Genomic DNA, 56,340 nt, shown 5'->3' on the forward strand with positions numbered 1-56,340 from the left:
GAGCTGGGGGCGGCCGCCCGGCTGGACGGGCACAGTTAAGGTCACCGGGCTCGTATGCCTTAGATTCATCTGTGCACATCGACCGGACCAGGTGATGAGGAAGGCTCTGTGACGATGGACGCGGTGGACAGGCAGCTCATCCAGGCGTTGCGCGAGAACGGACGCGCCTCGTACGCGGAGCTGGGGCGCCTGGTGGGCCTGTCGGGGCCCAGTGTCACCGACCGCATCAACCGCCTGGAGGCGGCCGGGGTCCTCACGGGCTACCGGGCGACGGTGGACGCGCGCTCGCTGGGTCTGGGGGTGACGGCGCTGATCGGGATCCAGCTGTCGGACGCGGTGGACCACGAGGACGTCGCGGGGCGGCTGAAGGAGCTGGAGGAGATCGAGGACTGCTGGTTCATCGCCGGCGACGACTCGTTCATGGTCAAGGTGCGGGCCCCCGACGTGGACGGCCTGGAACGCACCATCCGGCGGCTCTCGGGGACCCAGGGTGTCTCCCGCACGCGCACCACGATCGTGCTCTCCACGAAGTGGGAGAACCGGGTCGGGGAACTGCCTGTCGGGGGTCAGGCGTAGGGTCAATGGGTGATGTGCGTGGGTACGTACGGGCGTGCGTGCCACGGACCGCCCACCGTGGTCGAGGCGAGGAGGCGCGAGGGATGGACGCGGGGCTCAAGCGGGACCTTGAGGAGAAGGTGCGTGCGGGGGAACGGCTGTCCCGGGAGGACGGCATCGCCCTGTACGAGGCGGACGATCTCGCGTGGCTGGGTGATCTGGCGCACGAGGTCCGTACCCGGAAGAACGGCGACGTCGTCCACTTCAACGTCAACCGTCACCTCAACATGACCAATGTGTGCACGGCTTCGTGCGCGTACTGCTCCTTCCAGCGCAAGCCGGGGGAGAAGGACGCGTACACCATGCGCATCGAGGAAGCGGTGCGGCTGGCGAAGGCCATGGAGGGCGACCGGCTCACCGAGCTGCACATCGTCAACGGGCTGCACCCGTCGCTGCCGTGGCGCTACTACCCGCGGTCGCTGCGGGCGCTGAAGGAAGTGCTGCCGGACACGGTGTCGCTCAAGGCGTTCACGGCGACCGAGATCCACCACTTCGAGTCGATCTCCGGCCTCTCCGCGTCCGAGATCCTCGACGAGCTGATCGACGCCGGTCTGGAGTCGCTGACCGGCGGCGGCGCGGAGATCTTCGACTGGGAGGTCCGCCAGCACATCGTGGACCACCGCACGCACTGGGAGGACTGGTCGCGCATCCACCGCCTGGCGCACGAGAAGGGGCTCAAGACCCCGGCCACCATGCTGTACGGCCACATCGAGGAGCGCCGGCACCGGGTGGACCACGTGCTGCGGCTGCGCGAGCTCCAGGACGAGACCGGCGGTTTCCAGGTCTTCATCCCGCTGCGCTACCAGCACGACTTCGTGGACATGAAGGACGGCAAGATCCGCAACCGGCTCCAGGCCCGCACCACGATGGCCACCGGCGCGGAGGCGCTGCGCACGTTCGCGGTCTCCCGGCTGCTGTTCGACAACGTGCCGCACGTGAAGGTCTTCTGGGTGATGCACGGCGTGCAGACCGCCCAGCTGGCCCTCCAGCACGGCGCGGACGACATGGACGGCTCGGTCGTGGAGTACAAGATCACCCACGACGCCGACAACTTCGGCACCCCGGACAAGCTGACCCGCGAGGACCTGCTGGAGCTGATCCGCGACGCCGGGTTCCGCCCGGTGGAGCGCAACACCCGGTACGAGATCGTGCGCGAGTACGACGGCCCGGACGCGGGGCGGCGCGAGTCGCCGCAGCCGATGCGGGTGTGAGGGGCGGATCGCCGCGGTGAGGTACGTACTCGATCCGGAGATCACCCCCGCCCTGCGCGGGGAGCTGGCCGGGCTGTGGGCCGGCGTGGTCAACGCGGGCGGGGCGGTGGGCTTTCCGCCCGGGATCGGCCCGGCCGACGTCCTGCCCGAGCTGGACCGGCACCTGACCGGCGTCGCCGCCGGCAGCACCCGGCTGCTGCTGGGCGTCGACGAGCACGGCACCGCCGCGGCGACCGCGTTCATCGCGCACACCGGCCACCCGCTGATGGGCCACTGGGTGTGGCTCAAGACGGTGATGGTGCGCCCGGACGTCCAGGGCGGCGGGGCCGGGCGGGACCTGATGGGCGCCGTGGCGGAGGCGGTCCGCGGCTTCGGCGGGATCAGCGCGATACGGCTGACCTGCCGCGGCGGCATGGGCCTCGAACGCTTCTACGCCTCCTGCGGCTACAAGGAGGTGGGCCGGGTCCCGGACGCGATCGCGGTCGGAGGCGGCGAGCTGCGCGACGACATCACCATGTGGATGCCGCTGACCTAGGGCCGCCGGCCGTGTGCTTGACTGGAACGGCCAACGACGCACAAACGCAGAGAACGCAGGAAAAGGGTCCCCACCGTGAGCAGCAGCACCAAGAGCGCGACGCTTCGCTATACGGGTCTGCGGCTGGCGATCTTCGCCGGCTGTTTCGTGGTGGTCGCCGTCCTCGCCTACGTCGGTGTCATCCCGGAGAGCTTCGGCGCCGCCAACCCGCTGTGGCTGCTGCTGCTGTCGATGCTGGTCTCGGCCCCGCTCAGCTTCGTGCTGCTGCGCGGTCAGCGCGACGCCATGTCGCAGGAGGTGGCCCCCCGGGTCGACCGTGCGATGAGCAAGCTGCGCAGCAACCAGGGTATGGAAGACGACGCGGATGACGCCGCCCGTTCCGCCTGAGCCCGCCCGGCCCGCCGCGCGCGGTCCGTTCACCCTTCCCGGCCCTTCCGCCGTCATGGGCGCCGCCCGTGCTCCCGGCGAACGCCGGTGTGAGCCGCGTCACGGCGTCCTGGTGCTACCGTGATGGACATGAACACAGCAGCCGCGCCGCGCCCCTTGCACGGGGTGCTTCTTGTCGCGCGCCTGCACATCGATCTGTGCCGCCGCCCCACCGCGGCCTGTTGCAGCTGATTCTTCCGTCGCCGGCCCTCTGGCCTTCCGGCCGCCCCGCGACGATCCTTCCTGCTGTGTGCCCCCGGGGCATCTCCCTGCCCCGAACCATCCCGAGACGTCATCCCTTGACCGGAGTGTGCCCGTGTCCTCCCCGTCCTCCCCCGCGGACTCCGCCGAGCCCGCAGGCCCGGCCTCCACCCCCACCAGATCCCGGCTGTCCCTGCCGCCGTTCTGGGCCCAGATCCTCATCGGCCTCGTGGCCGGTGTGCTGCTCGGCTGGATAGCCCGCAACTGGGAGGTGGACTGGCTGGCCCGCACCCTGGACGAGATAGGCGGCCGGTTCGTCCAGCTGCTGCGGCTGGCCGTCGCCCCGCTGGTGTTCTTCGCCATCGCCGTCTCCATCACCAACCTCCGCAAGGTCTCCAACGCCGCCCGGCTGGCCGGCCGCACCCTGCTGTGGTTCCTCATCACCTCCCTGGTCGCCGTGGCCATCGGTCTGGCCATCGGCCTGATCACCAACCCCGGCTCCGGCTCGGCGCTGACCGCCGCAGACGGCCAGGCCCCCGAGAACTCCGGCTCCTGGCTGGACTTCCTCACCGGCATCATCCCCACCGACGTGATCACGCCCTTCACCGAGCTGAAGGTCCTCCAGATCGTCTTCCTGGCCGCCGCCGTCGGCATCGCCGCGCTCCAGCTCGGTGAGAAGGCCGCCCCGCTGGTCACCTTCGGCGAGACCGCCCTGGCGCTGCTCCAGAAGGCCCTGTGGTGGATCATCCGGCTCGCCCCGCTGGGCACCCTCGGGCTGATCGGCCGCTCCATCAACAACTACGGCTGGGACCTGCTCGGCGACTACGCCACCTTCACCATCGACGTGTACGTGGGCTCGCTGCTGGTGCTGTTCGGCGTCTACCCGCTGCTGCTGCGCTTCACCGCCGGCCTCAACCCGATCCAGTTCTTCCGCGGTGCCTGGCCCGCCATCCAGCTGGCCTTCGTCTCCCGCTCCTCGGTGGGCACCCTGCCCGTCACCCAGCGCGTCACCGAGCGGCTCGGGGTGCCGAAGGAGTACACCTCCTTCGCCGTGCCGTTCGGCGCCACCACCAAGATGGACGGCTGCGCCGCGATCTACCCGGCGCTGGCCGCGATCTTCGTGGCGCAGATCTTCGACATCAGCCTCGGCGTCCAGGACTACGTGCTGATCGCGTTCGTGTCGGTGATCGGCTCCGCCGCCACCGCCGGGCTCACCGGCGCCACCGTGATGACCACGCTGACGCTGTCCACCCTGGGGCTGCCGCTGGAGGGCGTCGGCCTGCTGCTGGCGATCGACCCGATCCTGGACATGATCCGCACCGCCGTGAACGTGGCCGGCCAGGCCGCGGTGCCGGTGATCGTCGCGGCCCGCGAGAACATCCTGGACCGGGACGCGTACGACAACGCCAAGAGCTTCGACATCAACGAGGTGGACCGGGAGGACTCCGAGGCGTCCCGCTCGGCGAAGCCCTCGGGCCCGGCGGTGGCCACCGCCTAGCCCCCGGCCCGCCGCCTTCGACGCCGCCCGCCCCCTCCGCTCCGGAGGCGGCGGGCGGCGTCGTCCGCTTCCGGGACCGGGAGCCCTCCGGGCAGGGCTACCATGCCCATGGCAAGGAGAGAGCCGTGGGTACGCTGTGATCGCGCCGACCTTCCCCCGCCCTTGGGCGGATGTGTGCCGGTACGACCGCCGCCCCGCCGGACAAAGGCGTGCCGGTCCGGTGAAGGAGCCGGTCACGGCGCCACGCGGGCGGGCAGAATCCCGGAGAACCGCCGCACCGTGCCGGGAGTGCCCATGACGCCACCGCAAGACCCCCACGCACCACCCCCCGCCGTCATCCGTCCCCGGTTGCGCCGCGCGCACGGCGCCGTCGTCGAGGCCTCACTGCCCGCGCTGGTGCCCGCCGTCGAACAGGGCAGCCTCGCGGACATCCCGTTCGTCAACGCCCAGCAGGCCCCCGACGCCGTCGCGTTCAGCCGCAAGCACCGCGACGGCACCTGGTACGACGTCACCTGCGCCGAGTTCGCCGGCGAGGTGCTGGCCGTCGCCAAGGGCCTGATCGCCCACGGCCTGGCCCCCGGTGACCGGCTGGCCATCATGTCCCGCACCCGGTACGAGTGGACCCTCCTCGACTTCGCCGCCTGGGCCGCCGGGCTGATCACCGTGCCCGTGCACCCCACCGCCACCGCCCGCCAGGTCAGCTGGATCCTGCGGGACGCCGGAGCCCGGGCCTGCGCCGTGGAGGGCGTGGAGGAGGCTCGCACCCTCACCGCCATCCGCGCCGAACTCCCGCACCTGGAACACCTGTGGCAGCTCACCGCCATCCACGGCAGCGAATCCAGCGCCATCGGCCAGATCTCCGCCGCCGGCCGGGCCCTGCCGCACTCCGCCGTCGGTGAACGCCGCCGGCTGCTCACCCCGGGACACATCGCCACCCTCACCCACACCTCGGGCACCGCCGCCCTCCCACAGGGCTGCGTTCTCACCCACGCCCACCTGTTCACCAGGATCGACAACGCCATCGAGCTGCTCTACCCGATCCACCGCTCGCTGACCGACCGGCCGGCCGCCACCCTGCTCACCCTGCCGCTCGCCCACGCGCTGGGCCGCACCGTCGCCCTGAGCTGCGTCCGCGCCCGCATCCGGCTCGGGCACGCGCCCGGCGACGCCCTGCCCGACCTGGCCGGCTTCCGGCCCAGCTTCCTGGTCACCACCCCGCAGTTGCTGGAACGCGTCCACCACGCCACCCGCACCGCCGCCGAAGAGGCGGGCCGCGGCGCCGCCTTCGACCGCGGCGCCGCGCTCGCCCGCCGGATCGGCGCCGCCGTGCGGGCCGAACAGCACGGCACCGGCGACGGTCCCGGGCTGAGCCTGCGCGCCGGACGCTCGCTGTACGAGCCCACCGTCTACCGGCGGGTGCGGGAGGCCCTGGGCGGCGAGGTCCGCTTCGTGATCAGCGGCGGCGCCCCGCTCAGCGACTCCCTGGCGACCTTCTACGAGGGCGCCGGGATTCCCGTGCACGAGGCGTACGGCCTCACCGAGACGGCCGCCACCGCCGTGCTCGCCCCACCGCACGCCCCGCGCCTGGGCACCGTGGGCTGGCCGCTGCCCGGTACGGCGGTGCGCATCGCCGACGACGGCGAGATCCTGCTGCGCGGCGGCCAGATATGCAGCGGCTACTGGGACTCCCGCACCCGCAGCATCCGCCCCGTCACCGGCAACGGCGGCTGGCTGCCCACCGGCGACCTCGGCACGCTGGACGACGACGGCTATCTGACCGTCGACGGACGCAAGCAGGACCTCATCACCACGGCGGACGGCGGGCGCTTCGTCCCCGGACCGCTGGAACGGGCGGTACGCGCCGACCCGCTCATCGGCCACTGCGTGGTGGTCGGCGACCGACGCCCCTACCTCACCGCGCTGCTCACCCTGGACCCCGAAGGGCTCACCCAGTGGCTGCGGGCCGCCGGCCGCCGCCCCGCGGCGGCCGAGCGGATGGCCGAGGACCCCGAACTGCTGCGCCACATCCAGCGGGTGGTGGAGGACGCCGGACGCATCCAGCGATTCCGGCTGCTGCCCCGCCCCTTCACGGTCGCGTCCGGCTACCTGACCCCGGCCGGCACCCTGCGCCGGGCGGCGGTGCTGCGCGACCACCCCCGCGAGATCGAGGCCCTGTACGAGCGGCGGCAGCGGTGAACGACGCGCGGCCCGGGGGCGCGCGGGTCGCGGCGGGGCCGGCCGCGTGGTGCGGGACGGGCCGATTCAGCTAAGAGCGTAGGTCCCGGCGGCGCACCGTGCGGACCCCGCAGGCCTCGCCGAGGACATCGCCGTCCTCCAGCAGCATCGCGAGGATGAAGAGAAAGTAACCGGCGAGCCAACGGCGTACCGACTGGAACACACGCGGGCGTCCGATGTCGGTCACGCGGACCATCCGCAGACCCCACAGCAGCTTTCCGAGGCTCGCTCGAAAGAGACGGACCACAATCACATGATTGGCGAAGGATAGGCCGAGCGCCACGGCCGCCAGTACCGCCAGGAATTCACCCGGGCCATCGGTATCCGGGAACAATCCCCGGGCCAGGACGAGGCCCCCCATAAGTGCGAAAAGGACATCGGTGAACACGGCCGTCATCAGCCGGCCGGTCCCCGCTTCCGGGGGCAGTGCGGGGTGGGCGGAACGCTTTTTCTGTCGCACACATGACAGGACGCCGGTGCCGGGACGCGGGTTCCCGGAAAGGCAGGAGCCCCCGCCGATGGCGGGGGCTCCTTGGGTACTTCAATTCGACGCCCTAGGGCGGCGGATCAGGCCGGGGTGACGTTCTCGGCCTGCGGGCCCTTCGGACCCTGAGTGACGTCGAAGGTCACCTGCTGGCTTTCCTCAAGCGAGCGGAAGCCGGCAGCGTTGATGGCGGAGTAGTGCACGAAGACATCGGGGCCGCCGCCGTCCTGGGCGATGAAGCCGAAGCCCTTCTCGGCGTTGAACCACTTGACGGTTCCGGTAGCCATAAGCCCTCCCTGGGCCTATAAGGGTCGCCCTGCTCCAGAACCTGCAAGAAGTCTGAAAACGACGAAAGCCTGCGGTTACATGCTCCGCAGGCTCGTACTGCAAGGGAAACCAAACTGCAACTTGCTGCGAGCGTAGCACGCTGTGTGCACGACCGGAAGGATGGAAGTCCCCCGTCGGGGGGAATCGCAACTCGCGGCCGGCTCGCATGACACCAGGCGTACCCTCACAGGAGTGAGTACACACCCCCGGACCCGTCCCCGTGTCGGGCACATTCAGTTTCTGAACTGCCTCCCCCTGTACTGGGGCCTGGCCAGGACCGGCACGCTGCTGGATCTGGAACTCACCAAGGACACCCCCGAGAAGCTGAGCGAGCGCCTGGTCGCCGGGGACCTCGACATCGGACCGGTCACGCTCGTCGAGTACCTGCGGCACGCCGACGAACTGGTGGCCCTGCCCGACATCGCCGTGGGCTGCGACGGCCCGGTGATGTCCTGCGTGATCGTCGCCCAGAAGCCACTTGAGGAACTGGACGGGGCGCGCGTCGCCCTCGGGTCCACCTCCCGCACCTCCGTGCGCCTGGCCCGGCTGCTGCTCGCCGAACGGTTCGGCGTCACCCCCGACTACTACACCTGCCCGCCCGACCTGGGGCTGATGATGCAGGAGGCGGACGCCGCCGTCCTCATCGGGGACGCCGCGCTGCGCGCCGCCCTGCACGACGCGCCCCGGCTGGGGCTCCAGGTGCACGACCTGGGCCAGATGTGGCACGACTGGACGGGCCTGCCCTTCGTGTTCGCGGTCTGGGCGGTGCGCCCCGACTACCTGGAACGCGAGGAGGCGACGGTGCGCGAGGTGCACCGGGCGTTCCTCGCCTCGCGTGACCTGTCGCTGACCGAGGTGTCCAAGGTCGCCGAGCAGGCCGCGCGCTGGGAGGCGTTCGACGCCACCGTGCTGGAGCGGTACTTCACCACGCTGGACTTCCGCTTCGGCGAGCGGCAGCTGGGCGGGGCCCGGGAGTTCGCCCGCCGGATCGGCTTCGCGGGCGCGGACCGGGTACGGCTGCTGACGCCCGGCTGACGGGCGCCGCACGTACGGGGACAGAACAGGGACGGGGAGGACCGACGGTGGAGCCGCTGGCGAGCGACGACGCGCCCGTGGTGGGCGCGTACCGGCTGCTGCGCCGCCTGGACCGGGGCGGCATGGGCCGGGTGTACCTGGGCCGCAGCGCCGGGGGCCGTACGGTCGCGGTGAAGGTGGTGCACCCCCAGTTCGCCGTCGACGAGCGGTTCCGGGCGCGCTTCGCCCGTGAGGTGGCCGCGGCCCGGCTGGTGGGCGGCAGCGGCGCGTTCACGGCGCCGGTGCTGGACGCCGACCCGGACGCGGAGCTGCCCTGGGTGGCCACCGGCTACGTGGCCGGGCCCGATCTGCGGCGCACGGTGGGCGAGGTGGGGCCGCTGCCGGTGCGCACCGTACGGGCGCTGGGCGCGGGTCTGGCCGAGGCGCTGGTCGCGGTGCACGGGCACGGCCTGGTGCACCGGGACGTCAAGCCCTCCAACGTGCTGCTCGCGGTGGACGGGCCCCGGCTGATCGACTTCGGGATCGCGCGGGCCGTGGACGCGGCGGGCGAACTGACCGCCACCGGCGTCTCGCTGGGCTCGCCCGCGTACATGTCGCCCGAGCAGGTGCTGGGCGCGGAGGCCGGGGATTCCGGCGCGGTGGGCCCGGCCACGGATGTGTTCTCGCTGGGCGCGGTACTGGCGTACGCGGCGGCCGGGCGGCCGCCGTTCCCCGGGGAGTCGCTGACCCAGCTGCTGTACCAGGTGGTGCACCAGGCGCCCTCGCTCGCCGGGATCCCGCAGGAACTGCGCCCTCTGGTGGCGGCGATGCTGGCCAAGGAGCCGGCCGCGCGGCCCTCGCCCGGGGAGGTGGCGCGGGCGCTGGCCGGGGACGGCGGTGCGGCGCCCCTCGTGCGGGCCGGGTGGCTGCCGCCCGAGGTGGTCGAGGGCATCGGCCGGCGGGCCGTCGAACTGCTCGACCTGGACCTGGATGTGGCGCCGCAGCCGGACGGGGGCGCGGCCGCACCCGTACCGGCTCCCGCGTCCGCTCCCGCCGCAGCGTCCTCCCCGTCCGCCGTGCCGCCCGGTTTCGGCCCGGCGATCCCGCTGCCGGTGCCCGCCCCCGCCCCCGCCCTCCCGCCGGCGCCGCCCGTACCGCCCCGGCCGCGGCGCGTCCTGCGGGCCGCGCTCGCCGCCGTGCTGGTGCTGGGGCTCGCCGGGGCCGGCGTGTACGCCTTCACCCGCCCGGACACGGACGGCGCCGCGGACCCCGGGGACCCGGTGGTCGAGGAGAGCCCGCGCGAACCGGTGGCACGGGAACTTCCCGAGGGATTCCTGGGGGAGTGGCAGGGCGATCTGACCCTGGACATCGGCATCCCCGGCGGCCGGATGACGCTGACCATGGAAGGCGGCGCGGTCGGCGAGGAGACCGGCGTCGCCTCCACCAAGGACGTCCTGGGCATCTCCACCTGCGTGGACCGGATGACCCTGACCTCCGTCAGCGGGAACGAGGCGGTCTTCGAGGCGCGGCTGGACACCGAGCAGTCCACCCGGGGCACCTGTGTGACCGAGGAGTTCCGGATGGTCCTGCGGCTGGACGGCGAGGGGCAGGTGCTGCGCTATACCAGCGTGCACCCGGACAGCGGGGCACAGGGAGTGCTCAATCGTCCGGGTTAGCCCCTGGCGTACGCTGGCTCCCGGAATTGCCCACCCCTGTCTCCGCCCGCCGAAGGGACGCCCTCCATGGCCCTGAGTGCTCAGCTCAAGTCCGCGCTCGACCGAGCCGCCGACGGTGGCCGGATCTCTCCGGAGGAGGCGCTGGAGCTCTACCGCAGCGCTCCGCTGCACGCGCTGGGGCGCGCGGCGGACGCGGCACGCCGTAAGCGGTACGCGGGCACCGAGCACATCGCCACGTACATCATCGAGCGGAACATCAACTACACCAACGCCTGCGTCACCGCCTGCAAGTTCTGCGCCTTCTACGCCGCTCCCAAGAGCGAGGACGTGTGGACGCGGGACCTGGACGACATCCTGCGGCGCTGCGCGGAGACGGTGGAACTGGGCGGGACCCAGATCATGTTCCAGGGCGGGCACCACCCGGACTACGGCGTCGAGTACTACGAGCAGCACTTCTCGGCCATCAAGGCGGCCTTCCCGCAGCTGGTGATCCACTCGCTGGGCGCCTCCGAGATCGAGCACATGGCGCGGATCTCCGGGGTGTCGGCCGAGGAGGCGATCCGGCGCATCCACGCGGCCGGCCTGGACTCGTTCGCCGGCGCCGGGGCCGAACTGCTGCCGGAGCGCCCGCGCAAGGCCATCGCCCCGCTGAAGGAGTCGGGGGAGCGCTGGCTGGAGATCATGGAGACGGCGCACGGCCTGGGGGTCGAGTCGACGTCCACCATGCTGATGGGCACCGGCGAGACCAACGCCGAGCGGATCGAGCATCTGCGGATGATCCGCGACGTGCAGGACCGCACGGGCGGCTTCCGGGCGTTCATCCCGTACACCTACCAGCCCGAGAACAATCACCTGAAGGGCCGCACCCAGGCCACGATCTTCGAGTACCTGCGGCTCATCGCGATCGCCCGGCTGTTCCTGGACAACGTGGCGCACATCCAGGGCTCGTGGCTGACGACCGGCAAGGACGTGGGTCAGCTGACGCTGCACTACGGCGCGGACGACCTGGGGTCGGTCATGCTGGAGGAGAACGTGGTCTCCTCGGCCGGCGCCAAGCACCGTTCCAACCGGCTCGAACTCATCTCGCTGATCCGCTCGGCGGGCCGCGTCCCGGCGCAGCGGGCGACGACGTACGAGCACCTGGTGGTGCACGAGGACCCGGCGAACGACCCGGTGGACGACCGGGTGGTCTCCCACCTGTCCTCGACCGCGATCGAGGGCGGGACGGCCCACCCCGAGCTGAAGCTGCTCGACGCCCGCTAGCGGGTGGCCGGTGGCTGCCCCGGGCCGTGGGCCCGGCGCGGCCACCGGCCCTGCCGCTTCGCGCGGACCGGTCAGTTGCCGCCGAGCAGTGGGAGTCCGCCGAGCAGCGAGGTGACGGGGGCGGTGAGCCCGCCGAGCAGATCGTTGGTCGACGCGCCCTCGGAGAGCGGCTGCGTCAAGGTGGTGGTCCCCACCGGCTGGAAGTCGGCGACCTGGGTGTCCACCCCGTTGGTCAGCGGATCGGCCACGGTGCCCGCCAGCGGGTTCAGCTGGAGGTCGAGCGGGCCGGCGAGGCCGTAGGTCAGCGCGGTCTGGGTGCCGGCCAGCGCCGCGCCGATGTTGTCGGTGGTGGGAGAGGCGGAGGCGCCGCCGGCGGCGGCGACAACGGCCCCCGTGGCGGCCGCGGTGGCGGCGGCCAGCCGCAGCACGGGACGGGAGGGGCGGGAGTGGGAACCCATGAATTCCACCTGCTCGGATAGGAAGAAGCGATACGGAACCGGCACGTCACGCTAGTGGGGCAGGGACCCGCACTTCGCCTCGATCCGCCCCAAATCCACCGAACGGCGTAAGGCGCCGTCAACCGGTCAACCGGGTGGCTCCCCCACAGGGGGCCTGTCAGGGGACCCGGGGGCCGCTGATGTACGTGCCGTCCTCGTCGTACGGCCAGGCGTTGGCCTCGCAGCCGTCAAGACCCTTGATCTGCTGCATCATCGCGGGGGCCAGGGCGCCCTCCGCCGAGCAGCCCTCGTGGCCGTGGCCGAGCCGGTGGCCGACCTCGTGGTTGATGATCAGCGCCCGGTACTCGGTCACCGGCCCGGGGAACTGGGGCGAACCCTCCATCCAGCGCAGCAGGTTCACCACCACCGTCTGACCCACCTGGCAGTTGACCTCGCCGCCGGTGTCCAGCCCGTACTCGCCGCAGATGTCGTCCACCGTGCCGGGGGTGGCGACCTTCACCGTGAAGTCGACCGTGCCCTCCTCGGCGAGCTGGAAGGCGCTGATGCCGTCGGTGGTCCAGCCGCGCGGATCGGCCAGGATCGTCTCGATCTCCTGCGCGGTCTCCACCGGGTCCAGGTCGATGCCGTCCTCGATCTGCACCATGTAGCGGCGCACCGTGCCCTCGCCGACCCGGTGACCGGTGGCCGGGGCGGTGCGGAAGGTGCCGGGCCCGGTGGACGGGATGTCGATCGGCCGCACGTCCGGTGTCTCGTCCTGCTCCGGCTCCTCCTCGGCGTCCGCGCCGGACCCCGGCTCCTCGTCCTGGTCCGGGGCGGGTTCCGGCTCCTCCGCCGGGGGCGGAGCGGCGGCCGGGTCCTGCCCGGTACCGGCGTCGCCGTCCAGGAACAGCCGGGCTCCCATGCCCAGGACGACCAGCAGGACGAGGCCCGCGGCGGCGAAGAGGGCGACCGTCCGTCTGCGCCGCTGGAGCCTGCGGCGCCTCAGGACGGCACGGCCGGCACGGCGGATGGTTCGGTCTACGGAAGGCATCGGCGATGACGCTACAACACGTTGATCACTCCGGTGGCCTGGGTGTCCGACACCCGGGGGACCCTGCCCGCCACCACGGATCGCGACCCGCGACAATGGGACGGTGACCCGTGCCACGTTGGACAAGCAGCCCAGTGAAGTCGCCGCGATGTTCGACGCGGTGGCCGCGAAGTACGACCTGACCAATGATGTGCTGGCCCTGGGCCAGAACCGCCGCTGGCGCAAGGCCGTCGCCCGCGCCGTCGACGCCCGCCCCGGCGAGCGGGTCCTGGACCTCGCCGCCGGCACCGGCACCTCCTCCCTGCCCTTCGCCGCGGCCGGCGCGTACACCGTGCCGTGCGACTTCAGCATCGGGATGCTGAACGAGGGCAAGGGGCGCGAGCCCTGGCTGCCGTTCACCGCGGGGGACGCCACCAGGCTGCCGTTCCAGAACGATGTGTTCGACAAGGTGACCATTTCCTTCGGGCTGCGCAACGTCCAGGACACGGACGCGGCGCTGCGTGAACTGCTGCGCGTCACCCGGCCGGGCGGCCGGGTGGTGGTGTGCGAATTCAGCCACCCCACCTGGCAGCCGTTCCGCACCCTTTACACGGAGTACCTGATGCGGGGGTTGCCGCCGGTGGCCGAAAAGGTCTCCTCCAGCCCCGACGCGTACGTCTATCTCGCCGAGTCCATCCGTGCCTGGCCCGATCAGCCCGCCCTCGCGGCGCTGCTGCAGAAAGCCGGCTGGCAGCGGGTGGCCTGGCGCGACCTCACCGGCGGGATCGTCGCCCTGCACCGGGGGACGAAGCCCGCCGCCGCCTGACTGTGTCCGACCGTTCCGACCTGCCCGACCTCAGATCCGCTCATAGACTCGTAGCCGCCGAACCCGGACCGATGGGGAGAGCCGACCGTGGCTGACATCGATGCAAGCGCTTCCGAACACTCAGCTGATGTGATCGTCGTCGGAGCCGGACCGGCCGGCTCGACGACCGCGTACCACCTCGCCCAGGCCGGGCTCGACGTCCTGCTGCTGGAGAAGACCTCCTTCCCCCGGGAGAAGGTCTGCGGCGACGGACTGACCCCGCGCGCCACCAAGCAGCTCGTGGGCATGGGCATCGACGTCTCCGAGGAAGCCGGCTGGCTGCGCAACAAGGGCCTGCGGATCATCGGCGGCGGGCACCGGCTCCAGCTGGACTGGCCCGAGCTGGCCGCCTACCCCGACTACGGACTCGTGCGGCGCCGCGAGGACTTCGACGAACTGCTCGCGCGGCAGGCCGAGAAGGCCGGCGCCCAGCTGTTCGAGCGCTGCAACGTGACCGGCCCGATCCAGGACGACCGGGCCGCCGGCCGGATCGTCGGCGTCACCGCCAAGCTCGGCGAGGACAAGCGCCAGGTCACCTTCCGCGCCCCCGTCGTGGTCGCCGCCGACGGCAATTCCTCGCGGCTGTCGCTGGCCATGGGCCTGCACCGCAACGACAAGCGCCCGATGGGTGTGGCGGTGCGCACGTACTTCACCAGCCCGCGCCACGACGACGACTACCTGGAGTCCTGGCTGGAGCTGTGGGACCGGCGCGGCGACGAGCCGCGGCTGCTCCCCGGCTACGGCTGGATCTTCGGGATGGGCGACGGCACCTCCAACGTGGGCCTGGGCATCCTCAACAGCTCCAGCGCGTTCCGGGAGCTGGACTGGCGCGAGGTGCTCAAGGCGTGGTGCGCCTCCATGCCCGAGGAGTGGGGCTACACGCCGGAGAACATGAGCGGCCCGATCCGGGGCGCCGCGCTGCCGATGGCGTTCAACCGGAAGCCGCACTACTCGCGCGGACTGCTCCTGGTGGGTGACTCCGGCGGTCTGGTGAACCCGTTCAACGGCGAGGGCATCGCGTACGCCATGGAGTCCGGCGAGATCGCGGCCGAGGTGATCGTCCAGGCGCTGGCGCGGCAGTCCCCGGCGCAGCGGGAGCTGACGCTGCGGGCGTACCCGAAGACGCTCCAGGAGACGTACGGCGGCTACTACACGCTCGGCCGGGCGTTCGTGAAGCTGATCGGCAACCCGAAGATCATGAAGCTGGCGACCGACCGGGGGCTGTCGCACCCGGTGCTGATGCGCTTCACGCTCAAGCTGCTGGCGAACCTCACCGACCCGACCGGCGGGGACGCCATGGACCGGGTCATCAACGGGCTGGCGAAGGTCGCGCCGAAGGCGTAGCCCCGGTGCGGGTTCCCGCTTGACCTTGGCACTGATGTCAGGCCCTACCGTCCGGGGCATGACCTCTTCTTCTCTGCACGCCGTCCACCGTGGTGGGCGGGCGGCGAGCGCCGGGGACCTGGCCCCGCTCGCCTTCGCCGGTTACGCCCACTTCACCGCGCTCCAGGTGCGCGGGGGCCGGGCCAGGGGCCTGGATCTGCATCTGGAGCGGCTGCGCGGCGCGTCCGTCCACCTGTTCGGGCGGGCGCTGCCGGACGAGCGGGTGCGGGACGCGCTGCGGGCCGCGGTGGCGGCCGGGCCCGCGGACGTCTCGCTGACGGCGACCGTGTTCTCGGCGGCGGGGGAGTTCACGGCGGACGGGGACGGCGCGGAGCCGGAGCTGCTGGTGCGGACCGGGCCGCCGTCCACGGGCCCGGCCGGGCCGCTGCGGCTGATGGCGGTGGAGCACGAGCGGATGCTGCCGGGGCTCAAGCACGTCGGCGAGGTGGCCAAGACGTACTTCCTGCGGCGGGCGGTGGCGGCGGGCTTCGACGACGCGGCCTTCACCGACCGGCGGGGCCGGCTGAGCGAGGCCACCATCTGGAACCTGGCCTTCTGGGACGGCTCGGCGGTGGTGTGGCCCGAGGCCGAGTTGCTGACCGGTACGACGATGGGCATCGTGCGGCGCCGGCTGGCGGCGCTCGGGGTGCCGCAGCGGGTGCGGGAGGTGACGGTGGCCGATGTGCCGTCGCTGGCGGGGGCGGTGGTGATGAACTCCTGGACCCCCGGCGTACCGGTGCACGCGATCGGGCCGCACCCCGTGCCGGCGGCGCCGGACTTCACGGCGCTGCTGCGCCGGGCGTACGAGGCGGAGCCGCTCGTCGCGTTGTGAACGGGCCGGCCGCCCCGGCCCTACCGTTATCATTCTTGAGAATGATAACGTCGTTCCGTGAGTGTTTCCTCAGAACGCTGGGCCGAGCTGGCCTTCCATCCCGTCCGCATCCGGATCCTCGGCGCGGTGGCGGGCGGCCGGCACACGGCCTCCGGCCTCGCCGCCCAGCTCCCCGACGTGCCGCAGGCCACGCTGTACCGGCAGATCGCCACCCTCGCCAAGGCCGGCCTGCTGGTGGTGGTGGACGAACGCAGGGTCAAGGGGACGGCGGAACGCGTGTACGCGCTGCCGGAGGGCGGGGTCACCCCGTCCCCCGAGGCACTCGCCGCCGCCTCCCCGCAGGACCACGCGCGGTACTTCACCGCGTTCGTCTCCACCCTGCTCGCCGAGTACGCGCGCTACCTCACCAGGGACCACATCGACCTGGCCGCCGACGGCGCCGGATACCAGCAGACGGTGCTGCACCTGACCGACGAGGAGTTCGCGCGGTTCGCCCAGGGATTCGGCGAACTGGTGCGGCCCCTGCTCGCGAACGAGCCCGGCGGGGACCGGGTGCCCCGGCTGCTGGCCACCGTGCTCCTCCCGCTGACCACGACGAAGGGCGACGAGGAATGACCAGGACCCGGACCGGCGGGGCGCTTCGGACGGCGGCGCGTTCATGACCGGCATAGAGGTGCGCGGGGCGACCAAGCGGTACGGGCCCCTCACCGCCGTCGACGACCTCAGCTTCACCGTGCGGGAGGGCGCCGTCACGGCCTTCCTGGGCCCTAACGGCGCCGGCAAGACGACCACCATGCGCATGATGGTCGGTCACATCACCCCGACCTCCGGCAGCGTGACGATCGGCGGACGCCGCTACCGCGACCTCCCCCGCCCGACCACGGTGGTGGGCGCCGCCTTCGACGCCGGCTCCTTCCACCCGCAGCACACGGCCCGCGACCACCTGCGGATCTACGCCGCGATGGGGGGCCACCCCGATGCCCGCGTGGCCGAACTGCTCGCCCTGCTGGGCCTGACCGAGGCCGCCGGCCGCCGGACCGCGACCTTCTCCACCGGCATGCGCCAGCGGCTCAACCTGGCCACCGCTCTGCTCGGCGACCCGCGCGTGCTGCTGCTCGACGAACCGGGCAACGGCCTGGACCCGCAGGGCATGGCCTGGCTGCGCGCGTTCCTGCGCGGGCTGGCCGAGGAGGGCCGCACCGTTCTGGTCTCCAGTCACGCGCTCGGCGAGATGGAGCAGTTCGCCGACGACGTGGTGGTCATCGGGCGGGGTCGGCTGGTGACGGCCGGCCCGCTGGCCGAACTCGCCGGCGCGGCGCACGCCGTGCTGGTCCGGACCCCCGACGCCCCCGAACTGACCAGGACGCTGGCCGGCGCGGGCCACCGGGTGGAGGCGCTCGGCCCCCATGACCTGCGCGTGCGCGGGCTGGACGCGGCGGGCGTGGGTGACCTGGCCGCCCTCGAAGGGCTGCGCATCCACGGCCTGACCACCGAACACCTCGGCCTCGAACAGCTCTTCCTCGAACTCACCGGGCCCCCCGGCGCCACCGGCCCCGTCACCCCCGCCGACGGACGGAGCACGCCATGAAGCCCCTGATCCACGCGGAGCTGCGCCGGCTGCTCGCCACCCGGATGTGGCTGGGCATCCTGCTCGCCGCGGCGCTCCTGGGCGGCGGGACGATGGGCCTGCTCGCCTTCGTCGGGCCGGAGAACTTCGACCCGCCGATGCCCGGCCTGCACACCGAGGAGGGCGTGCGCTCCGTCCTCGGCTTCCTCGGTTTCACCGCCTTCGTCCCCGCCGCGATCGGCACGGTGGCCGTCACCTCGGAGTACCGGCACCGCACCGTCAACGTCACCTTCCTGTACGCGCCGGACCGCTGGCGGGTGCTGGCCGCCAAGCTCCTCACGTACGGGCTGGCGGGCATGGTCTACGGGCTGGTGCTGGCCGGCACCTCGGCGGTGGCGCTGTTCGGCGCCGCAGCCGCCCGCGGGGTCACCCTGGGCCTGCCCACGGGAACCATCCTGGAACTGCTGGCCCGGCTCGGCATCGCGATGGTCGCCTACACGGTCCTCGGCGTCGGCATGGGCGCCCTGATCCGCCACCAGATCGCGGCCCTGGCCGTGGTGGTCGGCTATCTGTACGGGGGTGAACTGCTCCTGATGATGATCCCGGGCGTCCGCCACCTCTACCCGTGGCTGCCCGGCGGGGCGACCGCGTCGCTGACCGACTTCACAGCCGTGGCCGACGCGCTGGCCGACCAGCTCTCCAGCGATCCCGTCGTGCTGCTGTCGCCGGTGGCCGGGGCGCTGATCCTGCTCGGCTACACCGCGCTCGCGAGCACGGCCGCCCTGCTGCGCCCGCTGCGCCGCGACATCGTCTGACCGCCGCCGCGCGCCGCCCGGTGGCGCGGTGGTTCACGGGGCGGCGGCGCGCAGCAGGCCGGCGAAGGCGTCGGCGGCCGGGCTCGTCCAGCGGCGGGGGTGGCGGGCCAGCTGGACGGGGACGTCCGGGACGGGCGGCCCGGCGAGCCGCACCAGATCGCCGTGGCGCAGCTGCTCCCGCACGGTGGCCAGCGGCAGCAGGGTCAGCCCGAGGCCGGCGGCCACGCAGGCGCGGGTGGCGTCCACACTGCCGAAGCGGGTCAGCCGGGGGCGGGAGCCGGGGACGGACCGCAGCCGGCGTTCGAGCTCATCGCTGTAGGAGCAGCCCTGTTCCAGCAGGAAGAAGCTCTCCGCGGCCAGTTCCTCCCAGGTGATGCGGCGGGGGCGGCCGGCCAGCGGGTGGCCGGGGGCGCCGAGGAAGGCGAGCGGTTCGTGGCCGACCGGCTCGGCCGCCACATCGCAGACCTCGGCCTCGAACAGCAGTGCGAGGTCGAGCCGCCCGGCGAGCAGTCCCTCGACGCACGCCGCCGTGCCCCGCGCGGACAGCCGGACCTCCACCTCGGGGTGACGCGCGCGCAGAGCGCCGATCACCTGCGGCAGCCGGGTCGAGCACAGCGACTCGGGGGCGCCGACGGTGACCCGGCCGGCGATGACGCTCGGGTCGGCGCGCAGCCGGGCGACGGCGTCCAGGACGTCCTCGGCCCGCTCCAGCAGCCGGCGGCCGGGGTCGGTGAGCACGGTGCCGGTGGGCAGCCGGTCGAAGAGCGGGGTGGCCAGCTCGCGTTCCAGGGTGCGGATGTGCACGGTGACCGTGGACTGGGCCAGATGCAGTGCGGCGGCGGTGGCGGTGAAGCTGCCGGTGCGGGCCAGGGTGGTGAAGGTGCGCAGGAGGCGGGTGTCCATCGGGCCAGGCTATGCGCGAACACGATGGAGAGCATCGGAATCCATCGTTGGACGCGATGGGGGAGCGGGTGGCAGCGTGGGGCCATGACCGAAGGAACCCTGCGCTACACCGCGTTCACCGATGACCCGGCCGGCGGCAACCCGGCCGGGGTCCTCCTGGACGCCGCCGGCCTCGACGACGCCGCGATGCTGGCGACCGCAGCCGAGGTCGGCTACTCGGAGACGGTGTTCGTGACCGCCCGGGACGAGGCCGAGCGCCGTTTCACGGTGCGCTACTTCAGCCCGCTCGCCGAGGTGGCGTTCTGCGGGCACGCGACGATCGCGCTGGCCGTGGCGCTCGCCGAACGGATCGGCCCCGGCCCGCTCACCCTCGACACCGCCGCGGGCGAGATCCTGGTGCGGACGGTGGCGGACGGCGCGGGCCGGGTACGGGCCACCCTCACCAGCGTGCCGACCCGTTCCCGCCCGGCGAGCGAGGCCGAGGTGGGCGCCACCCTGCGCGCGCTCGGATGGGAGGCGGCCGACCTGGACCCGCGGCTGCCGCCGCATGTGGCCTTCGCGGGCAACGACCACCTGATCCTGGCGGCGGCCGGCCGGGAACGGCTGGCCGACCTCTCCTACGACTTCGACGCCCTGGCCGAGGTGATGCGGCGGCACAACTGGACGACGGTGGACCTGGTGTGGCAGGCGTCGCCGGTGCGGTTCCACGCCCGCAACCCGTTCCCGGTCGGCGGCGTCGTCGAGGACCCGGCGACCGGCGCCGCCGCGGCGGCCTTCGGCGGCTATCTGCGCGTCCTCGGCCTGGCACCGGCCGCCGGCACCCCCATCGCGATCCGGCAGGGCGAGGACATGGGCCGCCCCAGCGACCTGACGATCACCCTGGACCCGGGGGAGCCCCGTACCCACGTCACCGGCACCGCGGTGCCCACCGGCTGAGCGCCCGTCCGGCCGCACGGGCCGGGCCTCACCCGGCCGTGTGCGCGAGGACGGCGGCGGCCAGCTCCTCGTGCGTCTCGGGCGGCAGGGTGTGGCCCATGCCCGCCACGATCAGCAGCCGCGCCCCCGGGATCCGCTCCGCGATGACCGCCCCGTGGCCCGGCTTCACCGGTTCGTGACTGCCCTCGATGACCAGCGTCGGCGCCGTCACCCGGTGCAGCACGCCCTCCGGCTCGAAGCCGGGGTCCGCCGCCGCGGCCAGCCGGTGGTTGACTACCGCCGACAGGTCGTTGGCCCGGTCGTGGATCCGCTCCTGGAGCCGGCGCGCCGCGTCCTCGTCGAACGGCAGCCCGGTGCCGTGCAGCACACGCTGCTCGGCGATCATGCCGTCGATCCGCGCGCGCCGGTCCCCGGGCGGCGGGACGGCCATCAACGTGCGGTAGAAGGCCGTGAACTCCGGTGCCGGCGCGGGCAGGCTGCCCTCCTCCTGCGGTTCTCCCGTCAGCGCCCGCAGGAGCACCCGCCCCTCGCCGCCGCCCAGCGGCGAGGAACCGATGAGCGTCAGCGAGCGCACCCGTTCCGGCCGCTCCACCGCGATGAGCTGGCCCAGCAGCCCGCCCGCCGAGTGGCACACCAGATGCGCGCTCTCCAGTCCGTGGGTGTCCAGCACGCGGTGGACGTCGTTCTTGATGTCCTTCCAGGTGTACGGGTTCGCCGCGAAGTCGACGGTGTCCGACTTCCCGGTGTCCCGGTGGTCGTACCGGATCACCCGGCGGCCACCGGCGACGAGGCGCCCGACGAAAGCGTCCGGCCACAGCACGCCCTGCGACATCGACCCCATGATCAACAGGATCGGCGCGTCCGTCGCCACGCCGAATTCCTCGCTCCACACACGCACATCACTCATGCCGCAGAGTCTGTCCCGCTCCGGCCCCGGTGCCTTCCGTAGAACTACCGGTCGCCAGGACCATCAGGCGCGCCAGTTCCGTACGGGAGCCGATGCCGAGCTTCGGATAGATCTTGTACAGGTGGTACTCGACGGTGCGCGGGCTGAGGAACAGCCGGGCGGCGATCCGCTTGCTCGACAGCCCCTCGGCCACCAGGCCCGCGATGCGCGACTCCTGCGGGGTCAGCGCGTCCAGCACGGCGGGGACCGGCGCCCCGCCGTCCTCGCCCGCCGCCCGCAGCTCACCCCGGGCGCGCCGCGCCCACGGCCCGGCGCCCGCCCGCTCGAACGTCTCGCACGCCCCGCGCAGATGGGCCCTGGCCTCCCCGGGGCGCTGCGCGCGGCGCAGCCGCTCGCCCAGCAGCAGCGCCGTCCTGGCCGCCTCGAACGCATTGGTGTGCAGCCGCAGCGCCTCGGCGAAGTCCTCCTCGCGGGAGCGGACCAGCCCCCGGCAACGGGCCAGCACCGCCCGGGTCTCGGGCGTCGTGGCGTGCGCCGAGGACCGTTCGTACGCCGCCAGCACCGCCCGCGCCGCCGCCTCCTCGCCCGCACCCATGGCGGCCTCGATGTGGTCCGGCGCCGCCCGCCACACCACGGCGGGCGACCCGGCGCCCGGGCCCGCCGCCGTCAGGGCGGTGAACCGCTCGTGCGCCGCCGCGTGCCGCCCCAGGCCCAGATCCAGCAGCGCCCGCGCGTACCCGGCCACCCCCACCCGCAGGCCCACCCGGTGCGGTACGGCGATGGCCAGCGCCTCCCGCGCCAGCCGTTCGCACTCCTCTTCCGCGCCGCGCAGCGCCGCCACCATCGCCAGGTTCGCCAGATGCGCGGCCACCGTGTTCGGATAGCCGGCCTCCCGCGCCAGACCCAGGCCCTCCTCGGAGACCGCCCGGCTGCTCGCCAGCCGGCCCGCCAGCCGTTCGGCCGTCGCCACGAACTCCAGCACGACGGGCAGCTGCCCGGTCATCCCGGACACCCTGGCCACCCGTCCGGCCCGCTCCGCCATCCCGGCCGCCAGATCCGTCTCGCCCAGCTGGCTCGCGGCGGCCGACGCCCACAGATACTCCGCCGCCTCCCGGGGCCCGCCGGAGCGCGCCCGCTCCAGCGCCCGCCGCAACAGGCCGGGCCCGGCCGGGTCGCCGTCCAGCGCCAGACCGATCCCGGCCACCGTGTCCCGCAGGAACCCCGGCGGATGCGCCGCCGCCCTGCGCCCGAGGCCGATGAGGGCCGCGGTGTCCCCGACGTACGAGGCCGCCTCCGCGGCGTCGGCCAGCATCTCCAGGCTGTCGCCCGTGGACAGGATGCGGACGGCCTCGGCGGCGTCGCCGGAGTTCAGCTCGAACCGGCCCCGGAGCCGGGCGATCTCCAGGGCGAGAGCGGTGTCCGTGCCCGGCAGCTCGCGGGCCTCGGCCAGCAGGGACTCGGCCCGCCCGGGGCGGCCCCCGAGCCAGGCCGCGACGGCGGCGTCCTTCAGCCGCACCGCCCGGGGCCCCGGCTCCGAGGTCAGCTCGGCGGCCCTGGCCAGGGCGGTGGCGGCGCTGCCGTACCCGCCGCGCTCGCGCGCCCGCCGTGCGGCGGCCACCAATTCGGCGGCGACCCGCTCGTCGCGGCCCACCGCGGCGCCGGCCAGGTGCCAGGCGCGGCGGTCGCCCCCGGTCAGCTCCGCAAGGACGGCGTGTACGTGGCGGAGTCCGGCAGGGGTGGCCGCCTCGTACACCGCCGATCTGATGAGCGGATGACGAAAGCGCAGCCGGGTGCCGTCGAGCCCGGCGAGACCCGACTCCTCCAGTTCGGCCAGCGCGCACCGTGCGGCGCGGTCGGTGCCGTCGGTGAGCAGCCGCGCGGTGGCGCGCAGCGCCGGATCGAGGTCGGTCTCCACGGCGGCGACCCGTGCCAGCAGCCCGGCACCGGCGGACAGCGCCGCCACCCGGTCGCCGAACAGCCGGGCGCCACCGGGCAGCGGGTCGGGCAGCGGGGCGGCCCCGGCGAGCTGTGCGGGGGTCAGCCGGGCGGCGATCTCGCGCAGCGCCAGCGGGTTGCCGCCGGTGGCGGCGACGAGGTCCCGTGCCACGCCGGGGGGAACGGCGTGCCGCGCCCGCAGCAGTTCGGCCGCCGCGGCCTCGGGCAGCCCCCGTACTTCCACCGTCAGCGGCACCCCGGGCACCGGGGCGTCGCCGCGCACGGCGAACAGCAGCGCGATCCGTTCCGTGCCCAGCCGTCTGGCGGCGAACAGCAGTGCGTGGGCCGAGGCCCGGTCGATCCACTGGAAGTCGTCGATCAGGCAGATCAGTCCGTGCGGGGCGGCGGCCTCCGCCAGCAGCGAGAGCACACCGGCGCCCAGTGGATAGGGATCGCCCGCCGGCCGCGCGGCGAGCCCGAGGGCGGCGCGGACGGCGTCGCGCTGCGGCGCGGGCAGCTCGTCCAGCGCGCCGGTCACCGGCCACAGCAACTGGTGCAGCGCCGCGAACGCCAGGCCCGACTCGGCCTCGACGCCGGTGGCGCGCAGCACGCGGGCCGCGTCACCGCGCCCGGCCGCGGCGTCGAGCAGCGCCGTCTTGCCCGCTCCCGCCTCGCCCCGCAGTACCGCGGCCCCGCCCTGTCCTTCGCGGGCCCGCGCGATCACCTCGTCGAGCGCCGCGGACTCCGCCGATCTGCCATAGAGCACGGACAGACACTGTAGGAGACCCGCGCGCCGCCGGGACGGTACGGAGTCGCTTCTCACATCGCGCGCGAGGGCCCCGGCCGACCGGCCGGGGCCCTCGACGACGACGGGTGGATCAGAGAACGCGGACCGCGCCGGTGGGGGTGTCCCACGCCATGTCGCGCTGGACGACACCGGTCGAGGAGTTCTGGGCGCCGATGAACTGGCCGCCACCGATGTAGATCGCCACGTGGTACGCGCTGCCCGCGCTGCCCCAGTACAGGATGTCGCCGGGCTGGAGGTTGCTCAGCGAGACCTGGGTGCCGGAGGTGGACTGCGGCTGGGAGGTGCGCGGGAGGGAGATGCCGGCCGAGGCGTAGGCGGCCTGGACCAGGCTGGAGCAGTCCCAGGCGTCCGGGCCGGTGGCGCCCATGACGTAGGCGTCGCCCAGCTGGGACTGGACGAAGGAGATGACGGCCGCGGCGCTGCCGCTCGCCGGTGCGGGGGCCGACTCGGTGGCCGCCGGGGCGGACGCCGCGGCCAGGGTGCTGCGTTCGGCGGAACGGGAGGCGGCGGCCTCCTCGGCCTCGCGGGCCGCGGCGGCTTCCTGGGCCTCGGCCTCCAGGCGGGCCGCTTCGGCCTCGGCCTCGGCCTGCGCCTCTTCCTCGGCGCGCAGTTCGGCCGCCGCGCGCTGGGCGGTGGTGAACGCCTTCCGCTCGGCGTCCGCGTGCTCGTGGCGCAGGCCGGTCAGGTCGGCGTAGGCCTCGGTGGCCTGGGCCGCCTCGCTGGTGGAGGTGGACAGGATCTCGTTCAGCGCGCGGAGTTCGGCGGTGGTCTCCACGGGGTCCTCGGCCGCGTGGGCGGGCGCGGCGGCGCCGGTGACGGCGACGGTGCCGACCACGCCGGAGAGGACTCCGCCGCGTATCAGAGTGCTGGCACGGGACGGCTTGCGGTGCCGGCCTCGGTAACGGATTGGGGACATGGACATCATCCGTACCAGTGATGTCCGGTTGTTCTCAATTGTTGTGGCGTGGGACACAGATGCCGTAAGCGAGGTTTTGAATGGGGGATTTGGTCCTTTTTGCTCCCCGGGGTCCGGGCATATGCGTAGCGGGAGGGCGGGCCCTTGTGCTGGGCGTTGTCCGGAATGCCCCATTGGCTAGCACGCGGTGGACCCCTGGGCAATCTGTCGGTGCGTCAGGTGGCACCCGTCGTGGCGCACGTCACGACCACCACTGGTCGTACCCCAGCCGGACGACCAGCGCCGTCACGACCACGAGCAGGATCGCCCGGACGAAGCCGCTGCCCCGGCGCAGCGCCATGCGGGCGCCGATCCAGCCGCCCGCCATGTTGAACAGGGCCATGACGGCGGCCAGTTTCCACAGGACGGTGCCCTGGGCGGCGAAGCCCAGCAGGGCGCCCAGGTTTGTGCCGACGTTCACGACCTTGGCGGTCGCGGAGGCGTTGAGCATGTCCAGGTGGAGGATCGCCACCAGGGATATGACCAGGAAGGTGCCGGTTCCCGGGCCGATCAGGCCGTCGTAGAAGGCGATGCCCACCCCGGCCACCGCCAGGGCCAGCCACCGGCGCCGCCGGGTCACCGCGCGGTCGTCCACGGTCGTACCGAACCGCGGTTTCCAGACGACGAATGCCGCCACTCCGAGCAGCACGACCATGATCAGCGGCTGCAGGACCTCTTTGTTCACTGCGGATGCGAACAGTGCGCCGCCGGCCGCCGACAGTGTCGCGAGGCCGCCGAGCCGGACGGCGAGGCGCAGATCCACCGGTGCTTTGCGGGTGTAGGTGAGGGCCGCGATGGAGGTGCCGGTGATGGCCACCGCCTTGTTGGTGCCGAGCGCGTAGGTCGGGGCGTGCTGCGGCAGGCCGATGAGCAGGGCGGGGAGCAACAGGAGCCCGCCGCCGCCCACCACGGCGTCGATCCAGCCGGCGAGTGCGGCGGCGAGGCAGAGCAGGACGACGGTGGTCAGGGATATGTCAGGCACTGCTCGGCATATACCAGATACCTGTTTCACCTGCGAATTTGCCTGTATCTCACACGTAGTGGTAGAGACCGCGGCTTGTTCCGGTGCCCCGGCACCTCCCGATTTGGCGGGGCGTATCGGGTACGTCGCGTTCCGTGTCAGTGGGGTGGCTTACCTTGGCTTCGTCGCCTTCGTCGGGTGGGAGAGATCACAAACTTCGTCGGTGACCCAGTGTCGAAGGTCACAGGGTGCGGGCTTAGGATGCTCACCAGCCTTGTGAACTGACTCACATAGATCTGATCTTCATCGCTAGCAGTCGCCGTTGACTGGAAGGAGCGAGGTGCGGTGAACGCGTACGTTCCCATCCTCGTACTGGGGGCCCTCGGGGCCGGCTTCGTCGTGATGTCCCTGGTGCTCGCATCGATCGTCGGTCCCAAGCGCTACAACCGGGCCAAGTTGTCCGCCTACGAGTGCGGAGTGGAACCGACCCCGCAGCCCGCCGGTGGTGGCCGTTTCCCGGTGAAGTACTACCTGACGGCGATGCTCTTCATCATTTTCGACATCGAGATCGTCTTTCTCTATCCCTGGGCCGTGCACTTCGACGCACTGGGGATGTTCGGGCTCGCGCAGATGGCCGTCTTCGTCGGCCTCATCGGTGTCGCCTACGCCTATGACTGGCGCCGGGGAGGACTCGAATGGGACTGAGTTAGCCGGCGGAAGCCGTCGCGGGCCTGATACATGACAAACCCAGGAAGGGCGTTCCCATGGGTCTCGAAGACAAAATTCCCAGTGGATTCCTGCTGAGCACCGTCGAGCAGCTGGCCGGGCTGTCGCGGAAGTCGTCGGTCTTCCCGGCCACGTTCGGCCTGGCCTGCTGTGCGATCGAGATGATGACGACCGGGGCCGGGCGCTATGACCTGGCCCGTTTCGGTATGGAGGTCTTCCGCGGCTCGCCGCGGCAGGCGGACCTGATGATCGTGGCCGGGCGGGTCAGCCAGAAGATGGCGCCGGTGCTGCGCCAGGTCTACGACCAGATGGCCAACCCCAAGTGGGTCATCTCCATGGGGGTCTGCGCCTCCTCGGGCGGAATGTTCAACAACTACGCGATCGTGCAGGGCGTGGACCACGTGGTGCCGGTCGACATCTATCTGCCGGGATGCCCGCCCCGTCCCGAGATGCTCATGGACGCGATCCTGAAACTGCACCAGAAGATCCGCGAGGAGAAGCTCGGCGTCAACCGCGAGCAGGCCGCCCGGGAGGCGGAGGAGGCCGCGCTGAAGGCCCTCCCCACCATTGAGATGAAGGGGCTGCTGCGATGAGCGACGCCACGAGCGGCCCGCACGGGCGGACCGACGACGAGCGCGCCGGCGGAGTGCCGGCCCCGCGCGGGAACACCGGGGAGACCATCGCCCGGCGGCGCGGGATGTTCGGCGCCAACAACGGCGGGGACACCTCCGGTTACAGCGGACTGCGGCGCACCGTCCGGATGCCCGGCGCCTCCTCCCGCCCCTACGGCGGGTACTTCGACGAGGTCGCCGACGAGCTGGAGGGCGCACTGGAGGAGCAGGGGGTCGACCCGGAGACGGCGATCGAGAAGACCGTCGTCGACCGCGACGAGCTGACCTTCCACATCGCCCGCGCCTATCTGCCCCAGGTCGCCCGGATCCTGCGGGACGACCCCGCGCTGCGGTTCGAGCTGTGCACCGGGGTGAGCGGGGTGCACAACCCCGCCGACACCGGCCGGGAACTGCACGCCGTCTACCACCTGCGCTCGATCACCCACACCCGGCTGATCCGGCTGGAGGTCTCCGTCGCGGACGCCGACCCGCACATCCCGTCCGTCGTCGACATCTACCCGACGAACGACTGGCACGAGCGCGAGACGTTCGACTTCTTCGGCATCGTCTTCGACGGCCACCCCTCGCTCACCCGGATCATGATGCCCGACGACTGGCAGGGCTTCCCGCAGCGCAAGGACTACCCGCTCGGCGGCATCCCCGTCGAGTACAAGGGCGCCCAGATTCCGGCTCCCGACCAGCGGAGGTCGTACAGCTGATGTCCACATCCCACACCACCCAGACCCCGCCCCGGGCGACGGCGTCGGCCGGGGCCCGGGAGACCACCGAGGGGACCGTCTACACCGTCAGCGGCGGTGACTGGGACGAGCTCACCGAAGCCGTGGCCCAGCGGGCCGACGACGAGCGGATCATCGTCAACATGGGTCCCCAGCACCCGTCCACCCACGGGGTGCTGCGGCTGATCCTGGAGATCGACGGCGAGACGGTCACCGAGGCACGCGCCGGGATCGGTTATCTGCACACCGGCATCGAGAAGAACCTTGAATACCGGACGTGGACGCAGGGCACCACCTTCGTCACGCGGATGGATTATCTGACCCCTTTTTACAATGAGGCCGCCTACTGCCTGGGCGTCGAGAAACTGCTCGGCATCACGGACGAGGTGCCCGACCGGGCCACCGTCATCCGCGTGCTGCTGATGGAGCTGAACCGGCTCTCCTCCCACCTGGTGGCCATCGCCACCGGCGGCATGGAGCTGGGCGCCACCACGGTGATGATCTACGGCTTCCGGGACCGCGAGCACTGCCTGGACATCTTCGAGCTCATCACCGGCCTGCGGATGAACAGCGCGTACATCCGCCCCGGCGGGCTCGCCCAGGACCTGCCGCCCGGCGCCATCGAGCAGCTGCGGGACTTCATCCGCAAGATGAAGAAGAACCTCCTCGAGTACGACAAGCTCTGCACCGGGAACCCCGTCTTCAAGGCCCGGCTGACCGACGTCGGCTACCTGGACCTGGCCGGCTGCCTGGCGCTGGGCGCCACCGGGCCCGTGCTGCGCTCCGCCGGACTCCCGCACGACCTGCGCAAGTCCGAGCCGTACTGCGGTTACGAGACGTACGACTTCGAGGTGCCGACCACCGACACCTGCGACGCCATGGGCCGCTTCCTGCTGCGCCTGGAGGAGATGCACCAGTCGCTGAAGATCATGGAGCAGTGCATCGACCGCCTGGAGCCGGGCCCGGTGATGGTCGGCGACAAGAAGATCGCCTGGCCCGCGCAGCTGGCACTCGGCCCCGACGGGCTCGGCAACTCGCTGGACCACATCCGCAACATCATGGGCACCTCCATGGAAGCCCTGATCCACCACTTCAAGCTGGTGACCGAGGGCTTCCGGGTCCCGCCAGGCCAGGTGTACACGGCCGTGGAATCCCCCAAGGGCGAACTCGGCGTGCACATGGTCTCCGACGGCGGCACCCGCCCCTACCGGGTCCACTTCCGCGACCCGTCCTTCACCAACCTCCAGGCGACCGCCGCGATGTGCGAGGGCGGCATGATCGCCGACGTCATCGTCGCGGTGGCCTCCATCGACCCCGTGATGGGAGGAGTCGACCGATGACGGACGTCCAGCTGGGGATGCCCCAGCTCCCCGCGCCCGCCTACCCGGACGAGGTACGGGAGCGGCTGACCGCGGACGCCCGCGAGATCATCGGCCGCTACCCGGACTCCCGTTCGGCGCTGCTGCCGCTGCTGCACCTGGTGCAGTCGGAGGAGGGGTACGTCACCCGCACCGGCATGGGGTTCTGTGCCGACGTGCTCGGGCTGACCACCGCCGAGGTGACCGCGGTGGCCACCTTCTACTCCATGTACCGGCGCAAGCCCTCCGGCGACTACCAGGTCGGGGTGTGCACCAACACCCTGTGCGCGGTGCTCGGCGGGGACGCCATCTTCTCCGCGCTCCAGGAGCACCTGGAGCTGGGCAACGGGGAGACCACCGAGGACGGCAAGGTCACCCTGGAGCACATCGAGTGCAACGCGGCCTGCGACTTCGCCCCCGTGGTGATGATCAACTGGGAGTTCTTCGACAACCAGACCATCGAGTCCGCCAAGAGGCTCGTGGACGATCTGCGGGCCGGCCGCAAGGTGGTGCCGACCCGCGGCGCGCCGCTGTGCGACTTCAAGAAGACCGCCCGCACGCTGGCCGGATTCCCGGACGAGCGGCCGGGCGCCACCGCCGCCGGCGGCAGCGCGGGCCCCGCCTCGCTCGCCGGGCTGCGGCTCGCCAAGGGCGAGGCCGGTCCCGGCCGGGTGGTCACCCAGCGCGGCTCCGCCCCCGCGGGCGAGGAGCCGGCCGGTACCCCCAGTTCGCACGACGCGCCCCAGCAGACCTCGGCCTCCGACCCGCACCACGCGGCCGGACCCACCGCAGAGGAGGGCGAGTGATGACCACCGCTGCCAAGGACGTCCAGCACTCGGGGCCCGAGAAGCTGCTGTCCCCCGTGCTGTCCGCCTTCTGGGACGAGCCGGACTCCTGGACCCTGGACACCTACCGGGCGCACGGCGGGTACCGGGGCCTGCGCAAGGCACTGGACATGGAGCCCGACGAGGTCATCGCCTACGTCAAGGACTCCGGACTGCGCGGCCGCGGCGGGGCCGGGTTCCCCACCGGCATGAAGTGGCAGTTCATCCCGCAGGGCGACGGCAAGCCGCACTACCTCGTCGTCAACGCCGACGAGTCGGAGCCGGGCACCTGCAAGGACATCCCGCTGCTGTTCGCCAACCCGCACTCCCTCATCGAGGGCATCGTGATCGCCTGCTACGCGATCCGCTCCGCGCACGCCTTCATCTACCTGCGCGGCGAGGTGGTCCCCGTCCTGCGGCGGCTGCACGCCGCGGTGGCCGAGGCGTACGCGGCGGGGCTGCTCGGCAAGGACGCGCTGGGGCCCGGCAAGGACCTGGAGCTGACCGTGCACGCCGGGGCCGGCGCGTACATCTGCGGTGAGGAGACCGCGCTGCTCGACTCGCTGGAGGGCCGGCGCGGACAGCCCAGGCTGCGCCCGCCGTTCCCCGCCATCGCGGGTCTGTACGCCAGCCCCACCGTGGTGAACAACGTGGAGTCCATCGCCTCGGTGCCCGCGATCATGGACCGGGGCAAGGACTGGTTCAAGTCGATGGGCAGCGAGAAGTCCCCCGGCTTCACGCTCTACTCGCTCTCGGGGCACGTGGCCTCGCCGGGCCAGTACGAGGCGCCGCTGGGCATCACGCTGCGCGAACTGCTGGAGCTGAGCGGCGGGATGCGCCCCGGGCACCGGCTGAAGTTCTGGACCCCGGGCGGTTCCTCCACCCCGATGTTCACCGACGAACACCTCGATGTGCCGCTGGACTACGAGGGCGTCGGCGCCGCCGGCTCCATGCTCGGCACCAAGGCACTCCAGTGCTTCGACGAGACCACCTGCGTGGTGCGCGCCGTCACCCGCTGGACCGAGTTCTACGCGCACGAGTCCTGCGGCAAGTGCACCCCGTGCCGCGAGGGCACGTACTGGCTGGTGCAGCTGCTGCGCGACATCGAGGCGGGCAAGGGCCGCCCCGGCGACCTCGACAAGCTCGCGGACATCGCGGACAACATCAACGGCAAGTCGTTCTGCGCCCTCGGGGACGGAGCGGCCTCGCCGATCTTCTCGTCGCTCAAGTACTTCCGCGCGGAGTACGAACAGCACGTCACCGGGCGCGGCTGCCCCTTTGACCCCGCCAAGTCCACCGTCTGGGCGGATGACGACGCGAACGCATCTGTGGAGGTGAAGGCATGACGGTCACCACCGACGCCAAGAACGGTGGTGGGCAGGCCGCCAGGCCCGCGGAGGAGGACCTGGTCTCCCTCACGATCGACGGCATCGGGATCTCGGTCCCCAAGGGCACCCTGGTGATCCGCGCCGCCGAACAGCTCGGCATCGAGATCCCCCGGTTCTGCGACCATCCCGCGCTCGACCCGGCCGGCGCCTGCCGGCAGTGCATCGTCGAGGTCGAGGGCCAGCGCAAGCCGATGGCGTCCTGCACCATCACCTGCACCGAGGGCATGGTCGTCAAGACCCAGCTGTCCTCGCCGGTCGCCGAGAAGGCGCAGCGCGGCGTGATGGAACTGCTGCTGATCAACCACCCGCTGGACTGCCCCGTCTGCGACAAGGGCGGCGAGTGCCCCCTGCAGAACCAGGCGATGACCACCGCCGATCCGGAGACCAGGTTCGAGGGCCGCAAGCGGACCTTCGAGAAGCCCATCCCGCTCTCCGCCCAGGTGCTGCTGGACCGCGAACGGTGCGTGCTGTGCGCGCGCTGCACCCGCTTCTCCAACCAGATCGCGGGCGACCCGATCATCGAGATGGTGGACCGGGGCGCGCTCCAGCAGGTGGGCATCGGCGCGGGGGATCCCTTCGAGTCCTACTTCTCCGGCAACACCATCCAGATCTGCCCGGTCGGGGCGCTCACCTCCGCGGCGTACCGCTTCCGCTCCCGGCCCTTCGACCTGGTGTCCTCGCCCGGCGTGTGCGAGCACTGCGCCGGGGGCTGCGGCATCCGCACCGATCACCGGCGCGGCAAGGTCATGCGCCGGCTGGCCGAGGACGTCCCCGAGGTCAACGAGGAATGGATCTGCGACAAGGGGCGGTTCGGCTTCCGGTACGCGCAGCAGCGCGACCGGCTGACGATGCCCCTGGTGCGCAACGCGGAGACCGGCGAGCTGGAGCAGACCAGCTGGCCCGAGGCGCTGGAGGCGGCGGCGCGCGGGCTGACCGCCGGGGCGCGGCGCGGCGCGGCGGTGCTCACCGGCGGCCGGCTGACCGTCGAGGACTCCTACGCGTACGCCAAGTTCGCCCGGGTCGCGCTGCACACCAATGACATCGACTTCCGGGCCCGGGTGCACAGCGCGGAGGAGGCGGCGTTCCTCGCCTCCCAGGTCGCGGGGCGCGGCGTCGATCTGGACGGCACCGAGGGGCTGACCTTCCGGGCGCTGGAGGCGGCGCCGGCCGTGCTGCTGGTGGGCTTCGAGTCGGAGGAGGAGGCGCCCAGCGTCTTCCTGCGGCTGCGCAAGGCGCACCGCAAGCACGGGCAGCGGGTGTTCTCGCTGGCCGGGCACATCACCAAGGGCCTGGCGAAGACCGGCGGCACGCTGCTGCCGGCCGCGCCGGGCACCGAGACGGCGTGGCTGGAGGCGCTGGCCTCCGGCTCCGGCCTCGGCCCGGACGGGAGCGCGGCGCGCGAGGCGATCGGCGCCGAGGGCGCGGTGATCGTGGTCGGCGAGCGGCTGGCCGGGGTCACCGGCGGGTTCACCGCCGCCGTGGCACTGGCCGGTTCCAGCGGGGCGCGGCTGGTGTGGATCCCGCGCCGCTCCGGTGAGCGGGGCGCCATCGAGACCGGCGCGCTGCCCGGGCTGCTGCCCGGCGGACGGCCGGCCGACGACGCGCGGGCCCGCCGGGAGATCGCCGCCGCCTGGGGCGTCGCGGCGCTGCCGGACCGGCCGGGCCGGGACACCGGGGCGATCATCGAGGCCACGGCCGCCGGGGAGATCGGCGCGCTGGTGACCGGCGGGGTCGAGGTGGCGGATCTGCCCGATCCGGCGCTGGCCCGGCGGGCGCTGGACACCGTCGCCGCCGACGGGTTCCTCGTGTCGCTGGAACTGCGGCCCTCCGAGATCACCGACCGCGCCCACGTGGTGCTGCCGGTGGCGGCCGTGGTGGAGAAGGGCGGCACCTTCCTCAACTGGGAGGGCCGGGTACGGCCGTTCGAGCCCGCCGTGAAGCCCGACCAGATGACGCGGCGCCTGGTGCAGACCGACTCCCGCGCGCTGAACATGCTCGCGGACGCCATGGACGTCCACCTCGGGCTGCCCGATCTGCCCACCATCCGGGCCGAGATCGACGGACTGGAGCCGTGGGGCGGCGATCTGCCGCTGGGCCCGACCGCCACCCCCGTGGAACTGCCCAGCCCGGAACCCGGCGAGGCCGTCCTGGCCGGGCACCGGATGCTGCTGGACCAGGGCCTGCTGCAGCAGGGCGACGCGGCGCTGGCCGGCACCCGGCACGCCACCGTCGCCCGGCTGTCCGCCGCCACCGCCCAGGAGGCGGGGGTCGCGGACGGGCAGCCGCTGACCGTGACCGGCCCGGCCGGATCGCTGGTCCTGCCGCTGGCCGTGACCGAGGAGCTGCCGGACCGGGTCGTGTGGCTGCCGCTCAACTCGACCGGCGGCGGCGTGTACTCCGACCTCGGTGCCGTACCCGGGACCGTCGTCACCATCGGCGCGACGACCGCTGAGGAGGTGAACGCCTGATGCGTACGACAACCCTCGCCCAGGAGGCGGATCTGTCGATGTTCGGGGGTGACCCCTTCTGGCTGATCCTGCTCAAGGCCGTGTTCGCCTTCGCCTTCCTCCTGCTGACGGTGCTGATCTGCATCGTCATGGAGCGCAAGGTGCTCGGCTGGATGCAGCTGCGGATCGGCCCCAACCGGCACGGTCCGTGGGGCATGCTCCAGTCCCTGTTCGACGGCATCAAGCTGATGCTGAAGGAGGACATCGTCGTCAAGGGCGCGGACAAGGTGCTCTTCATCCTGGCCCCGGCCCTGGCGACGATCCCCGCGTTCATGGCCGTGGCGGTCATCCCGTTCGGGCCGGCCGACGACCCGGTGAGCATCTTCGGCACCAGCACGGTGCTGCAGCTCACCGATCTGCCGGTGGCGCTGCTGCTGGTGCTGGCCACCGCCGCGATCACCGTGTACGGCACGGTGCTGGCCGGCTGGTCCTCCAACTCCACCTATCCGCTGCTGGGCGGGGTGCGGGCCACGGCGCAGGTCATCTCGTACGAGGTGGCCATGGGCCTCAGCTTCGCCGCCGTCTTCCTGTACTCCGGGACGATGTCCACCTCGGGCATCGTGGACGCGCAGAGCGACCGCTGGTTCATGGTGCTGCTGCCGGTGTCCTTCCTGATCTACACGGTGGCGATGGTCGGCGAGTCGCACCGGCTGCCGTTCGACATGCCGGAGTCCGAGGGCGACCTGGTGGGCGGCTACCTCACCGAGTACTCGTCCATCAAGTTCGCGTTCTTCATGATGTCCGAGTACATCCACATGGTCATCGTCTCCATGCTGATGGTGACCCTCTTCCTGGGCGGCTGGCGGGCCCCGGCGCCGCTGAGCTTCTGGGAGGGCGCCAACTCCGGTTGGTGGCCGATGCTGTGGTTCACCCTCAAGATGCTGGCCGTCATCTTCGTCTTCGTCTGGGCCCGGGCCTCGCTGCCGCGGGTGCGCTACGACCAGCTCATGAAGCTCGGCTGGAAGGTGCTGATCCCGGTCGCGCTGGTGTGGCTGATGCTGGTCGCCACCGTGCGCGGCATGCAGAACGAGGGCTACGGCTTCCGCGACATCGTCCTGTGGGTGGTCGGCGGCGTCATCTGCCTGCTGCTCGTCTCCTTCGTCGTGGACATCTTCCGCGACCGCGCCGACGAGAAGCGCGCCGCCGAGGAGGCGGACCGCGCCGAGGAGCCGTTCGACCCGATGGCGGGCGGGTTCCCCGTACCGCCGCTGCCGGGGCAGACCCTGCCACCGGTGCCCCGCCGGCCCTCGCGCGGGCCCACGGCGGGCGTCGCGGCGAGCGACACCGCGGATACCGAGGCAACCCAAGGAAAGGAGGGCGACGGTGCCTGAGTTCCGGAATCCCGTGGGCGGCTTCGGCGTGACCTTCAAGGCCATGTTCAAGAAGCGCCTGACCGAGCAGTACCCGGAGGAGAAGAAGCCCACCGCGCCGCGCTTCCACGGCCGGCACCAGCTCAACCGTCACCCCGACGGTCTGGAGAAGTGCATCGGCTGTGAGCTGTGCGCCTGGGCCTGTCCCGCCGACGCCATCTATGTGGAGGGCGCCGACAACACCGAGGAGGAGCGCTACTCCCCGGGTGAGCGGTACGGCCGGGTCTACCAGATCAACTACCTGCGCTGCATCCTGTGCGGCCTGTGCGTCGAGGCGTGCCCCACCCGGGCGCTGACCATGACCAACGAGTACGAGCTGGCCGACCGCACCCGCGCCTCCCTGATCTTCACCAAGGAGGAGCTGCTGGCCGGCCTGCAGGACGGCATGGTCGACTCGCCGCACGCCATCTACCCCGGCGCCGACGAGCAGACGTACTACCGGGGCGAGGTGAAGGCCGCGGCGCCCGGGACCGAACGCCAGGTGGCGCGGTCCAAGGGCGAGCAGCCCCCGGCGGACGAGGACGACGCCCTGGCGGCGGCGTCCCGGCTGCAGGACCCTTCCCCAAGCTCTTCGAGCAGGGGATACCCCAACCCAAGCTCTTCGAGCAGGGGATACCCCAACCCAAGCTCTTCGAGCAGGGGATACCCCAAGGGCGGCGCGGGCGACTCCGGTTCGGGGGTGCGGGCATGAACGCCCTGACCACCCTGGCCGCGGAGAGCTCCACCTCCTCCGGTGAGGCGGTGCAGTTCTGGATCCTGGCCCCGATCGCGGTGGCCGGCGGCCTCGGCACGGTGCTGATGCGGCGCGCGGTGTACTCCGCGCTCTGCCTGGCCGGCACCATGATCATCCTGGCGCTGTTCTACCTGGCCAACGGCGCCTACTTCCTCGGCGTGGTGCAGATCGTCGTCTACACCGGCGCCGTGATGATGCTGTTCCTGTTCGTCCTGATGCTGGTCGGGGTGAGCGCGGCGGACTCCCTGAAGGAGACGCTCAAGGGACAGCGCTGGCTGGCCGCCGGGCTCGGCCTGGGGCTCGGCATCCTGCTGATCGCCGGCATCGGGCAGGCCGCGGGCGGCTCGTTCACCGGCCTCGGCCAGGCGAACGCCGGCGGCAACGTGCAGGGCCTGGCCTCGCTGCTGTTCACCCGCTACGTGGTGGCCTTCGAGGTCACCGGCATCCTGCTGACGATCGCCGCCGTGGGCGCCACCATGCTCACCCACCGCGAGCGGATCGAGCGCAACAAGACGCAGCGCGAGCAGTCGATCGACCGGATCAAGAACGCCACGCACGTCCCGCCGCTGCCCGCGCCGGGCGTGTACGCGCGGCACAACGGGGTGGACATCCCCGGCCTGCTGCCCGACGGCACCCCCTCCGAGCTGAGCGTCAGCGCCACCCTGCGCGGACGCGGCCAGATCCGGGAGGTGCACCGCGAGGCGCTGCGCGACCTGACCGCGCTGGAACAGCGGACCGCCACCTACCACGGTCAGCCGCGCCAGCACGGCATCAACGGCGACGTGAACGGCGGCGGTGAGGCCAACGGCAACGGCAACGGCAACGGCAACGGCAACGGCACGAGCGTGGCCACCGTCAACGGCGGCACCAAGGACAGCGAAGAGTCCGGGGAGGAGAACCGGTGAGCCCGGACAACTATCTGTATCTGGCGGCGCTGCTGTTCACCCTCGGCGCCTGCGGGGTCCTGCTGCGGCGGAACGCCATCGTCGTGTTCATGTGCATCGAGCTGATGCTGAACGCCAGCAACCTCGCGCTGGTCGCGTTCTCCCGGATGCACGGCAATCTCGACGGCCAGATCCTGGCGTTCTTCGTCATGGTCGTCGCCGCCGCCGAGGTCGTGGTCGGGCTCGCGATCATCGTCATGGTCTACCGGTCCCGCCACTCGGCCTCGGTCGACGACGCCTCACTGATGAAGCTGTAAGGGGTAATACCAGTGGAGTCATTGATCGGACTGCTCGTCGCGGCACCGCTGCTCGGCGCGCTGGTGCTGCTCGTGGGCGGCCGGCGGCTCGACCGTACGGGCCACTGGCTCGGTACCGGCCTGGCCTTCGTGTCCTTCGCCCTCGCGGCGGTGCTGTTCTTCGAACTGCTGGGCAGGGCGGACGGCGACCGCACCCTGCACCAGCATCTGTTCAGCTGGATTCCGGTGGCCGGTTTCCAGGCGGACGTGGCCTTCCAGCTCGACCAGCTGTCGATGACGTTCGCGCTGCTCATCACGGGTGTCGGCTCGCTGATCCATGTGTACTCCGTCGGTTACATGGAGCACGACCCGCGCCGGCGGCGGTTCTTCGGCTATCTCAACCTGTTCCTCGCCGCCATGCTGCTGCTGGTCCTGGCCGACAACTACCTGCTGCTGTACGCCGGCTGGGAGGGTGTGGGTCTCGCCTCCTACCTGCTGATCGGGTTCTGGCAGGACCGGCCGAGCGCGGCCACCGCGGCGAAGAAGGCGTTCATCGTCAACCGGGTCGGCGACATCGGCCTGTCCATCGCGATCATGCTGATGTTCACCACCTTCGGCACCTTCGCCTTCGGCCCCGTGCTTTCGAGCGCGGCGGACACCGGCGAGGGCACGCTCACCGCGATCGGGCTGATGCTGCTGCTGGCCGCCTGCGGCAAGTCGGCGCAGGTGCCGCTCCAGTCCTGGCTCGGTGACGCGATGGAGGGCCCGACCCCGGTCTCGGCCCTGATCCACGCGGCCACCATGGTGACCGCCGGGGTCTACCTGGTGGTGCGCTCCGGCGCGATCTTCAACGCGGCGCCCGACGCGCAGACCGTCGTCATCGTGGTCGGCGCCGTCACGCTCGTCTTCGGTGCGATCGTCGGTTGCGCCAAGGACGACATCAAGAAGGCGCTGGCCGGCTCGACGATGTCGCAGATCGGCTACATGATGCTGGCCGCCGGGCTCGGCCCGATCGGCTACGCCTTCGCGATCATGCACCTGGTGACGCACGGCTTCTTCAAGGCGGGCCTGTTCCTGGGCGCCGGCTCGGTCATGCACGGCATGAACGACGAGGTCGACATGCGCAAGTACGGCGGCCTGCGGAAGTACATGCCGGTCACCTTCGTGACCTTCGGCCTCGCCTACCTGGCGATCATCGGCTTCCCGTATCTGTCCGGGTTCTTCTCCAAGGACGAGATCATCTACGCCGGGTTCTCCAAGGGCGGCACGCAGGGCTGGATCCTGGGCTCGGTGATGCTGCTGGGCGCGGCGCTCACCGCGTACTACATGACGCGCATCATGCTGCTGACGTTCTTCGGCGAGAAGCGCTGGCAGCCGGACGCCGCCGGGAAGCAGCCGCACCCGCACGAGTCGCCCGCCACCATGACGATCCCCATGATCGTGCTGGCGATCGGCTCGGTCGGCGCGGGCTTCGCGTTCAACCTGAACGAGTCCTTCGCGCACTGGCTGGAGCCGGTCACCGGTCTGGCGCACGGCGACTCCCCGGTCGGGCACGGCACCGTGTCGCTGGCGGCCACCGCCGTGATGGTGATCGGCGTCGGGGTCGCGTACCTCCAGTACGGGCGGCGGCCGGCGCCGGTGGTGGCACCGCGCGGCAGCTTCGTCACCCGGGCGGCGCGCCGCGACCTGCTCCAGGACGACTTCAACCACGCCGCGTTCGTCACACCGGGCACGTATCTCACCCGGGGCCTGGTGTACGTCGACCACAAGCTGGTGGACGGCGTCGTCAACGGGCTGGCCGCCGCGTTCGGCGGTATGTCCGGGCGGCTGCGGCGGGTCCAGAACGGATATGCCCGCAGTTACGCGGTCTCGATGTTCGGCGGTGCGGCGATCCTGATCGCCGTGACCCTGCTGATGAGGGCGGTCTGAGATGTCATTTCCCCTGCTGACGGCCACGGCCCTGGCCCCCGCCATCGGCGCGGTGGCCACGGCCGCGGTGCCCGCGGCGCGCCGCACCCTCGCCAAGTGGACGGCGCTGGGCTTCTCCGTGCTGACGGTGGTGTTCGCGGCGGCGGTGCTGCTGCGCTTCGACACCGGGCCCGGCGCCGACCGGTATCAGCTGACCGAATCCCTCACCTGGATCAGGGACTTCGGGGTCACCTACGAGCTGGGTGTGGACGGCATCGGTGTCGCCCTGATCGGGCTCACCGCGATCGTGATCCCGTTCCTGATCGGGGCCGGCTGGAACGACGCGGACCCGAAGGAGGGCGAGACACCCCAGGGCAAGCGGTGGCGGCCCACCCAGGGTTTCTTCGCACTGATCCTGCTGGTCGAGGCCATGGTCATCATGTCCTTCGCCGCCACCGACATCTTCCTCTTCTACATCTTCTTCGAAGCCATGCTCATCCCGATGTACTTCCTCATCGGCGGCTTCGGGGACCGGGCCGGCGAGCACGACGAGGAGGGGCAGGCGCGGCAGCGTTCGTACGCCGCGGTCAAGTTCCTGCTGTACAACCTCGCCGGCGGTCTGGTGATGCTGGCGGCGGTGATCGGCCTATGGGTCGCCACCAACGACCAGCTGGGCAACGGCACGTTCTCGCTGACGGCCATCGCGGACGCCAAGGCGGCCGGTGAGCTGACCTTCGGCACCGGCACCGAACGCTGGCTGTTCCTGGGCTTCTTCTTCGCCTTCGCCATCAAGGCCCCGCTGTGGCCGCTGCACACCTGGCTGCCGAACGCGATGGGCGAGTCGACGGCCCCGGTGGCGGTGCTCATCACGGCGGTCGTCGACAAGGTCGGCACCTTCGCGATGCTGCGGTTCTGCCTCGGCCTCTTCCCCGAGGCGAGCACCTGGGCCACCCCGGCGGTCATCGTGCTGTCGCTGGTGAGCATCGTGTACGGGGCGCTGCTGGCGCTCGGCCAGCGGGACATGAAGCGGCTGATCGCGTACGCCTCGATCTCCCACTTCGGGTTCATCGTGCTGGGCATCTTCGTGATGACCAGCCAGGGCCACTCCGGGGCCACGCTGTACATGATCAACCACGGGATCGCGACGGCCGCCCTGATGCTGGTGGCGGGCTTCCTGATCTCGCGGCGCGGCTCGCGGCTCATCGCCGACTACGGCGGGGTGCAGAAGACGGCGCCGGTGCTGGCGGGCACCTTCCTCATCGGCGGTCTCGCCACCCTGTCGCTGCCGGGCCTTGGCCCGTTCGTCAGCGAGTTCCTGGTGCTGGTGGGCACGTTCAGCCGGTACAAGACCGCCGGGATCATCGCCACGGTGGGCATCGTGCTCGCGGCGCTGTACGTCCTGGTGCTGTACCAGCGGACCATGACCGGCCCCCTGAAGCCCGGCCTGGAGAAGCTGCCCGACCTGCGCATGCGGGAACTGGCGGTGGTGGCCCCGCTGATCGCCCTGCTGATCTTCCTCGGGGTCTACCCGAAGCCGGTCACCGATCTCGTGAACCCAGCTGTCGAACACACGCTGTCGGACGTCAACAAGACCGATCCGCAGCCGGACGTGACCGTGACCGAAGCGGAGGGCGCCTCCCATGAATGATCTTCAGGCTCCTTCGATCGAATGGCTGGCGCTGCTGCCGAGCCTGATCGTGTTCGGCGTCGCCGTCATCGGGGTGCTGATCGAGGCGTTCGCGCCCCGGTCGGCCCGGTACGGGACGCAACTGGTGCTGACCACCCTCGGGTTCGCCGCGGCGTTCGCCGCGGTGGTGGGCCTGGCGGCGGGCGGGCACGCCACGGACAAGGCGCAGATCGCGGGCATGGGCTCGCTGGCGGTGGACGGGCCCGCGCTGTTCCTCCAGGGTGTGATCCTGCTGGTGGGGCTGCTGTCGGTGTTCCTGTTCGCGGAGCGGCGTCTGGAACCGGCCAAGCACGGCGCGCCGGTGGACTCGTTCGCCGCGCAGGCGGCGGCGGTGCCGGGCGGTGAGGCCGAACAGGAGGCCGTGCGCGCCGGGCACATGACCACCGAGATCTTCCCGCTGCTGCTGTTCGCGGTCGGCGGCATGCTGCTCTTCCCGGCGGCCAACGATCTGCTGGTGCTGTTCATCGCGCTGGAAGTGCTGTCGCTGCCGCTGTACCTGCTGTGCGCGCTCGCGCGCCGCAAGCGGCTGCTGTCGCAGGAGGCGGCGGTCAAGTACTTCCTGCTGGGCGCGTTCGCCTCCGCGTTCCTGCTGTTCGGCATCGCCCTGCTGTACGGGTACGCCGGGACCGTCACCTACGCCGGGATCGCCGAGGTCATCGGCGGGGCGCCGGCCGCTCTCGACCCGGGGCTCGCCTCGACGATGGGCAATGACGCGCTGCTGCTGATCGGCGGTGCGCTGGTGGTGATGGGCCTGCTGTTCAAGGTCGGCGCGGTGCCCTTCCACATGTGGACCCCGGACGTGTACCAGGGGGCCCCGACCCCGGTGACCGGCTTCATGGCGGCGGGGACCAAGGTGGCGGCGTTCGGCGCGCTGCTGCGGCTGCTGTACGTGGCGCTGGACGGCACCCGGTGGGACTGGGAGCCGGTGCTGTGGGGCGTGGCCATCGCGTCGATGGTGGCCGGTGCGGTCATCGCCATCACCCAGACCGACGTGAAGCGGCTGCTGGCGTACTCCTCGATCGCGCACGCCGGGTTCATCCTGGCGGGTGTGGTGGCGGTCAGCGAGGACGGCGTGTCCTCGGTGCTGTTCTACCTGGCGGCGTACTCGTTCGTGACGCTCGGCGCCTTCGCCGTGGTCACGCTGGTGCGGGACGCGGGCGGCGAGGCCACACACCTGTCGAAGTGGGCCGGGCTCGGGCGGCGTTCGCCGCTGCTGGCCGGGGTGTTCGCGCTGTTCCTGCTGGCCTTCGCGGGCATTCCGCTGACCTCCGGGTTCGCCGGGAAGTTCGCGGTGTTCCGGGCGGCGGCGGACGCCGGGGCGATGGGCCTGGTCATCACGGGTGTGGCGGCCTCGGCGATCGCGGCGTTCTTCTACGTACGGGTGATCGTGCTGATGTTCTTCAGCGAGCCGAAGGCCGACGGTCCCTCGGTGGTGATCCCGAGCCCGCTGACCTCCTCGGTGGTGGGTCTGGCCGCGGTGGTCACGCTGGTGCTGGGCATCGCGCCGCAGTACTTCCTGGATCTGGCCGGTCAGGCCGGGGTGTTCGTGCTGCGGTAGGCCGGGCACGCCCGTGCTCACGCGGCGGTGGCCGCCCCGGACTCCGGGGCGGCCACCGTGCGTTCCGGGCTGTTCTTCCCCTGCCCCGCCGGGTGAGGGAGCGTCAGAAATCCTCCCAGCTGCTGAACCAGAAGTAGTCGGCGCTGCGGTCCTCGTCCCGCCACTCGGCGGTGACCTTCTCCTCGCCGTGGACGGTGAGGTCCACCCAGATGACCTCTTCGGCCTCCTCGTCGCACACCAGCATCGTGTAGTAGTCGAAGCCGGGGTCGAACGAGTCGAAGAGCAGGCCGTAGCACTCCTCGGCGGTGTTGACGTCGGCGTAGTCGGTGCGGGCGAGACCCGTGGGGCTCTCGCTCTGCGAGGTGAAGCCGAACGCCGTGTTGTCGTTGGCGGCCCACACCCCGTGGATGTCGGCCCCGGTGTCGCCGCTGCCGCTGCCGCTGCCGCTGCCGCTGCCGCTCCCGCCCCCGTCGCGGTCCGCGGACTCCTCGCGGTCGTCCTGCGAGGCGTCCGGGTCGGCGGAATCACCCGGAATACCGGGAACATCGAAGTCCCCGAAGTCGTCCGGATCGATCAGTGGCTTCTCCCACCAGGAGCCGAGCTGGTCCATGATCTCGCGGGCGGCCTCGTTCTCCGCCGGTGGCGCGGTGCTCTCCCGGGCGAGCGGGCCGGAGTCGCCTCCGCCGCTCGAACAGCCGGCCGCGAGCAGGGTGGTGGCCAGCACCACTCCCGTCCCCGCGGTGCGTGTCCATGTGCGCATCGATGAGCCCCCCTCATACGTTGCCGGCACTGCGTGGTGCGATGTGCATGGCCCGGGCCCCTGGTGGGGCTCCGGGCCATGATGCGCTGCCTGGTGTGCCGTCAGCCGCCGGGCTTCAGGTCCGGATCCGGACCGAGGTCCAGGTCCGCCAGGTCGGGCATCTCGGACAGGTCCGGGATCAGGTTCTCCAGATCCTGGAAGTCGTCCGCCCGCTTGTAGACGTGCGTCTCGCCGGAGGACCAGGAGACCGTCAGCGTCCCGCCGTCGAGGTCGACGGCGCCGGGGCCGAGGTCCCGGCAGTCCTCCATGGCGAGATGACCGGCCGCGAAGGCGCCCGTGCAGGTGCGTTCCTCGGCCAGGTCCGAGAAGGACACCAGCCCGCTCATGACGACCATGAAGCTGTCGTCGGGCTCGTAGCCGGTGATCCAGGAGCCCTCGAGATCGGCGGCGGTCAGGCCGGTGTCCCCGGACGGGGTGTCGCCCTCGGAGCCGCCCGCGGCGTCACCGGGCTGCCCGCCGCTGCCGTTGTCGCCGGAGGCGTCGCCGCCCCCGTCGGCGGAGCCGCCGCTGTCGCCGCCGCAGCCGGCCAGGAGCAGGGCCACCGCCGCTGCGGCGGCGGGCACCGCCAATCGTCCTGCCTTACGCATGGATCCCCCGTTGATCACGTGCATGCGGTCGTTTCTCACCCCGGCCGGGTCAGAAGTCGAGTTCGAGGCCGCCCATGTCGCCACCCAGGTCACCGAGGTCGAGGTCCTCCAGGCCCGGGATCTTGTTGTACGTCTCGGTGGTGCCACTGGACCAGGCGACCTGGAGCGTGTCGCCGTCCAGGGCCAGGGTGCCCTCGGTGAAGTCGGAGCCCAGCAGGCACTCCAGGGTCACCGTGCCGTCGGTGACGGTCCCGCTGCACAGGTCCGCCTCCTCCGCACTCAGCGGCACCGCCATGGTGGCTTCCTCGGCGGAGAAGATCAGGGTGTTGGCCTCCGCGCCGGACAGGTCGGCGGTCCACCAGCCCTCGAGCTCCGCCGCGCTGGGCGCCTCGCCCGCCGGGGCGTCGTCCGCCGCGTCATCGGCGGCGTCGTCGGCCGCGTCGTCGCCACCGCCGGTGGTGGACTCCTGCTGGGAGTCGTTGCCCTTGGCGTCGTCGTCCTTGGAGTCGCTGCCGCACCCGGTCAGGATGAGAGCCGCCGCCGCTATCGCGGCGGGAGCGGCGAGCCGTACTGCCTTACGCATGAGAGATTCTCCTCGGGGTGGATCAGAAATCGAGTGCGGCGTCGAGCAGGGCTTCGAGGCTCGTGCTGTCGGTGAACTCGGCGCCCGCGAGGGCCTCTTCGAAGCCGAGCCCCTCGATCTTGGTGAAGCTCTCGGTGGCCCCGTCGGCCCAGACGACATTGAGGGCGTCACCGTCGAGGGCGAGCGTGCCGTCGGTCCAGCTGCCGCCGTCGACGCAGTCGAGGGACAGCGTGCCGTCGCTCACCGTGCCGAAGCACTCGTCGGCCAGTTCGGAGCCAGTGGGTGCGTAGGCCGTGGAACCCGTGTCACTGAACATGAAGATCGCGGACTCGTCGCCCTCGTCCACAATGCCCCACATGCCCACAAGGTCCTCACCCGTGGGAGCGTCACCGGCAGGCGCCTCGGTGTCCGCGTCGGCGTCCGTGCCGTCGTCCGTGTCCGTCCCGGTGTCGCCGCCGGTGGTGGACTCCTGCTGGGAGTCGCCGCCCTTGGCGTCGTCCTTGGAGTCGCTGTCGCCGCCGCACCCGGTCAGGATCAGGGCGGCCACCGCGATCGCCGCGGGAGCGGCCAACCGTACTGCCTTGCGCATGTGTTCCCCTCATGCAGTGATGTGAGGGCACTTTATCCGGAGCCAACGACAGTCCCGACGAAAAGGGGCGCGATCATCACATCGGTTACGCACCTATTGCGGTGGCGATTCCGCCCCGATACCTCGGGGCGGTCCGGTGCCGGGGCACGGTCGGGCCGGACGGACACCTCCGGCGACCCGGCGGGCCGGGCGGGGCAGCGGGGAACGCCGGGCCCGATGGTGCCGGGAACGAAGTCCACGCCGTCCGGACCGGGTTGACGCCGACCCCCGCAGGGGCACACGGCCGGCCACCCCTCCGGGCCCTCCACATGACGCCGCCGATCGTGCGACCGGCCCGCCGGGCCGGACGCACGACGTACGACCGGGTTCCGCTACGCGATGCCGCCGTCCGGGGCGGCGGCGGGCGGTGCCCCCCGGGTCGGCTCGATCCGGCCGGTCACCTCGCCCAGGCCGATCCGGCTGCCCCCGGGCCCCGGCGCCCAGGCGCTCAGCGTCACCTCGTCGCCGTCCGCCAAGAAGGTGCGCTCGCCGCCCGCGCCGGCCGGCAGCCGCAGCGGCTCCGAGCCGCTCCAGGTCAGTTCGAGCAACGAGCCCCGCTCGCCCGGCTCCGGTCCCGAGACGGTGCCGGAGGCGAACAGGTCACCGGTGCGCAGGCTCGCGCCGTTCGCCGTGAGATGGGCCAGCTGCTGGGCGGCCGTCCAGTACATGGACGAGAACGGCGGCTCGCTGATGAGTTCGCCGTTCAGGCGGACCGACAGCCGCAGGTCGTACCCCTGCGGCTCGGCGCCGGGGCCCGTGTCGTCCAGGTACGGCAGCAGCGGGTGGCTGCGCGGCGGCGGGGCCACCGCGGCGTGCTCCAGGGCCTCCAGCGGCGTGATCCAGGGCGAGAGCGAGGTCGCGAAGGACTTGCCGAGGAACGGGCCCAGCGGCACGTACTCCCAGGCCTGGATGTCGCGCGCGGACCAGTCGTTGAGCAGCGCCACGCCGAAGACGTGGTCGCGGAAGGCGGACCTGGGCACCGGCTCGCCCGGCGTCGACGGGGTGCCGACGACGAAACCGACCTCCGCCTCGATGTCCAGGCGGCGGCTGGGGCCGAAGTCGGGGGCATCGGCGCCCGGGGGCCTGCGCTGGCCCGAGGGGCGGACCACCGGCGTGCCGGAGACCACGACGGTGCCGGCGCGGCCGTGGTAACCGATCGGCAGATGCTTCCAGTTCGGGGTGAGCGGCTCGCCGTCCGGACGGAACATCCGGCCGACGTTGGCGGCGTGGTGTTCGCTGGCGTAGAAGTCGACGTAATCGGCCACCTCGAAGGGGAGGTGGAAGACCGGGGCAGGGGATTCAGCGGCCGGGTGGAGGGGGAGAAGCAGCGGGGAAACGGTTTCCCGGTGCGCCGGGTTGCCGAGCCAGTCGCGCAGGGCGGCGCGTACGGACTGCCACACCGGCCGTCCGGCGGCCAGCAGCGGGCCCAGGGAGGGGGCCTGGAGCAGCGGGGTGTGGGGTGAGCCGAGGGCGCGGGCGGCCGCGCCGGCGTCCAGGACGTGGTCGCCGTACCGGACTCCGATCCGGCGCCGGGTGGGATCGCCCGTGGCGGCGGGGGTGTCCGGGCCACCGGGGGAGCCGGGCGTGCTGAACACTCCGTACGGCAAGTTGTCGAGACCGAAGAGATCCTGGGGAGTGACGGCCATGCGGTGCCTCGCCTTCGAGGTCGTCGGTTACGGGGCGGGGACAGCGTATGCCGGGTCGCTTGACGGGTACGCGCCGCTGATGGGGATGTGCCCGTGGTGATCCTTTGGTGACCGGCTACGCTGCCCAGGGACATGGCAACGGAGACAGGAGAACGCTCGTGACCGTCGTAGGTCCGTTCGGGGTGAGCGTGCGGGACCAGGCTCTGGAAGTGGACGTCCAGGCCGGTCTGGCGGCTGTCGAGGCGGGTCTGATAGAGGCCACGAAGAGCGATGTCCCCTTCATCACGGAGGCCGCGCAGCATCTGGTACGGGCCGGGGGCAAGCGCTTCCGGCCGCTGCTGGTGATGCTCGCCGCGCGGTTCGGGGATCCGTACGCGCCGGGGGTCGTGCCGGCCGCGGTCGTGGTGGAGCTGACGCATCTGGCGACGCTGTACCACGACGACATCATGGACGAGGCGGAGGTACGGCGCGGGGTGCCCAGCGCCAACGCCCGCTGGGACAACTCGGTGGCGGTGCTGACCGGGGACTTCCTCTTCTCCCGGGCGTCCACGATGGTGGCCGACCTGGGTCCCGCTGCGGTCCGGATCCAGGCCGAGGCGTTCGAGCGGCTGGTGACCGGGCAGTTGCAGGAGACGGCGGGGCCCGGCAAGGGCGAGGACCCGGTGGCCCACTACCTGGATGTGATCGCCGGGAAGACCGGGTCGCTGATCGCGGTGGCCGGGCGCTTCGGGGCGATGATGTCCGGTGCCGACGAGGACGTGGTGGACGTGGTCACGCAGTTCGGCGAACGGATCGGGGTCGCCTTCCAGCTGGCGGACGATGTGCTCGACATCGCCAGCGACGGGGGCGAGTCGGGGAAGACGCCGGGCACCGATCTGCGCGAGGGCGTGCCGACGATGCCGGTGCTGCGGCTGCGGGAGATGGCCGAGCAGGGTGGCGCGGCGCAGGACCGGCGGCTGTGCGAACTGATCGCCGGTGACCTGAGCGACGACGCGCGGCTGGCGGAGGCGCTGGCCGGGCTGCGGGCGCACCCGGCGCTGGAGGCGGCGAAACGCGACACGCTGCGGTTCGCGGACGAGGCGCGAAGATGCCTGGCGCCGCTGCCCGACGGGCCGGCGAAGGCGTCGATGGCCGCGCTGTGCGATCTGGTCGCGGACCGCACGCGGTAGGGCCGTCGCGACGGTGACATGAGGAAGGGGCGGTGCCTGCGCACCGCCCCTTCCTCATGTCCGCGTGTCCCGGAGACCCCCGTGGGGAGAACCCTTACGGGTTTCGTACTCCACGGGCCGGGCCGTCTACTCCGCGGGGAGGAGACGGGAGCCTCCCGGCGAAGGATGTCGAAAGGCCATCCGGCTGGTGCAATTGAGATTGCTTGGGGTGACGGGGGATCGAAGGCCGTTCGCGGACAGATGGGGATGAGAGTGACATGGGACTGAACGCGCGCATCCGCCGGGTGGGACTGCCGGTGGCCGTGGTGGTGGGAGCCGCCGCGATCGGGGCGGGTGTGTGGCCGGCGATCGCCAGCGACGGGGCACCGGACCTGCCCGACGTCTCGGCCGAAGAACTGCTGGTGCGGATCGCGGAGTCCGACACGACGCAACTGTCCGGCACGGTACGGGTCCAGGCCGATCTGGGGTTCTCGGGGGTGGCGGAGCTGGCCCGCGGGCTGGACGGCCCCGCGGGGCGGCTCGCGGATCTGGCGGGCGGCACCAGCACGCTGCGGATCGCCGTGGACGGCCCGGACCGGCAGCGGCTGGCGCTCGTGGAGGGCACCTCGGACCGCTTCGCGCTGATCCACCGCGGCCAGGAGGTCTGGGCGTACGACAGCGACAGCAACATCGCCTACCGGGCCGAGGTTCCGCTGGACGCGGAGCGCGGGGAGCCGGGGGCGGACGAGCTGGGGGTGGCGCCGCAGGTGACCCCGCAGGCGGCGGTGGAGCAACTGCTGGAGCGGGCCGGTGAGGTCGCCGACGTCTCGGTGGACGGCACGGCGCGGGTGGCGGGGCGCAGCGCCTATCAGCTGCTGGTGGAGCCGAAGGACGAGGTGGGCGGCTCGGTGGAGTCGGCCCGGATCTCGGTGGACGCGGAGACGGGCGTGCCGCTGGCGGTGACGATGGTGGGTTCCGACGGGCCGCTGGTGGACCTGGCGTTCTCCCAGATCACCTACGGGCAGCCGTCGGGCGGCAGCTTCGACTTCACCCCGCCGCAGGACGCGACGGTGGTGGACATAGCGGCCGGTGATCCGCTTCCCGGGCTGCTCCCGGACGCGGTGCCGGACTTCCTGGCGGAGCTGCCGGTCCACTGACGGTCCGGCGGGCGGCCCGGCGGGAAGCGGTCGGGCCGGGCGGCCCGGCCGGGGGTGGCCGGGCCGGGTCATGACGTGGCGGAGCAGCCGGCCCGGCACTGATCTGCCGGGGGCCCGGCGGGTCAGGCGGCGCAGAAGAAATTGCCCTCGGGATCGGTCATGATCCACCAGTGGCCGGCCATGCCCTGGTCGACCTCACGGACGCGGGTGGCACCCAGGGTTTCGAGGCGCTCGACGAGTTCGGTGAGGTGGCCGCGCTCACCGTGGACGTCGATGTGCAGCCGGTTCTTGCCGCTGTGCGCACCGCCTTCGGGCACGTTCTGGAACAGGATGCGGTGGCCCTGGCCGATGCCGGTCGCCGGGTCGTAGGGCTCGTCGGGGTGCCGGACGGCGGCGAAGGCGGCCCAGACGCGGCGGCCGTGGTGCTCGGTGAGCGCGTCCTCGTCGATGTGCCCGGCGGCCAGCAGGCCGTCGATGAGGGTGCTGTGGTCCTCGACGGTGTAGCCGAGCGCGCCCGCCCAGAAATCGGCCAGACGGTGGGCGTCGGCCGTGTCGATGACGAGTTTCCAGTGGAGCGCGGGTGTCGCTGCTGCGGTCATGTAACCCGTTATACTGGTTACATGGCTGGCACGGCAACTCACCACGGGATTCCGCTGCGCTCGGGCTCCGGACTGTCCTACCGATTCGACCCCGGGGCACTGGGCTTCGAGCTGCTGCCCACCGGCGGGCCGGACTGGATGGCGCGCTACGAAGTGCTGCACGCCCCCGAGGACCTGCGCCGCTGGGTGGGCCAGAGCCGGCTCGACCCCACTCCGGAGCCGGAGATCGGCGCCGAGGACGTACAAGCCGCCCGGGCCCTGCGGGACGCGCTGTGGCGTATCGGGCTGGCCCGGGTCGCGGGGGAGCGGCCCGCCGACGCCGATCTCGCCACCCTGAACGCGGCGGCCGCGCGTCCGCCCCTGGTGCCGCTGATCGGCCCGGACGGCGCGGCGGGCTGGGCGGCACCGGCCACGGGCGCGCAGGTCCTCTCGACGGTCGCCCGGGACGCGATAGCGGTCCTCACCGGCCCCTGCGCGGACCGGATCCGGATCTGTTCGGGAGACAACTGCGCGCTGATGTACGTGGACACCTCACGGCCCGGACGCCGCCGCTGGTGCGCGATGGAGAACTGCGGCAACCGGCACAAGGTCCGGGCCCACCGCGCCCGGCAGAGCGGCGACTAGCGCCCGTGGCGGCGGTCGCGGGACCGTCCCTGGGCGCGCCCCGTCCCCATCCGGCTCCCGGTCCCCGTCCCGGCGCCGGCGCCGGGGCCCTGCCGGGCCGTCAGCCGGCTGCTCCGGCCGACGGCGTCTCCTCGTCGGGCAGGGGGTGCCCCGGCTCAGGCGGCGCGAGGGCTCGTCCGCACACGGCGTGCGTCCAGTGCACCTCGTCCGCGCTCGCGTCGAACCCCCGCCCGGGCCCCCGCCCCGGGCGCCCCACCGGAGCACGCTGTGTCATGGCTCGCCCACCTCTCTGGTCGGTGTCCGAGAGGGGGATGCCCGGTGCGGGGCCCGGACATGCCCATGACGGTCTAGCGGGAGAGCAGGCCGTCCAGATAGTCCTCCAGGCGGGCTTGGAGGAGGGAAGGGGTGAGGTCGGTGCGGCCCAGGGTGCGCCAGGGGGTGGCGACCTTCTGCGCGTCCGGCGCGTACGCCAGCGCGTCCAGCAGCCGCCAGTAGCGGCGGTCCGCCGCGTCGGCGGACAGGGCGCCGCCGGCCCGCTCGTAGTGGCCGGGGAACGCCAGGCCCGCCGCCGGGCCGTGCAGCAGGGCCAGGGCGGTGGCGCAGTGCGCCACGTCCAGGTCGGCCGGGCCCCAGGAGGTCTCCACCCAGTCGACGACGCCGCTGACGGTGTCCCCGTCGAGGAGCACATTGCCCGGGTGGAAGTCCCGGTGCAGGAACAGCGCCCGGTGCGGCGGCGGTTCGCGGTCGATGGCCGCGATCGCGCGTTCCCACAGGCCGGGGCGGCCGGTGCGCTCGGGGCGGCGCACCCGGGCGGGGGTGGTCCACGGCTGGTACGTGCGCGGCCGGTCCGCCGCGGCGACCGGGAGCCGGTGGATGCGGGCCAGCTGGCCGGCCAGGACGGCGGCGCGGGTCTGCGCGCCCTCGTCGGTGACCCGGACGGAGCCGGGCAGCAGTGTCATCAGCAGCGAGGGGTGTGCGCAGTGCTCGGCCGTCGCGTCCACCGCCAGCAGCCGGGCGGCCGGGATGTCCGTACCGGCCAGCAGCCGCAGGACGTTCGCCTCCCGGGTGAGCAGACCCTCCGCGTGCCGCAGGAAGAACGCGTCGGTGAAGGTGCGCAGCACCAGGCCGCGCCCCGCGGTGGTGGTCAGCCGGCGGATCTCGGAGGTCCAGCCGCCGGCCAGCGGCGTCACCACATCGACGCGTTCGCCGTCCGCCAGATGACGTTCCACCCACTGCCTGGTGCGTTCCCGCATGGCCCGCAGACTAGCGGGGAACGGGCGCGGCGGTCTCGGCCGGTGCGGGGGTGTGGGCGGCCACCGTACGGCGGGTGCGGCGGGCGGTGCGCAGCGCGTCGACCGTCAGGACGCACAGCGCGGCCCAGATCAGCAGGAAGCCGGCCCAGCGCTCGGGCGGCATCTCCTCCTGGAACACGGTGAGGCCGAGCAGGAACATCATGGTGGGCGCGATGTACTGCATCAGTCCCACGGTGGACAGCGGCAGCCGGACGGCGGCGGCGCCGAAGAAGATCAGCGGCAGGGCGGTGGCCACCCCGCTGGCGACCAGCAGCAGGGCCTGCCCCGGACCGTCGGTGGTGAAGCTGGAGTCACCGCGCGCGGTGAGGTAGACGAGGTAGCCGATGGCGGGCAGGAACTGGAAGGCGGTGTCGGCGCTGAAGCCCTGCACCCCGTCCAGGCCGGTCTGCTTCTTCACCAGGCCGTAGGCGGCGAAGGAGAGGCTGAGCGTCAGCGCGATCCACGGCACCTGGCCGTAGGCGAGGGACATCACCAGCACGGAGGTCATGCCGATGCCGACCGCCACCCACTGAAGGCGGCGCAGCCGTTCGCCCAGCAGCAGCACGCCGGCGGCGATGGACAGCAGCGGGTTGATGAAGTAGCCGAGGGAGGATTCCAGGACCCGGTCATTGGCGATGGCCCAGATGAACAGGCCCCAGTTGACCGAGATCAGCGAGGCGGACAGGGCCACCAGCGCCAGGCGCTTGGGCTGCCGCAGCAGCTGGGGTATCCAGGCCCAGCTGCGGACGACCGCGAGGATGATCAGCACCGTCGGCAGCGACCACACGATGCGGTGGGACAGGATCTCGAAGGCCCCGAGGTCCTCCAGCAGCCGCCAGTACAACGGCAGCAGCCCCCACATGCCGAAGGCCGCGAATCCGAACGCCATTCCGGCCCGGCCGCCGCCCGCCCCTGAACCCACCGCTGCCTCCTTGTGATGCTGTCAACCTCGCAAGAAGGTAGCGCCTGGGTGGGCCGTTGTCATTCCCGTTCGGAGCTATTGGTCCTGTCGCGTTGGTTGCGCCAGGCGCGAGAGATCGATGTCGATCGCGAACGGCACGCCCAGCTTGAGCTGATCGTGGTGGATGCCGGTGAGCAGGTACGCCCCGGTCGCCGGGTCGGCCTCATAGACATAGACAGCTGTCCGGCCCGACTTCTTGTCGCGCTCCACCCGCCAGAAGTGCGGAATGCCCGCCGCGGCGTACTTCCTGGGCTTCACCTCGCGGTCCCGCTTCAGGGAATCGGCCGAGACGACCTCAATGGCCAGCACCACGTCCTGGGGCAGGAACGAGGTCTGTTCGGGGTCGGTGTAGGAGGTCGCCTTCACCGCCATGACACCCGGCTCCGGGCGGTCCCGCTTGCCCAGGGTGACGGTCATCTCCCGGAAGATCTCCAGCCCTTCGGGGGCCAGCCGCAGAAGCTCGTTCTCCAGAAGGCGCATGGCCCTGGAGTGGAAGGCGGTCTGCGGACTCATCATGACAAGGCTCCCGTCGATCAGCTCCGTGTGGGGAGGCAGATTCGGCAGCCGGTCAAGGTCGTCGGCGGTGTAGCCGCCTACCGGGGGGCGCGGCCAGTCGTACTCGGGCTCGTGCTCGACATTCATCACTGCTCCCATGAGCCAGATCCTCGCCGACGAATCCAGCGGACGCGCCAAAAACGACAATCTCCCACTCGAACCTGCGAGCGGGAGATTGTCGGGTTGACGGATGGGGTGGAGATCAGCCCGCCACGGTCCAGGTGTCGTTGCCCTGGAGCAGCGCGGACAGATCGCCCTTGCCCTTGCGGTTGACCGCCTCGTCCAGCTGGTCCGCCATCAGGTCGTCGTACACCGGACGCCGCACGCTGCGCAGCACCCCGATCGGGGTGTGGTGCAGGGTGTCCGGGTCGGCCAGCCGGGACAGCGCGAACGCCGTCGTCGGGGAGGCGGAGTTCGCGTCGTGGACCAGCACCCGGGAGACGTTCTCCGGCGTGATCTCCGCGACCTCCATGTCGCCCGTCTCCTGGTTGCGGAAGACGCCCTTGCTGCCCAGGCCGTCCTCGCCCGGCAGCCCGAAGCGGATCGGCTCGCCGTGCTCCAGGCGGATGACCGCCTCCTGCGCCCGCTGCTTGTCCTTCAGCGCCTCGAACGCGCCGTCGTTGAAGATGTTGCAGTTCTGGTAGATCTCGATCAGCGCCGAGCCCTTGTGCTCCGCCGCCGCCCGCAGCACCGAGGTGAGGTGCTTGCGGTCCGAGTCCACCGTCCGCGCCACGAACGACGCCTCCGCGCCCAGCGCCAGCGACACCGGGTTGAACGGGGTGTCCAGCGAGCCCATCGGGCTGGACTTGGTGATCTTCCCGCCCTCGGACGTCGGGCTGTACTGGCCCTTTGTCAGACCGTAGATCCGGTTGTTGAACAGCAGGATCTTCAGATTGACGTTGCGCCGCAGCGCGTGGATCAGGTGGTTGCCGCCGATCGACAGCGCGTCGCCGTCGCCCGTGACCACCCACACCGACAGGTCCCGCCGCGAGGTCGCCAGGCCGGTCGCGATCGCCGGGGCGCGCCCGTGGATGGAGTGCATCCCGTAGGTGTTCATGTAGTACGGGAAGCGGCTGGAGCAGCCGATGCCGGAGATGAAGGCGATGTTCTCCTTGGCCAGGCCCAGCTCGGGCATGAAGCCCTGCACGGCCGCCAGCACCGCGTAGTCACCGCAGCCGGGGCACCAGCGGACCTCCTGGTCCGACTTGAAGTCCTTCATCGACTGCTTGGCGCCGGCCTTGGGCACCAGCGACAGCGCGTCGATCACGGGAAGAGCCTCAGTGGTCATCGGAGGGGCCCCTTTCGGCGTCCTGGATGGCGTTCGCGAGCTGCTCCGCCTTGAACGGCAGCCCCGTCACCTGCGTGATGGACTCGACATCGACCAGATACCGGGCGCGCAGCAGCGAGGCCAGCTGGCCCAGGTTCATCTCCGGGACGACCACCCGGTCGTAGCCGGCCAGCACCTGGCCCAGGTTCGCCGGGAACGGGTTCAGGTTCCGCAGGTGCGCCTGCGCCACCGTGCCGCCCGCGCGGCGGATGCGCCGTACGGCGGCCGTGATCGGCCCGTACGTCGAACCCCAGCCCAGCACCAGCGTCCGCGCGTCCGCGCCCGGGTCGTCGACCTCCAGCAGCGGGACGTCGATCCCGTCGACCTTCGCCTGCCGGGTGCGCACCATGAACTCGTGGTTGCTCGGCGAGTACGAGATGTTGCCCGTGCCGTCCTGCTTCTCGATGCCGCCGATGCGGTGTTCGAGCCCCGGGGTGCCGGGGATGGCCCACGGGCGCGCCAGCGTCTGGGGGTCACGCTTGTACGGCCAGAAGACCTCGTTGCCGTCCTCCAGCGTGTGGTTCGGCCCGGTGGCGAACGACACCCGCAGGTCGGGCAGTTCGGAGACCTCCGGGACTCGCCACGGCTCGGAGCCATTGGCCAGGTAGCCGTCGGAGAGCAGGAAGACCGGCGTGCGGTACGTCAGCGCGATCCGCGCCGCGTCCAGCGCCGCCGTGAAGCAGTCGGCCGGAGTCGCCGGGGCCACGATCGGCACCGGGGCCTCGCCGTTGCGCCCGTACATCGCCTGGAGCAGGTCCGCCTGCTCGGTCTTGGTGGGCAGCCCGGTGGAGGGGCCGCCGCGCTGGATGTCCACGATCAGCAGCGGCAGTTCGAGCGAGACGGCCAGGCCGATCGTCTCCGCCTTCAGCGCCACCCCGGGGCCCGAGGTGGTGGTGACGCCCAGCGCCCCGCCGAAGGCCGCGCCCAGCGCCGCGCCGATACCGGCGATCTCGTCCTCCGCCTGGAAGGTACGGATGCCGAAGTTCTTGTGGCGGCTCAGCTCGTGCAGGATGTCCGAGGCCGGGGTGATCGGGTACGAGCCCAGGTACAGCGGCAGTTCGGACTGCTGGGCGGCGGCGATCAGGCCGTACGACAGCGCCAGGTTGCCGGAGATGTTGCGGTACGTGCCGGCCGGGAACGCGGAGGTGGCCGGGGCGACCTCGTAGGAGACCGCGAAGTCCTCGGTGGTCTCGCCGAAGTTCCAGCCGGCGCGGAACGCCGTGATGTTGGCCTCGGCGATCTCCGGGCGCTTGGCGAACTTCGCCCGCAGGAACGCCTCGGTGCCCTCGGTCGGCCGGTGGTACATCCACGACAGCAGCCCGAGCGCGAACATGTTCTTGGAGCGGCCGGCTTCCTTGCGGGTCAGCTCGAAGCCCTTGAGCGCCTCGACCGTCAGGGTCGTCAGCGGCACCTGGTGGACGCTGTAGCCCTCCAGGGAACCGTCCTCCAGCGGATTGCTGTCGTAGCCGACCTTGAGCATCGCCCGGCCACCGAATTCGTCGGTGTTGACGATGATCTCGGCGCCGCGCGGCACGTCCGCGATATTGGCCTTGAGCGCCGCCGGATTCATCGCCACCAGGACATTCGGGGCATCGCCCGGGGTGAGGATGTCGTGATCGGCGAAATGCACCTGGAACGAGGACACCCCGGGGAGGGTCCCGGCGGGGGCGCGGATCTCGGCGGGAAAGTTCGGCAGCGTGGACAGGTCGTTCCCGAAGGAAGCCGTCTCGGAGGTGAAACGGTCGCCCGTCAGCTGCATACCATCGCCGGAGTCGCCCGCGAAGCGGATGATCACCCGGTCCAGGCGCTTCACTTCCTTGGCGTCAGCGCTGCCGCGCTCCTGGCCGGACTGATCGACCTGATCGACCTGGCTGGTCACTGCTTGTAGCCCTCCTTGAGGCGGCCCTTGTCAGCCATCGTACGTGGGTAAGGATCGCCTTACTGAAGCTGATCACATCATGGACGACGGGCCTACCCGACCCGCACCCCGTTCAAAGGGTGTCCTGT

The 56,340-nt window shown here is 71.9% G+C and carries 55 protein-coding genes (1 of these 55 cut by a window edge); 34 read left to right on the forward strand and 21 right to left on the reverse strand.

Annotated elements, in window-relative coordinates; translation table 11 throughout:
* The 7 genes from H7827_RS17230 to H7827_RS17260 all read left to right on the forward strand — a co-directional run.
* Positions 1–39 carry the final stretch of a UbiX family flavin prenyltransferase gene (locus H7827_RS17230; protein ID WP_432746331.1) on the forward strand. 654 nt of this gene lie to the left of the window's left edge, so the window shows 39 of its 693 coding nt (coding positions 655–693); the start codon falls outside the window, past its left edge; its stop codon occupies positions 37–39.
* A 75-nt stretch (positions 40–114) separates the two neighbouring features.
* Positions 115–576 carry an Lrp/AsnC family transcriptional regulator gene (locus H7827_RS17235; protein WP_030736651.1) on the forward strand — a complete coding sequence of 154 codons (462 nt, stop codon included), beginning with the start codon at positions 115–117 and terminating at the stop codon, positions 574–576.
* Between the two features lie 83 nt (positions 577–659).
* Positions 660–1,826 (forward strand): aminofutalosine synthase MqnE, encoded by a 1,167-nt coding sequence (gene mqnE, locus H7827_RS17240; RefSeq protein ID WP_030736649.1) that lies wholly within the window; start codon positions 660–662, stop codon positions 1,824–1,826.
* Between the two features lie 16 nt (positions 1,827–1,842).
* Positions 1,843–2,361 (forward strand): GNAT family N-acetyltransferase, encoded by a 519-nt coding sequence (locus tag H7827_RS17245; protein ID WP_432746333.1) that lies wholly within the window; start codon positions 1,843–1,845, stop codon positions 2,359–2,361.
* A 75-nt stretch (positions 2,362–2,436) separates the two neighbouring features.
* Positions 2,437–2,748, forward strand: a complete 312-nt coding sequence (locus H7827_RS17250) for a DUF4229 domain-containing protein (RefSeq protein WP_386539339.1) — start codon at positions 2,437–2,439, stop codon at positions 2,746–2,748.
* A 355-nt stretch (positions 2,749–3,103) separates the two neighbouring features.
* Positions 3,104–4,486 carry a dicarboxylate/amino acid:cation symporter gene (locus H7827_RS17255; protein WP_432746335.1) on the forward strand — a complete coding sequence of 461 codons (1,383 nt, stop codon included), beginning with the start codon at positions 3,104–3,106 and terminating at the stop codon, positions 4,484–4,486.
* 294 nt (positions 4,487–4,780) lie between these two features.
* Positions 4,781–6,682 carry an AMP-dependent synthetase/ligase gene (locus H7827_RS17260; protein WP_432746337.1) on the forward strand — a complete coding sequence of 634 codons (1,902 nt, stop codon included), beginning with the start codon at positions 4,781–4,783 and terminating at the stop codon, positions 6,680–6,682.
* Between the two features lie 70 nt (positions 6,683–6,752).
* Here H7827_RS17260 and H7827_RS17265 read toward each other — a convergent pair whose 3' ends face one another.
* A complete protein-coding gene (locus H7827_RS17265; RefSeq protein ID WP_432746339.1) occupies positions 6,753–7,118 on the reverse strand; it encodes an RDD family protein in 366 nt (121 codons plus the stop codon).
* A gap of 170 nt (positions 7,119–7,288) precedes the next feature.
* Entirely contained in the window at positions 7,289–7,492 is a 204-nt protein-coding gene (locus tag H7827_RS17270; protein ID WP_030736632.1) for a cold-shock protein, read from the reverse strand.
* Positions 7,493–7,724: 232 nt separating this feature from the next.
* Between H7827_RS17270 and H7827_RS17275 the strand changes: the two genes are divergently transcribed.
* From H7827_RS17275 to mqnC, 3 genes are all read left to right on the forward strand, one after another.
* Positions 7,725–8,567: a menaquinone biosynthetic enzyme MqnA/MqnD family protein gene (locus H7827_RS17275; protein ID WP_432746341.1), complete on the forward strand. Its 843-nt coding sequence runs from the start codon at positions 7,725–7,727 to the stop codon at positions 8,565–8,567.
* Between the two features lie 47 nt (positions 8,568–8,614).
* Positions 8,615–10,222, forward strand: a complete 1,608-nt coding sequence (locus tag H7827_RS17280; protein WP_432746343.1) for a serine/threonine-protein kinase — start codon at positions 8,615–8,617, stop codon at positions 10,220–10,222.
* A 66-nt stretch (positions 10,223–10,288) separates the two neighbouring features.
* Complete coding sequence (gene mqnC / locus H7827_RS17285) at positions 10,289–11,485, forward strand: cyclic dehypoxanthinyl futalosine synthase (RefSeq protein WP_200366413.1); 1,197 nt, start codon at positions 10,289–10,291, stop codon at positions 11,483–11,485.
* 71 nt (positions 11,486–11,556) lie between these two features.
* On the opposite strand, the gene H7827_RS17290 is transcribed toward mqnC, so the two are convergent.
* Positions 11,557–11,943, reverse strand: coding sequence for a hypothetical protein (locus H7827_RS17290; RefSeq protein ID WP_432746346.1), 387 nt, complete (start codon positions 11,941–11,943; stop codon positions 11,557–11,559).
* Positions 11,944–12,100: 157 nt separating this feature from the next.
* Entirely contained in the window at positions 12,101–12,973 is an 873-nt protein-coding gene (locus H7827_RS17295) for a DUF3152 domain-containing protein (RefSeq protein ID WP_432746348.1), read from the reverse strand.
* Between the two features lie 103 nt (positions 12,974–13,076).
* Here H7827_RS17295 and H7827_RS17300 point away from each other — a divergent pair, with 103 nt between their 5' ends.
* The 6 genes from H7827_RS17300 to H7827_RS17325 all read left to right on the forward strand — a co-directional run bounded on the left by H7827_RS17300 (position 13,077) and on the right by H7827_RS17325 (position 18,414).
* Positions 13,077–13,778, forward strand: a complete 702-nt coding sequence (locus H7827_RS17300) for a demethylmenaquinone methyltransferase (RefSeq protein ID WP_200366418.1) — start codon at positions 13,077–13,079, stop codon at positions 13,776–13,778.
* A 96-nt stretch (positions 13,779–13,874) separates the two neighbouring features.
* Positions 13,875–15,161, forward strand: a complete 1,287-nt coding sequence (locus tag H7827_RS17305; RefSeq protein ID WP_030736608.1) for a geranylgeranyl reductase family protein — start codon at positions 13,875–13,877, stop codon at positions 15,159–15,161.
* 58 nt (positions 15,162–15,219) lie between these two features.
* On the forward strand, positions 15,220–16,032 hold the full coding sequence (locus tag H7827_RS17310) for an aminotransferase class IV family protein (RefSeq protein WP_432746350.1): 813 nt from the start codon (positions 15,220–15,222) through the stop codon (positions 16,030–16,032).
* Positions 16,033–16,089: 57 nt separating this feature from the next.
* On the forward strand, positions 16,090–16,647 hold the full coding sequence (locus tag H7827_RS17315; protein WP_432746352.1) for a helix-turn-helix domain-containing protein: 558 nt from the start codon (positions 16,090–16,092) through the stop codon (positions 16,645–16,647).
* Between the two features lie 43 nt (positions 16,648–16,690).
* Complete coding sequence (locus tag H7827_RS17320) at positions 16,691–17,620, forward strand: ABC transporter ATP-binding protein (protein ID WP_432746354.1); 930 nt, start codon at positions 16,691–16,693, stop codon at positions 17,618–17,620.
* Positions 17,617–18,414: an ABC transporter permease gene (locus tag H7827_RS17325; RefSeq protein WP_432746356.1), complete on the forward strand. Its 798-nt coding sequence runs from the start codon at positions 17,617–17,619 to the stop codon at positions 18,412–18,414. The genes H7827_RS17320 and H7827_RS17325 overlap by 4 nt, the downstream gene beginning before the upstream one ends.
* A 33-nt stretch (positions 18,415–18,447) precedes the next feature.
* On the opposite strand, the gene H7827_RS17330 is transcribed toward H7827_RS17325, so the two are convergent.
* Positions 18,448–19,317: a LysR family transcriptional regulator gene (locus tag H7827_RS17330; RefSeq protein WP_432746358.1), complete on the reverse strand. Its 870-nt coding sequence runs from the start codon at positions 19,315–19,317 to the stop codon at positions 18,448–18,450.
* A gap of 84 nt (positions 19,318–19,401) precedes the next feature.
* Here H7827_RS17330 and H7827_RS17335 point away from each other — a divergent pair, with 84 nt between their 5' ends.
* Complete coding sequence (locus H7827_RS17335; protein WP_432746360.1) at positions 19,402–20,253, forward strand: PhzF family phenazine biosynthesis isomerase; 852 nt, start codon at positions 19,402–19,404, stop codon at positions 20,251–20,253.
* A gap of 28 nt (positions 20,254–20,281) precedes the next feature.
* Here H7827_RS17335 and H7827_RS17340 read toward each other — a convergent pair whose 3' ends face one another.
* The 4 genes from H7827_RS17340 to H7827_RS17355 form a co-directional block, all read right to left on the reverse strand.
* Positions 20,282–21,160: an alpha/beta fold hydrolase gene (locus H7827_RS17340; protein WP_432746362.1), complete on the reverse strand. Its 879-nt coding sequence runs from the start codon at positions 21,158–21,160 to the stop codon at positions 20,282–20,284.
* Positions 21,153–23,861 carry an AAA family ATPase gene (locus tag H7827_RS17345; protein WP_432746364.1) on the reverse strand — a complete coding sequence of 903 codons (2,709 nt, stop codon included), beginning with the start codon at positions 23,859–23,861 and terminating at the stop codon, positions 21,153–21,155. Before H7827_RS17345 ends, H7827_RS17340 begins: the two co-directional genes overlap by 8 nt.
* A 112-nt stretch (positions 23,862–23,973) precedes the next feature.
* Positions 23,974–24,819 (reverse strand): C40 family peptidase, encoded by an 846-nt coding sequence (locus H7827_RS17350; protein ID WP_200366429.1) that lies wholly within the window; start codon positions 24,817–24,819, stop codon positions 23,974–23,976.
* A 241-nt stretch (positions 24,820–25,060) separates the two neighbouring features.
* Entirely contained in the window at positions 25,061–25,840 is a 780-nt protein-coding gene (locus H7827_RS17355; RefSeq protein ID WP_432746366.1) for a sulfite exporter TauE/SafE family protein, read from the reverse strand.
* 324 nt (positions 25,841–26,164) lie between these two features.
* Between H7827_RS17355 and H7827_RS17360 the strand changes: the two genes are divergently transcribed.
* The 14 genes from H7827_RS17360 to nuoN are packed head-to-tail and all read left to right on the forward strand — an operon-like array spanning position 26,165 to position 42,406.
* The gene (locus H7827_RS17360; protein ID WP_030736578.1) at positions 26,165–26,524 is read left to right on the forward strand and encodes an NADH-quinone oxidoreductase subunit A; all 360 of its coding nucleotides are present in this window, start codon (positions 26,165–26,167) and stop codon (positions 26,522–26,524) included.
* Between the two features lie 59 nt (positions 26,525–26,583).
* Positions 26,584–27,138, forward strand: coding sequence for a NuoB/complex I 20 kDa subunit family protein (locus H7827_RS17365; protein ID WP_030736575.1), 555 nt, complete (start codon positions 26,584–26,586; stop codon positions 27,136–27,138).
* Positions 27,135–27,875, forward strand: a complete 741-nt coding sequence (locus H7827_RS17370; protein WP_030736572.1) for an NADH-quinone oxidoreductase subunit C — start codon at positions 27,135–27,137, stop codon at positions 27,873–27,875. Before H7827_RS17365 ends, H7827_RS17370 begins: the two co-directional genes overlap by 4 nt.
* Complete coding sequence (locus H7827_RS17375) at positions 27,875–29,233, forward strand: NADH-quinone oxidoreductase subunit D (protein ID WP_200366431.1); 1,359 nt, start codon at positions 27,875–27,877, stop codon at positions 29,231–29,233. Before H7827_RS17370 ends, H7827_RS17375 begins: the two co-directional genes overlap by 1 nt.
* The gene (gene nuoE / locus H7827_RS17380; RefSeq protein WP_262833714.1) at positions 29,230–30,057 is read left to right on the forward strand and encodes an NADH-quinone oxidoreductase subunit NuoE; all 828 of its coding nucleotides are present in this window, start codon (positions 29,230–29,232) and stop codon (positions 30,055–30,057) included. The genes H7827_RS17375 and nuoE overlap by 4 nt, the downstream gene beginning before the upstream one ends.
* Positions 30,057–31,421: an NADH-quinone oxidoreductase subunit NuoF gene (gene nuoF, locus H7827_RS17385; protein WP_030736563.1), complete on the forward strand. Its 1,365-nt coding sequence runs from the start codon at positions 30,057–30,059 to the stop codon at positions 31,419–31,421. The genes nuoE and nuoF overlap by 1 nt, the downstream gene beginning before the upstream one ends.
* Positions 31,418–33,931, forward strand: coding sequence for an NADH-quinone oxidoreductase subunit G (locus H7827_RS17390; RefSeq protein ID WP_386539204.1), 2,514 nt, complete (start codon positions 31,418–31,420; stop codon positions 33,929–33,931). The genes nuoF and H7827_RS17390 overlap by 4 nt, the downstream gene beginning before the upstream one ends.
* Positions 33,931–35,301, forward strand: coding sequence for an NADH-quinone oxidoreductase subunit NuoH (gene nuoH / locus H7827_RS17395; RefSeq protein ID WP_030736557.1), 1,371 nt, complete (start codon positions 33,931–33,933; stop codon positions 35,299–35,301). Before H7827_RS17390 ends, nuoH begins: the two co-directional genes overlap by 1 nt.
* On the forward strand, positions 35,294–36,031 hold the full coding sequence (gene nuoI / locus H7827_RS17400) for an NADH-quinone oxidoreductase subunit NuoI (protein ID WP_432746371.1): 738 nt from the start codon (positions 35,294–35,296) through the stop codon (positions 36,029–36,031). The genes nuoH and nuoI overlap by 8 nt, the downstream gene beginning before the upstream one ends.
* Positions 36,028–36,978 carry an NADH-quinone oxidoreductase subunit J gene (locus tag H7827_RS17405; protein WP_432746373.1) on the forward strand — a complete coding sequence of 317 codons (951 nt, stop codon included), beginning with the start codon at positions 36,028–36,030 and terminating at the stop codon, positions 36,976–36,978. Before nuoI ends, H7827_RS17405 begins: the two co-directional genes overlap by 4 nt.
* Positions 36,975–37,274 (forward strand): NADH-quinone oxidoreductase subunit NuoK, encoded by a 300-nt coding sequence (gene nuoK, locus H7827_RS17410; RefSeq protein WP_030736549.1) that lies wholly within the window; start codon positions 36,975–36,977, stop codon positions 37,272–37,274. Before H7827_RS17405 ends, nuoK begins: the two co-directional genes overlap by 4 nt.
* A 12-nt stretch (positions 37,275–37,286) precedes the next feature.
* Entirely contained in the window at positions 37,287–39,182 is a 1,896-nt protein-coding gene (gene nuoL / locus H7827_RS17415) for an NADH-quinone oxidoreductase subunit L (protein WP_030736547.1), read from the forward strand.
* Position 39,183: 1 nt separating this feature from the next.
* Positions 39,184–40,809, forward strand: coding sequence for an NADH-quinone oxidoreductase subunit M (locus tag H7827_RS17420; protein ID WP_432746376.1), 1,626 nt, complete (start codon positions 39,184–39,186; stop codon positions 40,807–40,809).
* A complete protein-coding gene (gene nuoN, locus H7827_RS17425) occupies positions 40,802–42,406 on the forward strand; it encodes an NADH-quinone oxidoreductase subunit NuoN (RefSeq protein ID WP_432746378.1) in 1,605 nt (534 codons plus the stop codon). The genes H7827_RS17420 and nuoN overlap by 8 nt, the downstream gene beginning before the upstream one ends.
* A 103-nt stretch (positions 42,407–42,509) precedes the next feature.
* On the opposite strand, the gene H7827_RS17430 is transcribed toward nuoN, so the two are convergent.
* The 5 genes from H7827_RS17430 to fahA form a co-directional block, all read right to left on the reverse strand.
* On the reverse strand, positions 42,510–43,166 hold the full coding sequence (locus H7827_RS17430; RefSeq protein ID WP_432746380.1) for a hypothetical protein: 657 nt from the start codon (positions 43,164–43,166) through the stop codon (positions 42,510–42,512).
* 101 nt (positions 43,167–43,267) lie between these two features.
* A complete protein-coding gene (locus H7827_RS17435) occupies positions 43,268–43,813 on the reverse strand; it encodes a hypothetical protein (protein ID WP_386539195.1) in 546 nt (181 codons plus the stop codon).
* 49 nt (positions 43,814–43,862) lie between these two features.
* Complete coding sequence (locus tag H7827_RS17440; protein WP_432746382.1) at positions 43,863–44,396, reverse strand: hypothetical protein; 534 nt, start codon at positions 44,394–44,396, stop codon at positions 43,863–43,865.
* Positions 44,397–44,418: 22 nt separating this feature from the next.
* Complete coding sequence (locus H7827_RS17445; protein ID WP_432746384.1) at positions 44,419–44,985, reverse strand: hypothetical protein; 567 nt, start codon at positions 44,983–44,985, stop codon at positions 44,419–44,421.
* A gap of 371 nt (positions 44,986–45,356) precedes the next feature.
* Complete coding sequence (fahA, locus tag H7827_RS17450; protein WP_432746386.1) at positions 45,357–46,670, reverse strand: fumarylacetoacetase; 1,314 nt, start codon at positions 46,668–46,670, stop codon at positions 45,357–45,359.
* Positions 46,671–46,828: 158 nt separating this feature from the next.
* Here fahA and H7827_RS17455 point away from each other — a divergent pair, with 158 nt between their 5' ends.
* Both H7827_RS17455 and H7827_RS17460 read left to right on the forward strand, forming a co-directional pair.
* Complete coding sequence (locus H7827_RS17455) at positions 46,829–47,839, forward strand: polyprenyl synthetase family protein (protein ID WP_030736527.1); 1,011 nt, start codon at positions 46,829–46,831, stop codon at positions 47,837–47,839.
* Between the two features lie 257 nt (positions 47,840–48,096).
* Positions 48,097–48,975 carry a LolA family protein gene (locus H7827_RS17460; RefSeq protein ID WP_390124246.1) on the forward strand — a complete coding sequence of 293 codons (879 nt, stop codon included), beginning with the start codon at positions 48,097–48,099 and terminating at the stop codon, positions 48,973–48,975.
* Positions 48,976–49,097: 122 nt separating this feature from the next.
* On the opposite strand, the gene H7827_RS17465 is transcribed toward H7827_RS17460, so the two are convergent.
* Entirely contained in the window at positions 49,098–49,574 is a 477-nt protein-coding gene (locus tag H7827_RS17465) for a VOC family protein (protein WP_386541527.1), read from the reverse strand.
* 21 nt (positions 49,575–49,595) lie between these two features.
* Here H7827_RS17465 and H7827_RS17470 point away from each other — a divergent pair, with 21 nt between their 5' ends.
* Positions 49,596–50,198, forward strand: a complete 603-nt coding sequence (locus H7827_RS17470) for a CGNR zinc finger domain-containing protein (protein ID WP_432746389.1) — start codon at positions 49,596–49,598, stop codon at positions 50,196–50,198.
* Positions 50,199–50,298: 100 nt separating this feature from the next.
* Here the strand turns inward: H7827_RS17470 and H7827_RS17475 are convergent, their stop codons facing one another.
* The 6 genes from H7827_RS17475 to H7827_RS17500 form a co-directional block, all read right to left on the reverse strand.
* Positions 50,299–50,472 carry a hypothetical protein gene (locus tag H7827_RS17475; RefSeq protein WP_168222760.1) on the reverse strand — a complete coding sequence of 58 codons (174 nt, stop codon included), beginning with the start codon at positions 50,470–50,472 and terminating at the stop codon, positions 50,299–50,301.
* Between the two features lie 73 nt (positions 50,473–50,545).
* Entirely contained in the window at positions 50,546–51,451 is a 906-nt protein-coding gene (locus H7827_RS17480; protein ID WP_432746391.1) for a phosphotransferase family protein, read from the reverse strand.
* 10 nt (positions 51,452–51,461) lie between these two features.
* Positions 51,462–52,379: an EamA family transporter RarD gene (gene rarD / locus H7827_RS17485; protein ID WP_386541533.1), complete on the reverse strand. Its 918-nt coding sequence runs from the start codon at positions 52,377–52,379 to the stop codon at positions 51,462–51,464.
* A 108-nt stretch (positions 52,380–52,487) separates the two neighbouring features.
* Positions 52,488–53,105, reverse strand: a complete 618-nt coding sequence (locus tag H7827_RS17490) for a Uma2 family endonuclease (protein WP_432746393.1) — start codon at positions 53,103–53,105, stop codon at positions 52,488–52,490.
* A 103-nt stretch (positions 53,106–53,208) separates the two neighbouring features.
* Positions 53,209–54,294 (reverse strand): 2-oxoacid:ferredoxin oxidoreductase subunit beta, encoded by a 1,086-nt coding sequence (locus H7827_RS17495; RefSeq protein WP_386541520.1) that lies wholly within the window; start codon positions 54,292–54,294, stop codon positions 53,209–53,211.
* The gene (locus H7827_RS17500; protein ID WP_200366456.1) at positions 54,284–56,212 is read right to left on the reverse strand and encodes a 2-oxoacid:acceptor oxidoreductase subunit alpha; all 1,929 of its coding nucleotides are present in this window, start codon (positions 56,210–56,212) and stop codon (positions 54,284–54,286) included. The genes H7827_RS17495 and H7827_RS17500 overlap by 11 nt, the downstream gene beginning before the upstream one ends.
* Between the last annotated feature and the right edge of the window lie 128 nt (positions 56,213–56,340).

The sequence above is a fragment of the Streptomyces sp. JH002 genome, from assembly GCF_050916115.1.
GTDB lineage: Bacteria > Actinomycetota > Actinomycetes > Streptomycetales > Streptomycetaceae > Streptomyces > Streptomyces xiamenensis.

Bases quoted from the DNA above. Each gene is read 5' to 3' on its own strand.
- H7827_RS17340 (WP_432746362.1), bottom strand. From the start codon at position 21,160: ATGAGTGATGTGCGTGTGTGGAGCGAGGAATTCGGCGTGGCGACGGAC.
- fahA (WP_432746386.1), bottom strand. From the start codon at position 46,670: ATGGCCGTCACTCCCCAGGATCTCTTCGGTCTCGACAACTTGCCGTAC.
- H7827_RS17390 (WP_386539204.1), top strand. From the start codon at position 31,418: ATGACGGTCACCACCGACGCCAAGAACGGTGGTGGGCAGGCCGCCAGG.
- mqnC (WP_200366413.1), top strand. From the start codon at position 10,289: ATGGCCCTGAGTGCTCAGCTCAAGTCCGCGCTCGACCGAGCCGCCGAC.
- H7827_RS17370 (WP_030736572.1), top strand. From the start codon at position 27,135: ATGAGCGACGCCACGAGCGGCCCGCACGGGCGGACCGACGACGAGCGC.
- H7827_RS17440 (WP_432746382.1), bottom strand. From the start codon at position 44,396: ATGCGTAAGGCAGTACGGCTCGCCGCTCCCGCCGCGATAGCGGCGGCG.
- H7827_RS17465 (WP_386541527.1), bottom strand. From the start codon at position 49,574: ATGACCGCAGCAGCGACACCCGCGCTCCACTGGAAACTCGTCATCGAC.
- H7827_RS17290 (WP_432746346.1), bottom strand. From the start codon at position 11,943: ATGGGTTCCCACTCCCGCCCCTCCCGTCCCGTGCTGCGGCTGGCCGCC.
- H7827_RS17365 (WP_030736575.1), top strand. From the start codon at position 26,584: ATGGGTCTCGAAGACAAAATTCCCAGTGGATTCCTGCTGAGCACCGTC.
- H7827_RS17375 (WP_200366431.1), top strand. From the start codon at position 27,875: ATGTCCACATCCCACACCACCCAGACCCCGCCCCGGGCGACGGCGTCG.
- H7827_RS17480 (WP_432746391.1), bottom strand. From the start codon at position 51,451: ATGCGGGAACGCACCAGGCAGTGGGTGGAACGTCATCTGGCGGACGGC.
- H7827_RS17430 (WP_432746380.1), bottom strand. From the start codon at position 43,166: ATGCGCACATGGACACGCACCGCGGGGACGGGAGTGGTGCTGGCCACC.
- H7827_RS17460 (WP_390124246.1), top strand. From the start codon at position 48,097: ATGGGACTGAACGCGCGCATCCGCCGGGTGGGACTGCCGGTGGCCGTG.
- H7827_RS17325 (WP_432746356.1), top strand. From the start codon at position 17,617: ATGAAGCCCCTGATCCACGCGGAGCTGCGCCGGCTGCTCGCCACCCGG.
- mqnE (WP_030736649.1), top strand. From the start codon at position 660: ATGGACGCGGGGCTCAAGCGGGACCTTGAGGAGAAGGTGCGTGCGGGG.
- nuoH (WP_030736557.1), top strand. From the start codon at position 33,931: ATGCGTACGACAACCCTCGCCCAGGAGGCGGATCTGTCGATGTTCGGG.
- H7827_RS17330 (WP_432746358.1), bottom strand. From the start codon at position 19,317: ATGGACACCCGCCTCCTGCGCACCTTCACCACCCTGGCCCGCACCGGC.
- H7827_RS17420 (WP_432746376.1), top strand. From the start codon at position 39,184: ATGTCATTTCCCCTGCTGACGGCCACGGCCCTGGCCCCCGCCATCGGC.
- H7827_RS17235 (WP_030736651.1), top strand. From the start codon at position 115: ATGGACGCGGTGGACAGGCAGCTCATCCAGGCGTTGCGCGAGAACGGA.
- H7827_RS17470 (WP_432746389.1), top strand. From the start codon at position 49,596: ATGGCTGGCACGGCAACTCACCACGGGATTCCGCTGCGCTCGGGCTCC.
- H7827_RS17435 (WP_386539195.1), bottom strand. From the start codon at position 43,813: ATGCGTAAGGCAGGACGATTGGCGGTGCCCGCCGCCGCAGCGGCGGTG.
- H7827_RS17320 (WP_432746354.1), top strand. From the start codon at position 16,691: ATGACCGGCATAGAGGTGCGCGGGGCGACCAAGCGGTACGGGCCCCTC.
- H7827_RS17350 (WP_200366429.1), bottom strand. From the start codon at position 24,819: ATGTCCCCAATCCGTTACCGAGGCCGGCACCGCAAGCCGTCCCGTGCC.
- H7827_RS17260 (WP_432746337.1), top strand. From the start codon at position 4,781: ATGACGCCACCGCAAGACCCCCACGCACCACCCCCCGCCGTCATCCGT.
- H7827_RS17270 (WP_030736632.1), bottom strand. From the start codon at position 7,492: ATGGCTACCGGAACCGTCAAGTGGTTCAACGCCGAGAAGGGCTTCGGC.
- nuoE (WP_262833714.1), top strand. From the start codon at position 29,230: ATGACGGACGTCCAGCTGGGGATGCCCCAGCTCCCCGCGCCCGCCTAC.
- nuoF (WP_030736563.1), top strand. From the start codon at position 30,057: ATGACCACCGCTGCCAAGGACGTCCAGCACTCGGGGCCCGAGAAGCTG.
- nuoN (WP_432746378.1), top strand. From the start codon at position 40,802: ATGAATGATCTTCAGGCTCCTTCGATCGAATGGCTGGCGCTGCTGCCG.
- rarD (WP_386541533.1), bottom strand. From the start codon at position 52,379: ATGGCGTTCGGATTCGCGGCCTTCGGCATGTGGGGGCTGCTGCCGTTG.
- H7827_RS17310 (WP_432746350.1), top strand. From the start codon at position 15,220: ATGACCTCTTCTTCTCTGCACGCCGTCCACCGTGGTGGGCGGGCGGCG.
- H7827_RS17445 (WP_432746384.1), bottom strand. From the start codon at position 44,985: ATGCGCAAGGCAGTACGGTTGGCCGCTCCCGCGGCGATCGCGGTGGCC.
- H7827_RS17405 (WP_432746373.1), top strand. From the start codon at position 36,028: ATGAACGCCCTGACCACCCTGGCCGCGGAGAGCTCCACCTCCTCCGGT.
- H7827_RS17335 (WP_432746360.1), top strand. From the start codon at position 19,402: ATGACCGAAGGAACCCTGCGCTACACCGCGTTCACCGATGACCCGGCC.
- H7827_RS17265 (WP_432746339.1), bottom strand. From the start codon at position 7,118: ATGACGGCCGTGTTCACCGATGTCCTTTTCGCACTTATGGGGGGCCTC.
- H7827_RS17490 (WP_432746393.1), bottom strand. From the start codon at position 53,105: ATGGGAGCAGTGATGAATGTCGAGCACGAGCCCGAGTACGACTGGCCG.
- H7827_RS17495 (WP_386541520.1), bottom strand. From the start codon at position 54,294: ATGACCACTGAGGCTCTTCCCGTGATCGACGCGCTGTCGCTGGTGCCC.
- H7827_RS17475 (WP_168222760.1), bottom strand. From the start codon at position 50,472: ATGACACAGCGTGCTCCGGTGGGGCGCCCGGGGCGGGGGCCCGGGCGG.
- H7827_RS17295 (WP_432746348.1), bottom strand. From the start codon at position 12,973: ATGCCTTCCGTAGACCGAACCATCCGCCGTGCCGGCCGTGCCGTCCTG.